Source organism: Mucilaginibacter sp. RCC_168 (assembly GCF_041355315.1).
Taxonomy (GTDB): domain Bacteria; phylum Bacteroidota; class Bacteroidia; order Sphingobacteriales; family Sphingobacteriaceae; genus Mucilaginibacter.
On the sequence record NZ_JBFUPN010000025.1, the window covers coordinates 1 to 57,671 of the forward strand.

The 57,671-nt window shown below is 37.8% G+C and carries 38 protein-coding genes; 28 read left to right on the top strand and 10 right to left on the bottom strand.

The window, feature by feature from the left end; translation table 11 throughout:
• Window positions 1–55 precede the first annotated feature (55 nt).
• The 5 genes from AB6735_RS22135 (at window position 56) to AB6735_RS22155 (ending at window position 8,738) form a co-directional block, all read left to right on the top strand.
• Window positions 56–3,739 carry an amino acid adenylation domain-containing protein gene (locus AB6735_RS22135; RefSeq protein WP_370998255.1) on the top strand — a complete coding sequence of 1,228 codons (3,684 nt, stop codon included), beginning with the start codon at window positions 56–58 and terminating at the stop codon, window positions 3,737–3,739.
• 84 nt (window positions 3,740–3,823) lie between these two features.
• Window positions 3,824–5,458, top strand: a complete 1,635-nt coding sequence (locus AB6735_RS22140) for an ATP-binding cassette domain-containing protein (protein ID WP_370998256.1) — start codon at window positions 3,824–3,826, stop codon at window positions 5,456–5,458.
• A gap of 16 nt (window positions 5,459–5,474) precedes the next feature.
• Window positions 5,475–6,176 (top strand): thioesterase II family protein, encoded by a 702-nt coding sequence (locus tag AB6735_RS22145; protein ID WP_370998257.1) that lies wholly within the window; start codon window positions 5,475–5,477, stop codon window positions 6,174–6,176.
• Between the two features lie 76 nt (window positions 6,177–6,252).
• Window positions 6,253–7,230 carry a TauD/TfdA family dioxygenase gene (locus tag AB6735_RS22150; RefSeq protein WP_370998258.1) on the top strand — a complete coding sequence of 326 codons (978 nt, stop codon included), beginning with the start codon at window positions 6,253–6,255 and terminating at the stop codon, window positions 7,228–7,230.
• A gap of 65 nt (window positions 7,231–7,295) precedes the next feature.
• Window positions 7,296–8,738, top strand: coding sequence for a serine hydrolase domain-containing protein (locus AB6735_RS22155; protein ID WP_370998259.1), 1,443 nt, complete (start codon window positions 7,296–7,298; stop codon window positions 8,736–8,738).
• A 15-nt stretch (window positions 8,739–8,753) separates the two neighbouring features.
• Here AB6735_RS22155 and AB6735_RS22160 read toward each other — a convergent pair whose 3' ends face one another.
• Entirely contained in the window at window positions 8,754–9,869 is a 1,116-nt protein-coding gene (locus AB6735_RS22160) for an exostosin family protein (protein WP_370998260.1), read from the bottom strand.
• Window positions 9,870–9,899: 30 nt separating this feature from the next.
• A complete protein-coding gene (locus AB6735_RS22165; protein WP_370998261.1) occupies window positions 9,900–10,712 on the bottom strand; it encodes a galactosyltransferase-related protein in 813 nt (270 codons plus the stop codon).
• Between the two features lie 374 nt (window positions 10,713–11,086).
• Between AB6735_RS22165 and AB6735_RS22170 the strand changes: the two genes are divergently transcribed.
• The 10 genes from AB6735_RS22170 to AB6735_RS22215 all read left to right on the top strand — a co-directional run bounded on the left by AB6735_RS22170 (window position 11,087) and on the right by AB6735_RS22215 (window position 39,342).
• Window positions 11,087–12,694 carry an MBL fold metallo-hydrolase gene (locus AB6735_RS22170; RefSeq protein ID WP_370998262.1) on the top strand — a complete coding sequence of 536 codons (1,608 nt, stop codon included), beginning with the start codon at window positions 11,087–11,089 and terminating at the stop codon, window positions 12,692–12,694.
• Between the two features lie 150 nt (window positions 12,695–12,844).
• Window positions 12,845–14,149: a M28 family metallopeptidase gene (locus tag AB6735_RS22175; RefSeq protein ID WP_370998263.1), complete on the top strand. Its 1,305-nt coding sequence runs from the start codon at window positions 12,845–12,847 to the stop codon at window positions 14,147–14,149.
• Between the two features lie 7 nt (window positions 14,150–14,156).
• Complete coding sequence (locus AB6735_RS22180; protein WP_370998264.1) at window positions 14,157–16,538, top strand: ABC transporter permease; 2,382 nt, start codon at window positions 14,157–14,159, stop codon at window positions 16,536–16,538.
• A gap of 31 nt (window positions 16,539–16,569) precedes the next feature.
• The gene (gene sbnA, locus AB6735_RS22185; RefSeq protein ID WP_370998265.1) at window positions 16,570–17,538 is read left to right on the top strand and encodes a 2,3-diaminopropionate biosynthesis protein SbnA; all 969 of its coding nucleotides are present in this window, start codon (window positions 16,570–16,572) and stop codon (window positions 17,536–17,538) included.
• Complete coding sequence (locus AB6735_RS22190) at window positions 17,538–18,494, top strand: hypothetical protein (RefSeq protein ID WP_370998266.1); 957 nt, start codon at window positions 17,538–17,540, stop codon at window positions 18,492–18,494. The genes sbnA and AB6735_RS22190 overlap by 1 nt, the downstream gene beginning before the upstream one ends.
• A gap of 35 nt (window positions 18,495–18,529) precedes the next feature.
• Window positions 18,530–25,660 carry an amino acid adenylation domain-containing protein gene (locus AB6735_RS22195; RefSeq protein WP_370998267.1) on the top strand — a complete coding sequence of 2,377 codons (7,131 nt, stop codon included), beginning with the start codon at window positions 18,530–18,532 and terminating at the stop codon, window positions 25,658–25,660.
• Window positions 25,661–25,664: 4 nt separating this feature from the next.
• Window positions 25,665–27,266 (top strand): MBL fold metallo-hydrolase, encoded by a 1,602-nt coding sequence (locus tag AB6735_RS22200; RefSeq protein ID WP_370998268.1) that lies wholly within the window; start codon window positions 25,665–25,667, stop codon window positions 27,264–27,266.
• 53 nt (window positions 27,267–27,319) lie between these two features.
• Complete coding sequence (locus AB6735_RS22205; protein ID WP_370998269.1) at window positions 27,320–30,556, top strand: amino acid adenylation domain-containing protein; 3,237 nt, start codon at window positions 27,320–27,322, stop codon at window positions 30,554–30,556.
• A gap of 14 nt (window positions 30,557–30,570) precedes the next feature.
• Window positions 30,571–32,175, top strand: coding sequence for a condensation domain-containing protein (locus AB6735_RS22210; RefSeq protein WP_370998270.1), 1,605 nt, complete (start codon window positions 30,571–30,573; stop codon window positions 32,173–32,175).
• 3 nt (window positions 32,176–32,178) lie between these two features.
• Complete coding sequence (locus AB6735_RS22215) at window positions 32,179–39,342, top strand: amino acid adenylation domain-containing protein (protein ID WP_370998271.1); 7,164 nt, start codon at window positions 32,179–32,181, stop codon at window positions 39,340–39,342.
• 153 nt (window positions 39,343–39,495) lie between these two features.
• On the opposite strand, the gene AB6735_RS22220 is transcribed toward AB6735_RS22215, so the two are convergent.
• On the bottom strand, window positions 39,496–40,143 hold the full coding sequence (locus AB6735_RS22220; RefSeq protein ID WP_370998272.1) for a 4'-phosphopantetheinyl transferase superfamily protein: 648 nt from the start codon (window positions 40,141–40,143) through the stop codon (window positions 39,496–39,498).
• Window positions 40,144–40,388: 245 nt separating this feature from the next.
• A complete protein-coding gene (locus tag AB6735_RS22225; RefSeq protein WP_370998273.1) occupies window positions 40,389–40,586 on the bottom strand; it encodes a hypothetical protein in 198 nt (65 codons plus the stop codon).
• A 351-nt stretch (window positions 40,587–40,937) separates the two neighbouring features.
• Between AB6735_RS22225 and AB6735_RS22230 the strand changes: the two genes are divergently transcribed.
• A complete protein-coding gene (locus tag AB6735_RS22230; RefSeq protein ID WP_370998274.1) occupies window positions 40,938–41,774 on the top strand; it encodes a phytanoyl-CoA dioxygenase family protein in 837 nt (278 codons plus the stop codon).
• Window positions 41,775–42,144: 370 nt separating this feature from the next.
• Here the strand turns inward: AB6735_RS22230 and AB6735_RS22235 are convergent, their stop codons facing one another.
• Window positions 42,145–42,366 carry a hypothetical protein gene (locus tag AB6735_RS22235; protein ID WP_370998275.1) on the bottom strand — a complete coding sequence of 74 codons (222 nt, stop codon included), beginning with the start codon at window positions 42,364–42,366 and terminating at the stop codon, window positions 42,145–42,147.
• 114 nt (window positions 42,367–42,480) lie between these two features.
• Here AB6735_RS22235 and AB6735_RS22240 point away from each other — a divergent pair, with 114 nt between their 5' ends.
• Window positions 42,481–42,723, top strand: a complete 243-nt coding sequence (locus AB6735_RS22240) for a hypothetical protein (protein WP_370998276.1) — start codon at window positions 42,481–42,483, stop codon at window positions 42,721–42,723.
• A gap of 111 nt (window positions 42,724–42,834) precedes the next feature.
• On the opposite strand, the gene AB6735_RS22245 is transcribed toward AB6735_RS22240, so the two are convergent.
• Window positions 42,835–43,059 carry a hypothetical protein gene (locus AB6735_RS22245; RefSeq protein ID WP_370998277.1) on the bottom strand — a complete coding sequence of 75 codons (225 nt, stop codon included), beginning with the start codon at window positions 43,057–43,059 and terminating at the stop codon, window positions 42,835–42,837.
• A gap of 303 nt (window positions 43,060–43,362) precedes the next feature.
• On the opposite strand from AB6735_RS22245, the gene AB6735_RS22250 reads away from it, so the two are divergent.
• The 9 genes from AB6735_RS22250 to AB6735_RS22290 are packed head-to-tail and all read left to right on the top strand — an operon-like array spanning window position 43,363 to window position 48,688.
• Complete coding sequence (locus AB6735_RS22250) at window positions 43,363–43,740, top strand: single-stranded DNA-binding protein (protein ID WP_370998278.1); 378 nt, start codon at window positions 43,363–43,365, stop codon at window positions 43,738–43,740.
• An 11-nt stretch (window positions 43,741–43,751) separates the two neighbouring features.
• Window positions 43,752–44,195 (top strand): hypothetical protein, encoded by a 444-nt coding sequence (locus AB6735_RS22255; protein WP_370998279.1) that lies wholly within the window; start codon window positions 43,752–43,754, stop codon window positions 44,193–44,195.
• Window positions 44,196–44,199: 4 nt separating this feature from the next.
• A complete protein-coding gene (locus AB6735_RS22260) occupies window positions 44,200–44,838 on the top strand; it encodes a hypothetical protein (protein WP_370998280.1) in 639 nt (212 codons plus the stop codon).
• 41 nt (window positions 44,839–44,879) lie between these two features.
• Complete coding sequence (locus tag AB6735_RS22265) at window positions 44,880–45,476, top strand: PRTRC system protein E (protein WP_370998281.1); 597 nt, start codon at window positions 44,880–44,882, stop codon at window positions 45,474–45,476.
• A 12-nt stretch (window positions 45,477–45,488) separates the two neighbouring features.
• Window positions 45,489–45,707: a PRTRC system protein C gene (locus AB6735_RS22270; RefSeq protein ID WP_370998282.1), complete on the top strand. Its 219-nt coding sequence runs from the start codon at window positions 45,489–45,491 to the stop codon at window positions 45,705–45,707.
• Between the two features lie 58 nt (window positions 45,708–45,765).
• Window positions 45,766–46,866 (top strand): hypothetical protein, encoded by a 1,101-nt coding sequence (locus tag AB6735_RS22275; RefSeq protein WP_370998283.1) that lies wholly within the window; start codon window positions 45,766–45,768, stop codon window positions 46,864–46,866.
• A complete protein-coding gene (locus tag AB6735_RS22280) occupies window positions 46,859–47,602 on the top strand; it encodes a PRTRC system protein B (protein ID WP_370998284.1) in 744 nt (247 codons plus the stop codon). Before AB6735_RS22275 ends, AB6735_RS22280 begins: the two co-directional genes overlap by 8 nt.
• Window positions 47,599–48,483: a PRTRC system ThiF family protein gene (locus tag AB6735_RS22285; RefSeq protein WP_370998285.1), complete on the top strand. Its 885-nt coding sequence runs from the start codon at window positions 47,599–47,601 to the stop codon at window positions 48,481–48,483. The genes AB6735_RS22280 and AB6735_RS22285 overlap by 4 nt, the downstream gene beginning before the upstream one ends.
• 13 nt (window positions 48,484–48,496) lie before the next feature.
• A complete protein-coding gene (locus AB6735_RS22290) occupies window positions 48,497–48,688 on the top strand; it encodes a hypothetical protein (RefSeq protein WP_370998286.1) in 192 nt (63 codons plus the stop codon).
• 305 nt (window positions 48,689–48,993) lie between these two features.
• Here the strand turns inward: AB6735_RS22290 and AB6735_RS22295 are convergent, their stop codons facing one another.
• The 4 genes from AB6735_RS22295 to AB6735_RS22310 all read right to left on the bottom strand — a co-directional run bounded on the left by AB6735_RS22295 (window position 48,994) and on the right by AB6735_RS22310 (window position 56,555).
• Window positions 48,994–50,268 carry a phospholipase D family protein gene (locus AB6735_RS22295; RefSeq protein ID WP_370998287.1) on the bottom strand — a complete coding sequence of 425 codons (1,275 nt, stop codon included), beginning with the start codon at window positions 50,266–50,268 and terminating at the stop codon, window positions 48,994–48,996.
• A gap of 29 nt (window positions 50,269–50,297) precedes the next feature.
• Complete coding sequence (locus AB6735_RS22300) at window positions 50,298–51,674, bottom strand: DUF2971 domain-containing protein (protein ID WP_370998288.1); 1,377 nt, start codon at window positions 51,672–51,674, stop codon at window positions 50,298–50,300.
• Window positions 51,675–51,892: 218 nt separating this feature from the next.
• On the bottom strand, window positions 51,893–56,158 hold the full coding sequence (locus tag AB6735_RS22305; RefSeq protein ID WP_370998289.1) for a hypothetical protein: 4,266 nt from the start codon (window positions 56,156–56,158) through the stop codon (window positions 51,893–51,895).
• Between the two features lie 172 nt (window positions 56,159–56,330).
• The gene (locus AB6735_RS22310; protein WP_370998290.1) at window positions 56,331–56,555 is read right to left on the bottom strand and encodes a helix-turn-helix domain-containing protein; all 225 of its coding nucleotides are present in this window, start codon (window positions 56,553–56,555) and stop codon (window positions 56,331–56,333) included.
• A gap of 157 nt (window positions 56,556–56,712) precedes the next feature.
• Here AB6735_RS22310 and AB6735_RS22315 point away from each other — a divergent pair, with 157 nt between their 5' ends.
• Together AB6735_RS22315 and AB6735_RS22320 are read left to right on the top strand one after the other, a co-directional pair.
• Entirely contained in the window at window positions 56,713–56,850 is a 138-nt protein-coding gene (locus AB6735_RS22315; protein WP_370998291.1) for a hypothetical protein, read from the top strand.
• Between the two features lie 79 nt (window positions 56,851–56,929).
• Entirely contained in the window at window positions 56,930–57,502 is a 573-nt protein-coding gene (locus AB6735_RS22320) for a hypothetical protein (RefSeq protein WP_370998292.1), read from the top strand.
• Window positions 57,503–57,671 lie beyond the last annotated feature (169 nt).

Sequence of the window (57,671 nt, forward strand, 5' to 3'; positions counted from 1 at the left end):
CCTGCTGGAGTTGCTGGCAAACAGCGTTCCTGCTTCTGCGGCAAACCTTCCTGCGTTGAATAAGCCATCAGATATTGTCTATGTGATCTATACGTCAGGTTCGACGGGTCACCCGAAAGGAGTGATGGTAGAGCACAGGGGGGTGGTCAATCGCATCAACTGGATGTGGAAAAATTACGGGTTTGATAATACAGCTGTAGTACTCCAAAGAACCCCCCTTGTATTTGACGTTTCAGTGTGGGAAATATTTTTAACGCTTTGTTATGGTGCAAAATTGGTTGTCTGTAAAAAAGAAATAATATATTCCACCCACCTCCTAGCTGACCATATAAAAGTATACCAAGTAACAGTTGTGCATTTTGTACCATCAATATTAGAGGCATTTTTAGACGATCTGGAAACAAATCAGATCAATCAACTGATTTCACTTGATATGGTCATAGCAAGCGGTGAGGCGCTTACCGTTGAGCTGGTTAAAAAATACTATAAAAAGCTAACGATACCACTACACAATTTATACGGACCCACGGAAGCTTCCGTGGATGTGAGTTATTATGCTACAAGAAGCAATGATACCGTAATTCCGATAGGGAAGCCAATCAACAACATGCAAATATATATCATGGATAAAATGATGAATCCGGTTCCTGTGGGGATACCGGGAGAAATTATTTTAAGTGGGGTAGGGCTCGCAAGGGGGTATCTTAATCTGCCCGACCTGACTAAAGAAAGATTTGTTATTAACCGTATAAAACCTGAAAACCGGATTTATAAAACCGGAGATGTTGGCTGTTGGCTCCCTGATGGGAATATTGAATATTTAGGAAGGCTGGACAATCAGATAAAGCTTCGAGGACAAAGAATAGAATTGGATGAAATCGAGACGACAATAAATTGTTTCAAGGGAATTACAAGTTCAGCAGTAATAGTCAGGGGAACAGAACAGAACAAGTTAATAATGGCCTATTTTAAAAGTAAGGATGCCGTAGAAATTCCAAAGCTAAAGGCTTTCTTAAAAGCAAAATTGCCAAATTATATGCAACCGTCGTCCTTAGTGAGCGTAACAGAATTTCCTTTAACGAGTAGTGGTAAGTTGGATAAAAAAGCGCTGCCAGATCCAACGGTAAATTTGAACCCCGAAATAACAAAACAAAAGCCAAGAAACAATACAGAACAGATCGTATATGAAATATGGGGAAAAATATTAGCGAATGGGGCAATAAGTATCTATGATGATTTTTTTGAATCCGGAGGCAACTCTCTTAAGTTACTAAGAGTTTTTTCTCAGTTAATTATATGGGGAGCTGAACTCAATATCTCAGACTTATACAAATACTCAACAATCGCAGAGATCTCAGAAATCATCAGGGCAAGAAATGGAAACGACGCACTAAATGCAGCACTGATGTCTGGAAAAGTCATCCCGACACCATATCAAAAGAAATATCTAAATAAAACATCCCAAAAGTCAACGGATAAGGTACAGTCAATACTATTTTACGCAGACGATAAAGTGAAATTAGACACGGCTACAGTTATTATAAAGAAATTGCAGGAACATCATGATTTATTACGCGCAGGCTTAACGGAGAATAAAAACAAATCAGGTTTTTTTATCCACGAAATGGATTACCCTGTTTCAATTCAGTATTATAAAGTTCGAAATGAAGAATCTGAACCTCTTTTCATTAAAAGAGTTACTGACGAAATCAATGATGAAATCGATAAAGAAAAGCAGGGACTGATGAGGACTGCAGTTTTTGAGCTAAAAACGAGATGTTGCATATATATTGCAATACATGGGGCAATTATCGATTATGAATCCTGGAACATTCTTTTACAAGACTTAAATACTCTTTACGAACAATACCGGGAAGGCAATGCTTTGGAGTTAGGCGCGAAGACAAGTTCCTTTAAAAGCTGGACAAAGTACCTGTATAGCTTTGCGGAAAATAAAAAAGGAAAGAAACAAATCAGCTATTGGCAAAATATAGATTGCAAAGAAGTATCCTCCTTCAGAGCTGCAAAGCCATTTAAAGAATTTGGCACCAATACAGTTGTTCTGGATCATAAGGTGGCCGAGTTATTATTAAAACGATCAAATGCTGGCTATGGGATGGACATCAACGATATGCTTCTTTGTGCAATCGGAATTGCTTATAGTAAATGTTTCAACAGCAATAGATTTCTAGTTGATGTGAAAGATAACAGACGGCAAAAAAATCTTGGCGGACTAAATTTCAACAGGACAATTGGGTGTTTCACAAATGAATATCCCGTTCTAATGGAGTTTTCGCTAGAAGAGGATTGCTTATCAATGTTGGATAAGGCCAGGAGTTTACTGTCAACCTTGCCTGAAAATAGGTTTGTTTACAGCCTATTTAACAATGTTTTCAGCCCGGCAACTTTGTTGTCAGATGAGTTAACACCTGAAATATCCTTTAATTATCAGGGACAATTTAGTAATGTCCTTTATCAGGGTGAATTTAAGGCAGACCAAAGGTCGCTAAATGAACAAGGTTTCGCAACAAATGACATTTTTGCACTAGATATTATCTGTAGGATTGAAGATAATCTATTGATAGAGATACGTTATGCTAAAAGCCAATATGATCAAAAAGAAATCCAAAACTTTGGCGATACCTGCTGGAAACTGCTTTACGAGATTATTGAAAAACTACTTATTTTGACAACCAGCGAAACAAGTGAAGGTAATGAAGACAAGGTTACTGCGGACGAAATTGCCATCAGTAATTATTTGAACGTTGATAATTATATTCCCGAATCCGGTATCGATCTTCCCAGAAAAACCATCAACAAGATTGAAAATATTTTAACCGGCGTTTGGAGCAAGATACTGAATAAAGATAAAATGGCTATCGATAGCAATTTTTTTGAATGCGGTGGCCGATCAAGTATTACCCTGTTTTTAACCTACGAAGTTTATCTAAAATTGAATTTTAACCTTACTTTAAATGACCTGTTTAATTATCCGACAATTGCTGAGTTGGCAAAATATCTTTATGAAGGGGAACCGGATGGTAAAAGTCAAATTGTAAAGTTAAATACTTCAGATGCACGGAACCCATCCTGTTTTATGATTCCTCCAGCGGATGGGATACCGTTGTCCTATATTCCTCTTGCAACATCCCTGGAAAATCATTTAAGCTGCTATGGGTTTCTCTTCGATGGCTATTTCCAAAATACAGGAATGGCTAAATCAAGAGATGAACTGATTGAAAAGTTCTCCGCGGATATTTTAGATATTTTACCTCATGGAGATGTGATACTGCTTGGGTATTCATGGAGTGTATCTGTAGCGTTCGACTTGGCAAAAAGACTCGAACTTTCCGGCTTAAAAGTTAAACTGATACTGCTTGAAGCTTACATTAACAATAAACCTTATAAGGATTTTCCAAATCTTGAGGTAAGGGATAACGAGCGTCTTTTTGAAGTGTTTTTTGATGGAATGCCCCAGGTTTATAAAAAACAATTAAAAAAAGTATTTCTGAACAGCAATTCAATTTCGATGGGTTACACAACAGTCGGTTCCATTAAGGGGAATATTCTCGCGATTGAAGCCAGGGACAATAACAATAAAACAGATATGCAAATCTGGCTAAATTATACATCCGGCAAAATTGTGCATGTGCTGATCGATGGAAATCACGAGACCATCATGGAACAAAAGAATAAGGAAAGCATAAAAAAACATATCCTGTCATTTATAAAAAACTAAATTCTTTCCACAACCGGCTTAAGGCCGAAGGAAAGAAAATCAATTGGATAAAGTTACTATTCATTACTTTAAGATAACCACTGAATGGAAATATTTAAAATATTACAAAATAAGTCAAAGTACTTTTATTTATTTCTTATCGCTTTGGGACTCACTAATGCGGTTTGGAACAATGCTTTATTACTTTTAATAAACAGCAAAATCACCAATGTGCCATTGCCTTATTTCAAGGATAATGCTTTATTGATTTTTATCGTGTTAATAATCATATCTTATTTTGTGAGTAGATTTTTCCAAACATTTATGTTGAAAATGACAGTCGGATTATCTTATGATAGTGGCATATTACTTTTTCAAAAAGTCCGGCTTTCTTCTTACGAGGACTTCAAAAACTATGGAAGTGAAAAGGTATATTCATATTTACAGGATACCGAAATTATCAGTCAGTTTCCCAATCATTTTATCGAAACTTTTAACTCGATCATAATTTTGATCGTTGGACTCGTTTATCTTTCTACAGTATCATTGTTCGGAGCTCTTGCCGTATATTGTTTATTGGCAATATTAGGTTTCATGTACTATTTCAGAACACAGGAGACCCAAAAAATTATAGATAAAACCAGAGCTCTTACGGATGATTATCATAAAAATATCCATGATCTGCTAAATGGGTTTAAAGAGATAAAAATGAGTACGGTCAAATCAGAGAATTTATTTGATGAACTCGATAAAAACAGAAATACGGTAAAAGAACTTACTATAATAGCTTCTGTGAAGTGGCTTAATAATGAATTGTTAGGAAGGTATTTCTGGTTCATCTTAATTGGGGTTATTTTATACGTACTACCGCAGTATTTTGCGGTAGATTCCAAGATGGTGACCGGTTTCATCATCACGCTGTTATTTTTAATGGGGCCGATTGCTTCTTTGATTGCCTTTATTCCATATTATTCCAGAATGAAGGCATCCATGAAAAAGCTTAATGAGTTTGATCTTCAGATTGATTGGGTAGAGGGAACTGCTGGCAATAACGCCGAAAATGAACAACTAAACGAAGATTTCAGCAGTCTGAATATTCGAGATCTGGTTTATTTTTATGATGGAAATAAGGATCAGTTTTCGATTAAGGTTGAGCACATGGTGATTTCCAGTGGGGAACTAATTTTCATTACAGGGGGGAACGGAAGTGGGAAGACGACATTCCTAAATATATTGGTCGGACTTTTGCGACCAACTTCCGGACAAATATTTTTCAATGGTCACCTTATAACAAAAAACAATTATGCTAATTACAGAAATCGGATAGCTGTAGTCTTCGCTGACAATTATATGCTTTCCCAAAACTATGACGATTTTGAGATTAACCATCGGAATAAAGAGCTTTTAGAATATATCACTTTAATGAAAATCAATGAAATTGTTACTATTAATGAAGAAAAAAATAAGTTGGATATAGAATTATCCAAAGGCCAGCAAAAACGGATCAGTCTCATTTATGCATTATTGGAGAATAAAGATTTGCTCGTACTTGATGAGTGGGCAGCAGATCAAGATCCTTTTTTTCGGTCATATTTTTATAATTATGTCCTTCAGGATTTGAAGATGAGAGGTAAGACGGTTATTATCGTCACACATGATGACATGTATTACCCAGTTGCGGATAGAATTATCAAATTCAATTTCGGAGAAACAGAAACTAAGTTAAACTTCAGAAGCTAATATAATATTAAAACTAATGAACGTCATTTTCTTACCCTATGCGGGCGGATCTCAGTATTCCTACTCTGGCTTTACCGGGGCGGCTAAAAGGAATGGTATTAATATAATACCAATAGAAGTGCCTGGAAGAGGGTCAAGGATAAATGAGCCCCTACTGGTCAATATTTCTGATATGGTAAATGATATTTTTGATCAGGTAAAAGATCATTTGAAAGCTCCTTATGGTATTTATGGACACAGCATGGGGACAATTCTAGGTTATCTCCTGACAAGAAAGATTGTTAATGAAAATCTAAATAAACCTTGCCACCTTTTTTTTTCCGGCAGCGGAGGGCCATCTGTAAAAGATCAGCAAGTTTTACGGCATTTACTTCCCCGGAAAGATTTTATCGATAACTTGATTAAACTGGGAGGATGTCCGGAAGAAATACTGAATGACAAATACATGATGGATATTTTTGAGCCGATAATAAGGGCCGATTTTCGGCTGATCGAAACTCACCGGCATGAAGTTGAAGTGGCTCTGGATATACCTATAACAGTTATGATAGGCACTGAAGATAAAATCTCTCGTGCCGAGGCAGAAGCTTGGCAGGCTGAGACAGAAAAGAAAATCGAGATAATTAAATTTCCCGGGGGGCACTTTTTTATTTTCGGACAAGAGGGTAAAATCATCGAAATAATTTTAAGAAAAATAAAAGGCCAGCAATACGGATGACAGCCAGGTTAATCAAGCAATCATCAGATAAGTGAAGTAAATGCACATTTGTCTTACTCGATTTATATCAATTTATATGAAAAATTTACCAAATATGTATTCAAATGGCGATGTGCGCATCCATGCGGATAAATTTCCAGTGGTTATTGAGTTTACCGCCCCGGTGAAAATTGAAGATTTTTTTCAATGGTACCAGGGCAGTATAGAAGCCGTAAATTCGAATTTATTAACGAGGGGAGCTGTTCTTTTTAGAGGTATTAAAATAAACACTGCCAGCGATTTCGAGAAATTAACCAATTTCATAAATCCGACCCCGTTTGATTATGTAGACGGGAATTCGCCAAGGACGAAACTTACGTCAAAAGTATATACATCAACGGAATACGATTCCAGCTTACCGATTACCCTTCACAATGAACTTTCATACGCAAGTAAATGGCCATCCAGGCTGATGTTTTGTTGTATTGTTGCCGCACAAGCCGGCGGAGAAACACCAATAGCTGACTCAAGGGAAATTTTTTTGAATATGGACAAGCGGTTAATTAAGGAGATCGAAGAAAAAAAAATAAAATACATAAGAAATTTACATGGCGGAAGGGGATTAGGCCCTTCTTGGCAAAGTACCTTTGAAACGAATGAGATGGCTGATGTAGAAAGACATTGCCGCGAAAATGATATCAGCTACCAGTGGACGAGAGGTGGAGGAATAAAGCTTATTCAATTAAGGGATGGAATTATCCAGCATTCCATTTCAGGCGAAAAAGTTTGGTTTAATCAAATTGACCAGTTTCATCCACTCCACCTGTCAGCAGAGATATATGAAAGCCTGCTTTCTATTTACCGGAAAGAAGAAGATTTACCGACGTATGTTTGTTTCGGCGACGATACGGAAATTACACGGGATATGATTGAGGAAATCACCTCCACGATCAGGACGTTGGCTGTTGTGAGTCCTTGGTCTGAAGGAGATCTTCTTTTTCTTGACAATGTACTGGTTTGTCATGGACGAAGGCCTTATAAAGGGAATAGAAAGATTCTTGTTTCTATGACCTGAATTAATTAGCCCAAGGTAAAATTAAACGAAACGATCATCATCCTAGTCAAATAAACAGCAATTTTATGAAAAACAATAATTTTAAAGTATATACCCCTTCAAAAGAAAATTTTATAGAAATTATACATTGGAGTGTGAAAATTGGCCTTTTAATTTGTTTTTTATCGGTCAGTTCATATTCCCTTGCACAACAGGATCACCGGACATTTCCGGAGGTAGGTTCTCAATTAGACCAGTATCTTAATTCTGCCGTTACCGCCAATGCATTTAACGGATCGGTACTGGTCGCCAAAAAAGGCCATATCATATTAAAAAAAGGATATGGATGGAAAAACTATTCTAAACATACACTGAATGATGAGAATACGATATTTCAGATAGCGTCACTAACTAAATCTTTTACAGCCACGCTTATCATGAAGCTCCAGGATGAAGGGAAATTGTCTGTTAACGACAAGGTCACTAAATATTTCCCGGCTTTTCCGCAGTGGCATAAGATTTCTATAAAGAACCTACTTGACCATACGTCAGGACTTTATGATTTTGCCCAAGATATAGGGCCTGAAGATTCCCTATTAGTTTCACATCCTGTTACACAAAATTATATTTTACACAAATTTACTAATAAGCCACCTGCATTTAAGCCTGGTGCAAAGTTCAGATACAGTAATTCAAATTACTATCTCCTTGGAATGATAATTGAAAAACTTACCGGAAAATCTTATGAAAAAGTTGTAAGAGAGACTATTTTCAAACCTTTCCATATGGATCATTCCGGCTTTGATTTTATTCATCTTAAAAGCCCTCTAAAAGCAACGGGTTATCAAAAATTAAATGGAGAAATTCAAAAGAAGGCTTTTTATGTCGATTCTACTATTTATTTCTCTGCCGGGGGGATTTATAGTACAGTTGGCGATTTGTATCAGTGGACAAAGGTATTAGCTGAAAAATCAATCCTTACGCAAAAATCCTGGAAAACAATGCTTACTAAAAATCTTGGCAATTATGGATTTGGTTGGTGGGTTGATACCTTAAGTAAAAAAGCTGTTATCAGACACAGCGGAGGATTGATCGGTTTTAAGTCGTATATCACATATTTCCCCGACCAGGATGTTACCATTATAATATTGAATAATGTCGGTGATTATCAGGAAAGCCTTGATAATTTAAATAATGATCTGGCAGCAATCGTGTTTAATAACCATTATTCCTTATGGAAAACACCGAAAGAAGTAAAACTCGACAACGACGCGGCAAAATATTTTGTTGGAACATATACTTTAAATGACCAGGATGAGATTGTTATCACCAAAAAAGATGGGCATTTGAATGTATCATCAAGAGATAACAAATTTCCAACTCTTATTCTTTATGCACAATCAAGGAATGTATTCTTTCAGAAAACTTATGGGAGTATCTTTAAATTTATAACCGGCGCTAATGGCAGGGTTGATCATCTCACCATCTTTGAACATGGGAAATACTACAGCTGGAAAAAAGTCAAGTGAACATTTTACCAGTATTTACAGATCTCCGCTTTTTGAAAGTAATTTTTCGGTCAGAGCCTCGCAAACCAATCTGATCAAACCGGAGGCTGTAAACCAATGCTGGTTTTTATGTACATTAACCATCAGATTCTCTATTATGTGTGGCTGAATATTTTCAAGGATGGCATCTATTTGGTTTAAGGTATGTTCCGGGTAAGTTAAAGTGAAGCTATCCCATGGGATAATGGAAGAAAATGGCTTTATATAAGAATCGGACAATATAACAGGGATAGAGCCGCTTAAGATAGCCTCAAACAATCTGAAAGACCATGATGTGATTCCCCGGGGACAAAGCGTAAATGTACTTCTTCTGGGTATATCAATAAACGGATTAGACTCATGTTTGGTAATGACCTGATCAGCGCTCAGTAACAAAGAATTTTGAATGTTTCTCTCTGCCAATCGCTCCCAGACAGTGCTGTTATCCGGACTCCTTATAAATCCGGCCGGCCAGCCTTCCTTGTAAAACTCTCCGACAAAAGAAAATAAAAACTCTTTTTTGGACAAATAAGGCGATATAGGTAAAATTTCAATAAGTGGAAAAATGGCAATATCACTAAAATAGAAATCGATCGTGGATTCAAAATGTATAAATATATCAGAAGGCTGAACAAATTCTATGACTAAGTCTTTTGTAGTAGGTAAACTCTTTAAAAGGGCTCTTTCAAAGGTGGTAGATCTGTTTACCGATTTCAGACAGAAATCCCCTATTGAAAACAAGATCAACTGTTTACCAGGGGCTGATTTTCTTATTTCCGCTACCAGTTCCCGAAGTTTATAAGCTGACAATTCAGAATGAAAATATAAGTTAAGTGCTAATACCACAAAATCAGCTTGGGCAATATCTGCCGTCAGGCAAAGTGTTTTTAAATTGTTAATCAAGATCTTAAACGTACCATAATCCTCTTTATACAAATCATTGTTTACCAGATAAAGATTTTCGTTTACAAATTCAATTTCTGGTGGAACTGGAAAAAAGAACAGTCTTGGTAATTTTCCTTTAAAATTAAGATTTAAATTATTTTGATGAAAAGCTATAAAAGATTCTAGTTTGAGCTTTCTGTCCGACAGATAAGATGCTTTCTGATTCATTTCACTCATTAAGGTTTGAGATTTCACCACTTAGGGCCAGGGAACAATTTCTACGTTATTTAAGGCAATATCTTCATTAAAAGTCCCTTCGTAGATCCCTTTAATATAAAACTGCAATGCAACCATTGAGTTTATCTTCTCATGTTCCTCTATTGTTTTTCCTTGGGTATCTCTTAATGAATCATCATGGGTTAAATGAGTCATCGATCCCATTATTTTAACGCCTACATCAAGCTGTAGCTGAAGCCTTATTAATAAGTCATTATCTTCAAACCCCCAGCCGATAAAATTAGAGTTCATTCCGTTAACGCTTAAAAAGTCTTTCTTTTTTAAGAAAATAATTCCATTCCCTATTTTACTGTAATAATTCACCGGCTGGCGCTCCATTCTGATTCTGGCGGTCCTGCCATTTTTTGCCTTGATATCCAAATATACCATGACTTCGTCCAACTGGGAATTGTCATATAATTTCTGTTTATCATAAGAGGATTCAAGTACTTCATCGATAATTACAATATTATTATTATCAACATGTGCCAGCGCTTCTTCAATAAAGTCTTCGGTTAATATCATATCTGCATCCAAAAAAAATAATGTTTCAGACGAACTTGACAAAGCGCCAATATTCAGTGCAAGACATTTGTTGAATTTCTTATATAATATTTGAACTATTCTGATATTATCATCGCAAAGATGTTTAATCATTCCGGGGTCTCCGCCTACATTTGATATGATTACTTCGGCCCCATACTTTTTGAAGATCGATTTGTTTGCTTGCAGGGTTTTTAGAATTTCCGGTCTGTTATACCAGGGAATAATAACAGTAAATGCTGGATTTTTCATAGATTTTTATATGCTTTATTATGGATATAAGCGTAGTTTAGGTGTTTAATTATTAGTTCTGCTTTTGTATAGCGGAGATTTATCTTGAAATTTCGCGAATACTGTATAGGTAACCCAGCCGGCTCTTCCTCTTGTAAGTTTGTCAAACTAAATATTTTCAATATTGTTTTTTTGTTAAATAATTCTGCAGGCGTTCCAACAGATATAGTTTTACCAAATATAAAATATATAGATCTATACTACTAACCTAAATATGATTTTATGCCCCTTTTGTTGAAGATATAATTAATTATTAATTATAAACTTTCAAAATTAATTTTTACCTTGAGAGATATTATTATAATAAACGAACAGCGAATTTGCCGTGTGGTTGTATGCCGAATTATAAAAGAGAAGTCTACCTTAAACCCAATGTTGTCATTGAACCCTTAATTGATAAATGGTATGCCTGGAGCCACCTAATAAGCCCTTGTACTGCTGCGATGAATATCGTGGAAAGGCATATCAAAATTATGGAGTCTTTCATTTTGGCACCTAATGTTCATGAGCAGGCAGTAAAAAACCCCAAAATGCTTGGCGGCCCTTTTATGGACTTACCGCCTGATAGAACCGGCATTGTAAATGATTTATTAAAGACGACTTTAGAAAGCCGAAAGTCTCTGATAGAACTTGCAAATGGCATCAGAGAACTGAACCGCCTATTGCTTGGAGAGGCCTCAGGATTCGGGTTGGAAAATCTTTACGAAAGGATTCCGTCACTTCTTAGAGGTTACGTGGAATTATTTTATGATCTGAATGGAAATCCCGGTTTTCGTTTTTTTGAAGCACTGCTTTATGAAAGTGCATTTTATGATGAGAGCACTCAAAGTATAGCATTGTGGTTAACGAATAACGACCGGCGTCCATTTTGTTTAAGCACACCGCGACTTGCTGATTCTCAAGCAATAGACATCCCGATTCCTTTTAACAGGGACAGCATCGACAGCCTGGCCCGAATGAAACGTAAGGCAAAGGATTTTGAGACAATCAAACAGGAATTAAATATTCCCCCGGAAGCGCAGGAATTATTTGCAACATTCTTTACTGAGGAAGCACCCGGCGCATACCTGCCTTACAATGGAAACAAGATAAGAATGCGTTATTTTGGACATGCCTGTATCCTGATTGAAACTGATGGGATAAGTATTTTGATTGATCCTCTTATAAGTTATTATGGATATCATTCAACAGTTGAGCATTTTTCTGATTATCATTTGCCTGAAGAGATCGATTATGTGCTGATAACTCATAACCATCAGGATCATATTTTACTGGAGACCTTGCTTCCTCTCAGGCATCGGATAAAAAAAATGATTGTACCTGCAAGTCACACAGGTAAGCTTGAGGATCCGGATCTGAAAAGGATGTTTAAAAAAATAGGATTTCAGAATGTTACTGCCATAGAAGAAATGGATGTCATCAAGTTTGACGATCTGACTATAACGGGCATACCGTTTACTGGTGAGCACAGTGATCTCAATATTCTGTCCAAATCCTGTTATCTGGTTAGTATAAATAGCTTTAAGCTGCTTTTTTTTGCAGATTCCCGAATTGTAGAGCCGGAATTATATCATAACATTCAAAAAATTACGGGAGATGTTGATGTGATCTTTTTGGGAATGGAATGTGACGGAGCGCCATTATCATGGCTGTATGGCCCCCTAATGCCGTCCAGACTCTCCAGAGATAAGGATTCCAGCCGCCGTCTGTCGGGTTCAGACTGCAGTAGGGGGCTTGCCCTGGTCGATATTTTTCACCCAAAAGAGGCTTACGTTTATGCGATGGGTCAGGAACCGTGGGTCGAATTTATCAGTAGCATAAAATATACCGATGATTCCAATCCAATTATACAATCAGATATGTTTATTTCTAAATGTAAGGAAATGGGAATTAAAGCCGAAAGACTTTTTGGGGAAAAAGAAATTTTGTATGCAAAATCTTAAAGTTCTGGTCTGTCGCCCATGTAGCTTATGACCTGATTACTTGGCTTTTTTAATAATGGAAGTATCATCTGTGCGGTTAGGACATCCGGAAGCTTGATTTACTGCCCTGATAAGTTAAAAATATTTTAAAGGTTAATTGCAGTTTTACCTATGATGATACGTGTTGTTTTAATTGTATTTATTGGAATAATTCCAGGGGCTGTAATTGCAAAATGCGGTCTGCCAAGAATTACAAATGTTAAAATTTTCAATAATCTGCATTTACGATCGTTGATTGTAACTTACGATATCGAGGAAACGGAAAGTGATTTCGTAAAGGTGTCTCTCCATGTGTTTACCCTGAAGGGTGTTGCCGTTAACTTAGGTTCTTCAAAGGTTTTTGGAGATGCTGGAACCCTGATGGGAGGGGGTAACAAGAAGATAGTTTGGCGTTACGGGAATCTCAAACTTCATTTTATTAGGGTCCAACTTAAAATAGATAACTCTAAACCTATTGATATCCAGTGTATTGTAAATTCTGTTGACAGTATGCGAATAAAACAAATATTATCCAGTATTTATGGTATCCGTAACAGGATCTCTGGTTTGAAGCATCTTGAGCATGTCAAGTTATTTATAAAAAGTCAGTTAGATTCCTGTCATGTCCTATCAGCTATGCAGCAATTCAGATATTCGGGATATACTGGGCATAATATTATAGGACATATTCCCGGGCAAAAAGATAAGAATGGGAGATATCTGCTCACAGCCCATTTTGATACTGCAATTAGCAGCCCGGGTGCAGATGATAACGGATCTGGTGTTGCCGGATTATTAGAAGCGATGAACGTTCTTTCAAGATATAATTTTGGATCATCTGTTGATTTTGTAGCTTTTGACCAGGAAGAACCCGGTTCAGTAGGAAGTAAAAATTATGTTTCAGATATCAGCAAAAAAAAATATAAAATAAAAGGAGTTATTAATCTCGACATGATCGGAAGATCATCTATCAAAGTAAACAGCCAATATGTTCCTCCTAAACTCGCGTTGCTTTATCCGTTTATTTTTAAAGATATTGAGATGAGCGGAAACAAAGCTGACTTTGTGCTCGATATTACCAACAAAACCTCGAGACGGCTCGGTGAAATTTTCAAGTTTAATTCAAATAAATTTAACCCATCATTAAAAGTGGTAACGCTTGAAACAAATCGGGAATCTGTAAAAGCTATTAGTGGGTTGGAGGCCAGTGATCATGTTCGTTTTTGGGAAAAAGGATATCCTGCTTTGCATATAGGTGAAGGGGGAGAAACTAGAAATCCGACCCTGGATACTCCATATGATAAAATTGAACTTATAAATTACACTTTTATCAGAGATGTAGTTAAGTCAGTAGTCGCATCGTTAATAAGCTTGGCAAAAATTGAGAATTACAACACCTACACCTTTAAAGTTAATCTTCTAAAATCGCAAAACTAATATCGTTATGCTCAGAAACTACCTGAAAATATTTTATAGGGCCAACAAAAAAAGTAAGCTGTCTTTTTTTATTACAGTTTTAGGTTTTGCCATCGGGCTAGCATCAACATTGCTGATTTTTATTTATGTCTATTATGAATACAGCTATGAATCCATGTATTCGAAAAAGGACCGGATCTATAGAATATCTGCAACCAGCCAGATGCAGGACAAGTCAATCGAATTTGCCGCAAATGTACCTGCCTTAGCACCCGCATTAAATGCTGCAATACCGGAAATAGAAAAAACGGTAAGGATTAACAAGATTTTTTTTAACGGAAGTGTAAAAGCGAGGGATTCCGAAAATATCCGTGTTGACAACCTCCTATTAGCCGATTCGACGTTTTTTGATGTTTTTGATTTTCATTTCATAGAGGGGGGGGCGGAAGCGTTCAAGGAGCCGGGTATGATAGTTTTAACAGCGAGTTTAGCAGGGAAGATCTTTGGCAACAAAAAGGCTGTCGACCAAACTCTTTATCTTAATGACAAGTTACCGTTAAAGGTTGGTGCTGTAATTGAGGATCCTCCGGGCAATACACATCTGAAATTTGAAGGGCTTGTATCATGGGCCACATCTCCAGAAGAAAACGTTTGGAATGACGCTCATAGCTATACATACCTTTTGGTTAATAAAAAAGCTAGTGTCGAAGTTCTCAAGAAAAAGATTGATAATTTTATGAGAAGCAACGGCTTTATTGCATCAGTTGAGCAATCCTTGGGAACAAAATTTATTTGTGACATTCAAAAGATAAGTGATATTCATTTGCATTCCAACCGGCATAATGAACTTTCCGAAAATGGCAGCGAAGATTTATTGTTTATTTTAATTAGTATAGCTTTGTTTTTCCTACTCATATCAATCTTTAATTATATAAATATTTCCATTGCCACTTCTCTCACCAGAATAAAAGAAATCGGTGTAAGAAAGGTTTTTGGATCATCCGCGAATCGAATCAGGATCCAGTTTTTTGTTGAATCTTTTGTTATCATCATCATCTCGTTCTTTATTGCATTCATACTGGTGCTCCTTACACTTCATGTTTTTAATATCCTGATCGAACAGCATTTAAATTTCGGTATTCTTACGGATGGCAAGTTTCTACTGTTAACCTTTTCCCTAATTCTGTTTATTACCATAATAGCAGGTAGTTATACTGCTTTTTACCTTTCTTCTTTAAATGCCACAAGTGCTTTAAATAAAAAAGCACTGTCAGTGGGAAACAGCGGGATTTCTCTTCGGAAGATATTGATTGTGCTTCAGTTAACGATTTCGACAGGCGTTTTGATCTGTACAATTCTGGTCATAAATCAATTGAATTATATTATTAATGCCGATATAGGTTTTGAGAAAAAAAATATTCTTGTTGTTGAAATGCCCAACTATGACAACCTACCGTTTTTAAAACAGGCCTTGAGTGGCGAAAAGGAAATTGTAGGGCTTTCTCTTTGTGATTATGCACCATCCAAGTCATTTAATGATGAGTATAATGTGGAGTCAGGTGATGGTAGTATGAGAATCTATAATTTTCCAAGAATGACCTTTGACAACTCCTTTGTTGATTTAGCCCGGCTTAAAATAATCAAAGGTCGTAATTTTGATCCATCCTTTTCTTCCGATTCCAGCAGCTCCTTTTTAGTTAATGAAAGTACTGTACGCTTTTTTGGCTGGAAAAATGCCATAGGAAAGAAGATCGAAGCAAAAAATTATGACAAAAAAGGTGTAGTTATCGGAGTTGTCAGGGATGCCAGCTTCTATTCTTTACACCAGAAAAATGGCCCGTTGATCATCAGTTGTTTTTCCCCCGAAAATGGAAGTTCGGAGTCTCTCTTTATAAAATACAAAACCGACAATTTTTCTGGTTTTGTATTGAAAGTCAAAAGGCATTTCCGGGAGGCTTTCGGTAATATCCCGTTTCGTTATTATACCCTTGATTCTGCTTACGATAATTTATACCGTTCAGACACAAGGTATAAAAGAGTTATAACGCTGGGAGCATTCTTTATGCTGATTGTGTCAAGCTTGGGGTTATACGGTTTGTCGAGTTTCGTGGCTGCCAGAAATAGGGCTCAAATCGGAATTAGAAAGGTTCTTGGAGCCACCGTACATCAAATAGCAGTTTTACATATCAAGAACTTCTTTTTCCTTGCGCTTATAGGATGCCTAATTTCCTGGCCCATTTCGTATTACGCATCCTGGAAATGGCTGCAGACGTTTACAGCCAGGGTTAGTATATCCTGGTGGATGTTTGCATTATCGACTGTAATTTGCTTGCTTGTTGTAATAATAACTACTGCGTATCATGCGATAAAAGTTTCTAAGATAAATCCGGCAGATACCATAAGAGAATAATCAGATTAATTATTTTTCATATATAGACAAAGTGCTAAATAAACTCAAACTCCTGAAACCCCTGATTGGAAACACGCCTATGTGGAAACTGTCAGTCGAGAACATAAATCTGTATACCAAACTGGAGTACTACAATTTTACCGGGAGTATAAAGGACCGACCTGCTTTTTATATTATCTGGAATGCGATTCTGGATGGGAAAATCACGAAGGACACCGTTGTGATTGAGTCAAGTTCCGGGAACTTTGCACTTTCATTAGCAACTATCTGTGCCCAATTACAGATAAAGTTTATTGCTGTGATCGACCCGGTTATTAATAAAAGTTCCGAAAGGCTGTTAAATCTCATTTGCCATAAGGTAGTAAAAGTAACAGATGTAGATGAAACTGGGGGCTATTTACTGACGAGACTAAAGATTATTCAATCTATGTGTCAGGAAGATCCCAGCATATATTGGCCAAATCAGTACCATAACCCTCACAATTACCTAAGTTACTTTGAAGGGTTGGGCGCGGAAATCTGCGATTATTTTGATAATCTCGATTTTGCCTTTATCGGAGTTAGCACCGGAGGAACCATAACCGGACTTTCCCTAAAATTAAAGGAGGCCTTCCCGGATATAAAAGTTATTGCTGTTGACATTTCCGGATCCGTAATATTCGGCGGGGCACCTCAAAAACGGTATCTTTCAGGGATTGGTGCGAGTTTTTCATCCCCTATCTTGAAAAGCGCACTGATTGATGAGGTGGTTTATGTGTCACATATGGATATTGTGGATGGTTGTGAAGAGCTGCTCAGCAGGCATTTTCTATTGACCGGAGCCTCTTCAGGTGCCTGTTATATTGCTGCAAAAAGATATTTTAAAGATAAAATATTCGCCACTAGCCCCAATGCCGTTTTTTTATGCACAGATAAGGGTAATGGATATTTGGAGAGCGTATACGACGATAATTGGAAAGAGTGGTTAAAACAAGAATTGAACATTAATTCTGATAAGTAATGCTTTATTTACAAGAAGTCAATTTGAAACAACTGGACATATCCTGGAAGGATACAATCCCTGTAATTAGTGACGCTATACAACTTTTATGTGCCGATGATTACTGCCAACCTATCAAGCCTTATGTGAAATTTAAGAATAGCACCAGCAGGATTATAGCCATGCCTGCTTATATTGGAGGAGAAACCGCCGTTGCGGGAATTAAGTGGATTGCAAGTTTCCCTGAGAATATAATGAATGGGTTGCCAAGGGCTCACTCAGTTACCATTCTTAATGATTCAAAAACGGGTAAGCCTATTTGTATTTTAAATTCGGCATTGATAAGCGAGATACGTACTGCATCCCTGACAGGCTATGTTGTAACCAGGTATCTCGAAAACAAGCACCATCTCAGAAATTTTGTAATCGGAATCGTAGGATTTGGCCCTATAGGGCGACAACATCTTAATATGCTGGATTATCTTTTGGGTGACCGAATTGAGAAGATATATTTATATGATAAAAAAGAGGTCTGCTTGGATCTCGTACCTGAAAATCAAAGAAAAAAAATTGTTATTTGTGTTGATTGGGAAATCCCTTTCAAATCTGCAGATATATTTATCACCGCTACGATTTCCAGCAACGGATATATATATGGAGTGCCGAAATCCGGCGCTTTGCTGTTAAATATTTCTTTACGTGATTTCAAGCCGGAAATTATGGATCATGTCCACACAATTATCGTTGACGACTGGGATGAAGTTTGTCGAGAAAACACAGATATAGAAAATATGCATAAAAAGCTAGGTCTGAAGCGGGAACAGACAGTCCCAATAACGGAGTTTTCACAGCAATTTATTTTTAAAGATACAGAAAGTGTAATGTTTAACCCAATGGGAATGGGCGTATTTGATATTGCCCTAGCAGGGTATTATTATCAGCGAGCTTTGAAAATGAATGTGGGGACTCATCTTTAAGCACAGGTATCGGGATTCAAAAGATAAATTTAAAAATGGAAAAACCTACTTTAATTTCCTTCTTGCTGAACAATAAAGATTCTGATGAAAACGGAATAACTTTTATTGACCGGGCGAAAGATGCGGAAATGCTGTCGTATAAGTCATTATATGCTAAGGCACTTTTGCGACTTCGCGGTCTTCAGCAAGCTGGAATTATGAAAGGTTCGGAATTGGTAATTCAACTAGATAACAACCAGGAGTTTGTTGTCAACTTTTGGGCTTGTCTGCTGGGGGGGATTATTGCGGTACCGCTGACCAATGCAGTGAGGGAAGAATATAAGGCGAAATTTCTAAGTATTTGGCGGACGCTCAAAAATCCGTATCTGGTGATTAATGAATATGATTTGATACGGCTGATTACATATTGTGAAGAGCATAACTGTCATAGTGAAGCCCTTGAAATTCAGCACAGACACATCGACACTGCTATTAATGATACTGGTCTCTATGGCGTGAAGGAAGATATTTTGCCGGATACAATTGCGTATGTTCAATATTCTTCGGGATCTACAGGTGAACCTAAAGGTGTTATACTTACACATGAAAACCTGGTCAGCAATACCTGCGACATTATAGAAAGATCAGCCATCGACAGGACAGACAGGCTGCTTAGCTGGATGCCACTGACTCATGATATGGGGCTGATATGTTTCCATCTTACTGGAGTCGTTTCCAATGTTAATCAGTTTGTGATGTCGACATCGTTGTTTGTCCGCAGACCTATTTTATGGCTGGACCTGGTAAACTTTTTCGAAATAACGGTAATTTATTCACCCAATTTTGGTTATCAATATTTCCTGGATGCCTTTAAAAGAAGTCCCGACCTCACTTGGGATCTATCCAGGGTTAAATTAATCTATAATGGTGCGGAAAATATATCAAAAGCGCTCGTTGACAAGTTTTTTGAAACTTTGAGTGCCTATCGTCTTGATCGTGCTGCAATGTTTGCAGGATATGGCTTGGCAGAAGCATCGGTGGCTGTAAGTCTTCCTATAAGTAAAAACGAATTTCTTTCCTACAGGCTGAAGCGGGATCACCTGAATATAGGAGATAAAATTGAAATTGATTCTGATAAAGGCGTTGACTTTGTTAGCCTGGGATCTCCTTTATCCTCTTGCTTAGTGCGTATTTGTGATGATAAGGATAAATGTTTAGATGAGGAAATAGTTGGTCATATTCAAATCACGGGGCTAAATGTAACCCAGGGATATTATAACGATGAAACTAAAACAAAGGATGTTTTTACAAAAGACGGGTGGCTTAAAACTGGCGATATTGGATTTTTAATTAAGAACAAGCTCGTTGTTACCGGCAGGGCAAAGAATATTTTAATTATTAATGGTCAAAATTATTATCCCTCAGATATTGAAACAATTGGACAAAATATTTTAGGCATAGGAGTTGGACGGGTTGTGGCCTGCAGTACCAGGGATAAAAATATGGCAACTGATGGTCTCATCCTGTTTATTCAGTTTAAAGGGGAGCTGGAAGCTTTTCTTCCAGTTTACAGGAATCTTAAAAATGGAATCTTTGCTCAACTGGGTATAGTTGTCAGTGAAATTGTCCAGGTGCATAAGATTCCTAAAACAACCAGCGGGAAAGTTCAGCATTTTAAACTTGCCGAAAATTATGTTTCCGGAAAATACGATATTCAAACTTCCGAATTCAGAGAATTCGAGAAACAACATTCTTTTCATGAAGATACAGACCGAACCTCAATCACAGCGGTTTTACAATCTTTAATCAGTACCAATGTAGGAATTGAATCGTCGTCACTAAATGAAGATTTTTTCTCATTGGGAATAAACAGTATGCAGGCGGTTCAGTTATTAAGCCGGATAAACAAACAATTTAATATCGACCTTCATTTAAATGATTTTTTTGAAAATTGTACTATCAACCAGTTAGCGTCAATTATCAAAAACACTGAAAAAAAAAATATCCTTGTTCCTGAACTATTAACACGCCAGCAAACTTATGGTCTGAATCCAACTCAAATCAGATTCTTAACCATCGCAAATTTTCATAAAAAAAAATCGGCTTTAAACGTTGCTTCTGCATATTTTGTCAAAGGGAAATTCAATCCATTGATCTTCCGGAAATCATTAGAAATTCTGATTGATCGTCATGAATCTCTTCGTACCATTATTGAGGAGGTCGATGGGCTGCTACAGCAAAAAATTCTTCCGTTAGCTGAAGTTCGTCCTTATTTGAGTTTTAAAAACCTGACAATAAGCAACCGTTTTATGATCACAGATCTGTTAAATAAAACGGCTATGCATCTGTTTGATTACGACAATGGCCCACTATTTAAAGTAGAGGTAATTGAAGTGTCATCCAATAATTACGCATTGTTATTTTCTTTTGATCATATCATCTCAGATGGCTGGTCTTTATCCGTTTTTATTTCAGAATTATCTGAAGTTTACAACGCACTCTCGGATAAACGAGAGTATAAACTTCCTTCAATTGCACTTCAATTTAAAGATTGCATGTACCTGAGGAATGAATTGATCGATGAAAAAAAATATGAGGCGGGAGGATTTTACTGGCGCAAGCAGTTAGAAAATCTGCCTAATTATTTACCACTAAATGGCAGTTCTCAGCCATCAATATATGCGACAAACGATTCCGAAATCGAAATTTTAGAAATTACTGAAAAGCAGCAGGCATCACTGCAGAAGCTGGGGCGTTCGAATCAAGTTACATTTTTTACTGTTCTCCTTTCTTTATCATATTTACTGCTAAACAAACTGTCGGACCGAACTGATATTGTAATTGGGACAGATATAGCCGGCAGAGAAAGGGCTGAATTTGAAAATCAAATTGGCTGTTTCATAAAGACTTTGGTGCTTCGTACTTCGATCGACAAAGCCGCAAGCTTTATAGCTCTACTCGGTAAGGTAAAAAAAGTATTTCTGGATGCTGTGAACTTTTGTAATTATGAATTTGAAGATATTTTAAAGGATCAACTTATACAAAGGCAGACTACTTTTTCTGGTCTGTTCAATATCCTTGTGTTGTACCAGAATTTCGAAATGGATCTGCATTTAAATGGTCTTCAAATAAACAGGTACGACATTAAACCCGGTTCCAGCTTGGTTGATCTGAAGTTGGAATTCATTCAGCACAAAGATCGCCTTTTGCTGCATATGGTATATAACCCAGAGGTATTGAATGCAGAACTGATCAAAAGTATAAGGGTATTCATTCCGAGTATGATTGAAACAATAACAGCATTTCCGGAGAAAGCCCTAAAGGAAATAGATTTCATAAGCCCTAATGATCGTAAATTGCTTCTTAACAAGTATAACGATAAGAAAGTAATTTACCCATCTAACGAAAATTTTCTGACGCTTTTTGAAAAACAGGCTGACCAAACCCCGGGTAACACAGCTATAGTGTGTGGTTCTGAGACGTTAACCTATAAGGATCTCAATGGAAAGGCGAACCAGCTTGCTAAAATACTTAAGGAATATTATGGAGCACAACCTGGCGAACGAATAGGTATGCTGGTGAATCGATCCGTATTTGCCATAGAGTTGATATTAGCCATTTTAAAAATCGGAGGTACTTATGTTCCCATTGATCCGGTTTATCCTCAAAAAAGAATTAAAATGGTATTGGAAAGTACTGGTATTCGGATACTTTTTGCTGATTTAACATTGGATATACCTGATTCTTTACAGATAAAGGTTCTTACAGAAAATGACATTAGATGCTTGGACATGAAGTCATTTGAAAAAAATGAAAGTGTTGCAGTGAAAGATTCTGATATTTCCCACATTTTATTTACATCTGGTACTGAGGGGGAACCGAAAGGTGTGCCAATACATCATGGTGCGGTTTACGATTACATCAAAACTTTCATCAACTATTTTTCTCTTGGTGCATCTGACAAAGTGATTCAGCTTTCTTCACTGGCATTTGATATTTCCATTGAAGAGATCTTTCCTATTTTAAGCGTTGGAGGAGGGTTGTTTATTCATCGTGAAGGTGGCCGAGATATCGAAGGGATTTTACAGGTTATCGAAAAAAATGGAATTACATTAGTCAGTTCAACCCCAGTAGTTTTACACGAGATCAATAAATCCTCAAATCGCGTTAAAAGTCTTCGAATAGCCATTAGCGGTGGAGATCGGCTAAAGGCGGTAAATATTGATCAACTGGTAAAATTTACAACGGTTTTCAATACCTACGGACCAACCGAGGCAACGGTGTGCTGCAGTTACTATCCTGTTGATATCTTAGGTCCCGATATTTTCATCGGCAAACCCATACTTAACAGAGATATTTATATCACCAACGGTGACCTCCAATTGCAGCCTCCGGGTTTTGTTGGTGAAATATGCATTTCCGGTGCAGGACTAAGTTGCGGTTACCTTAATGATGATGAACTTACCACATTGAAATTCTGCGATAATCCGTTTCGGCATGGTACAAAATTATATAAAACGGGTGATCTTGGAAGGTGGCATCATACCGGGAACCTGGAATTTATAGGGAGAAAAGATTCTCAAGTGAAGATCAACGGTTATCGGATCGAAATTAGAGAGGTGGAAAGTGTTCTGCTCAGGCATCAAGACGTTGAGGATGTGTTAATTCTTATCAGGCAAGGCCTGGGAAATGAGCCGGAAATGATAGCTTTTTGCAAAGCAGATATCTTGATAGGTTCTGGGGAATTAAGAGATTTTATGAGAACTTATCTGCCAACTTATATGATTCCCGCTTCTTTTGTTTGTATGAAGCAATTTCCGTATACCGTTAATGGAAAAATAAACCTGCTTGCTTTAACCCCTTCAATAGAGAGACATCCAAGAACAGTCCACGATGACCAACTAACAGATCTGGAGGCTGGCGTGCTAAAAATCTGGCAAACAGTTTTTGATAATAAAAATATCAAATTGACTGATGGGTTTTATGAATTAGGAGGAAACTCGATAAAAGCATTTCGCATCGGGGCCAGGATAAACAGTATTTTCAACGTTGCCTTGGATCTTCGAATATTGTTCTCCGGGTCGACTGCCGGTGAAGTAGCCTCTTTAATTTCAACACAAGATTACACTACAGGCAGCTTAATATCGACTGCTGAACCGTTAGAGTATTACCCAGCTTCAACAGCTCAGCAACAGGTATGGATGTTGGAACATCTGGGCGATAAACTTGGAAATCTTTTATACTGGTCCTATGTCCTGGAAGGTGAGTTGAATACAATCGCATTAAAGAATGCTTTTTTCGAAATAGTAAACCGGCATGAAAGCTTTCGGACCCGTTTTCTCTTGTTGGATGGGAAAATAGTGCAGCAAATCGCTGACCCGTTTGATGCTTTCAGCTTCATGGATTTAACTGAAGCCGAAAAACCATTTGAAATAGCGGAAACTGTTGTTAAGGATGATAACCGTATCGCTTTTGATTTGGAATCTGGCATTTTGCTGAGAGTTAAACTGCTGCATATTTCTGAAAATGTCTTCATTTTTACATTAACAACCCATCATATTGCGATTGATGCATGGTCTACTGATATCTTAATGAACGAAATATTGGTGCTATACAATTCATTTAGCAAACGTGAGCCTTCCTCCCTGGCAGTATTAAAATTCACTTATAAGGATTTCTCTATCTGGGAGGCAAAAAAGCTCGAACAATTGCAATTTTTGAAAAAAAATACTCCTGGTTCGAGAAGACTGAAACCTGCTTTTAGATTACCTGCAGATTATGCAGTAGGTCGCGGAGGAGAGAGCAATCAAAATGAAGAATTTCATTTCAATATTGAAAAAGAACCAGAACAGGCTGTAAGGAATTTTTGCGTTTCGAACAAGATAAGCTTACCGATTTTATTACTGACAGCATTGAATTGTTATCTCTATAAAATGTATGGTGTCAATGCCGATGTTGGTCTGATGCTAAATGGACGAAACATTCCTGAATTGGAAGAAATCATTGGTTTTTTTGTCAATGTGAAGTCATTGATAGTGGAGTTTGACGGGACCACACGCCTTAGGGATTTAATTGAAAATATAAAGAAGGCCGAAATAAAGTTGTTTGAAATTAACATGGGAATGAATTTTGTTGAACGCGCGGAAAGTACTTCGAAACCAAGCATTGTAATTTCCAGTATAATAGATTCCGAAAACAAACTTCGGAAACTCCCAGGGATCAAACTAACCGAGTTTCAGAGGAGATCGGAATGGCGAAATGATTTTGATATAACGCTCGCACTGGGATTAGAAAAAGAGAAGATGCAAATCCAAGCGTTGTATAAGGTGGGCCTTTTTAGCAGATTGACAATTGAACATCTTTGCCAGGATATTTTCAGCATTATGCTACAGATTATTACGGATGTTTCCTCCCCGGTTAACGAATTGAAATTAGAAAGCAACGAATCCGTGAAAAGCGAATACTGGAGGAATCACTTGTCTGGCAGTCCGTCTACTTTCATGTATCCTTTAAGGTTTTCACAATCCCCTGGAAAGGCTACAATCGCCGGGAAATTCAAGTTGCCCCGGGCTGGTAATGACTACAGGAGGCTTTTGCAGTTTAAAGAAAGTAATGTGATATCATTTTATACCTTGATGACGGGGTTGTTTGCCATACTCCTGGCACGGTGTAATTTCAAGGACGAAATTCTGATTGGGTTAACTGTAACACCTAATGGGGCAAACAGTCCCGGAAGCATCATACCGTTAAAAGCCCCGTTGAAGCAGTTAACAACTTCTGCGAGTTTTTTCAGAAACCTCGAAAAAATGATCCTCGATAATTTTAGATATTTTTCTGACTCAGCATTTAACAACGCAATGCATTCTTACAAAGGTGGAAAGTTATTCGATTATCTCCTAGGGGCTGAAATTTTTGATTTGTTTGATGGCGATGGACACACGGAGAATAATATTATTGACGATCAGCAGATTTTCACTATTAATGATACGAGGCTAATGATTCGAATTGTAGAGCAAGACCGATGGTTGGAAATAATTTATATTTCTGGAGAACCTATTTCCAGTCAGGTAATTACCGATTTTCATTCGTCATTTTTAGGCATAACAAAATCAGTTTTGGAGGAAGATAACTTCGATCTATCCGAAAATGATCTTGTAAATTTATTAACCGTTATTACGAAACAATAAAATTATGGATCCAGTCAAATACTATCTGAGGCAAAGTACGGTTATTGAGCCTATCATATGGAACTGGTATGCACTTCCTTACCTGATTTCTCCGTCAACGTTTCCCTTTTTTATATATGATAAAATAAAAATGATGAGATCGTTTATCGCCGCACCGGATCTTCATGAAATGGCTACATCTGATGCTGCCACAGTTGGGCGAACATTTTTAAATAAGCCGGCGAATCAGGTTGGAAGTGTGCTTCAGCTGTTGAATAGAATACTAAGTCACACGGAGCGGCATATCGAATTCGCGGACGGCGTATTCAAATTAAATGAATATTTGTTAAAAGAAGGGAACGGATATTCCCTGGAACGCCTTTACAAAAGTGTTCCAGAAATACTTAAAGGCTATGTAGAACTGTTATATGACATCAATAATCAACCTGGCTTTCGTTTTTTTGAATCTTTACTTTATAAGAGCGATCTTTATGATGTTTCCGGGCAGAGCTTCTACCTGTATAAGATGAATCATTTGATCAGGGGGCACGTTTTGGATACCCCGCGACTCGACCATAACGATGCTTACGAACTCAAAACTCCTTTCGTGGACGCTTCTATTGACAAGCTTAGCAGACTTAAAAGTATACCTCAATCCCTTGAAGCAATTAAACTTCTACTTCCTGAAATAACAGATCAACTTTTGAATAGTCTTTTTACGCAGGTTCCTCCTGATTTCAAAGCTGACCGCAATTATGATGGAAGAGATATCAGGATAAGATTTTTTGGCCATGCCTGTGTTCTATTACAAACCAGCGAAGTAAATATACTGATAGACCCGTTCATAAGCTATCTGAATGAAAATGATAACTACACATTCTCAGATCTTCCAGATCACATAGATTATGTTTTAATTACACACAATCATGGAGACCACATTATCCTTGAATACTTGCTTCAGCTTCGCTATAAAATTAAAAATATCGTAGTTCCAAGAAATGGAAACGGTAATCTGGAGGACCCATCATTAAAGCGGTTGTTGAAAAGCATTGGTTTTGAAAATGTTATTGAACTTGATGAATTGGACTCCATAAAAATACCGGGCGGGGAAATAATCGGGTTGCCATTTTTAGGCGAACATTGTGACTTGAATATACATTCCAAAATACTACACCTTGTTAAGTTAAAAAACAAATCCATTTTACTTGCTTCTGACTCCAGCAATCTTGAAATACAGGTCTATAAAATTTTAAAGCAAATTGTTGGAGAGATAGACATCGTTTTCCTGGGAATGGAAAGCGAAGGAGCTCCTTTAAGCCTGAATTACGGGCCATTTATGCCTAAAGAATTAAACAAAAAGATGGATCATTCCAGAAGGGTTAATGGATCTGACTTTGAAAGTGGTTATGCTATTATAAAAGAGTTTAATCCTAAAGAGATATACGTGTATGCAATGGGTCTGGAGCCGTGGACAAAATATATATTGGGAATTATGTATACAGAAGAGTCAGTTCAGTTGCAAGAAGCCGAAAAACTGATTAGTGCGGCTAGTAAGGAAGGAATACATGCTGAGTTGTTGGAGTTAAAGAGAGAACTGATCTTAAATACTGATAAGGAAAATCAGTGAACTGACTTTTGCTTTAACTGAACAAATAATTGTCTACCTATTTTAATATTATTATGGAGAATCATTCATTCAAGGAAAATGTGCTTTATAACCTTGCAAAAATTACAAAAGGGAAATCGGCTAATTTGTTTCAGTTTTTTGGTTTACCGGAGGATGAATTCAACAGCTTGCTGCCATCAACAAAATTGCAAAGAAATATTTATGTTGATTCATTACTCAGTGACGACCCAAGCTCATATAATGTTGCTGAATGGGTTGAATATAACGAATCTTTTGATGTAGATCGATGGAAGAGTGCAATTCATTTTGTTACTAAAAACGAGCCGCTGTTGAGGACGGGGTTCGTTGAAAGAGATTCTCTCATATATCAGGCGGAGAAAAAGTTAGTGGATCCTGAGATAATTTATGAGGAGATGTCTGAAGATTCACCTAGCCGGGAAAGTGTGATCAGTTTTTTAACCAGGCTTGTGAGAATTCCTTTTGATATTTTAAACGCCAGTTCTTTGATCAGGCATGCTGTTGTCAAAACAGGAGAAAATAGCTATTGTCTGCTCTATATGTCACATCAGTTGTGCAGTGATGTCAGAACATCGAAGTTGTTTTTTGAACGGACTTTTAGAATATACCAAAATCTGGTGAATGACATTCCTTTAAAAGATTACGAACCGAAGGCATTTACAAATTATGTGTTTTACAATAATGATCGTTTTGATACACCTGAAATCTTAAATTTTTGGAAAGGTCAGCTATCGTCATGTCAGAACTTAATGTCGAATTCGGTAATCAATAATTCCTGTGAAGAGTTTGTTTCTCGTAAATTAATTATAGACCGAGATAGGCTGGTTGATATTCAGCAATATTGCATTGAGAAGGATATTACCATGTCCTTCTATTTTAAAATTATATCGGGTATTTTGCTAAACTATATCTTGAACCCCGGTAATAGTTTTATTTTTTTCGAAAACGTTCACGGACGATCAAAAGAAGACTTAAGCACGTTGGGTCTTTTTTTTCATTCTGTGCCTGTAAAAATAAATCTTGACGAAACAATAGGTCTGACCTCCAAAAAATATGTGGATTACTATAGGCGATATTGGAAAGATTTTGAGTCATATTCAGAAGTTTCGTTTGACGCATTAAATGCTTTATCACCTCAAAATGGATTGAATATTATATATAATTATTTAAATCAGGGAATAATAAGGACACCGAAGGGGAATTCGAATGGGAACGTAATTGAAAATCAGGGAAATAGAAATGAAGTTCAATTCGTGGTGGAGAACAAAAAGGATACTATTGAATTGAGTTTACATTATTACAAATCCTTTTTTAGTGAGTTTTTATTTTTAGAGAGATTTATGCTTGTTTCTGATATGTTCATAAACGATACAAATGAGCACGTGGAAGATTTTTCCTTTTTATTGGAAAATGAACCTGAATTGCTCGCTGGTTTCAATCCTCCCAAAACTGAAATACCACAAACCCTGACCTTTAATACTATTTTCCAAGAACAGGTCATTAAATATTCCAAATCTATTGCCGTCGGTTTTGAAGAAACTGAATGGGATTATCAGATGTTAAACAATAATGTGAATAAACTTGCGGCCTGTTTTCAGGAGGTGTATCACGTAATTCAGGGTGATTTTGTAGGTGTCGCTATGGAGCGGTCACACTATACCTTAGCAGCTATAATGGCTATATTTAAACTTGGTGCGGTCTATCTGCCAATTGATCAGGATTTGCCTGAAGAAAGAATTGACCACATCATTTACGAAGCCAATCCAAAGTTAATCATTATTGCTTCAAAAATGATTAACAAAATGGCCGGGAAATTTAGCAATCTATTTGTAATAGACTTGCAATTAAAAAAATTACCCGAACCTTCGAAACCAATTGAAGTGATTGATGATAATTCGAATACAGCTTACGTGATTTATACTTCAGGCTCCACCGGAAAACCCAAAGGCGTCTTAGTAGAACATCTAGGTATGATTAATCACCTAATGGAAAAAGTGAAAGATCTTTCCCTGACTTCCTCCAGTGTTATCGCGCAGACGGCCAATGTAGGCTTCGATATTTCGATTTGGCAGTTTTTAGCAGCCTTACTTGTTGGAGGAAAAACGCAAATATATTCAAGTGATTTGATTTTGAATATAAGTGAGTTTACACAAGAGCTTTCTGAAAACGGAGTTACGGTGCTGGAGGTTGTACCTTCATACCTTTCTTTAATGGTGGCAATGGGCACAGAGTTGCCAGTTTCGATGTTTTCCCGTCTTCAGTATCTTTTATTAACCGGCGATGTGCTTAATCCAAATCTGGTGAAATTATGGTTCCAGAAATTTCCCCAGATACCGTTATTAAATGCTTACGGGCCAACGGAAGCCTCTGATGATATTACCCATTATCTGATGCATAAGCCACCGGGTTACAAGGCTATTCCGATTGGCAAACCCTTAAATAACATTACTATTTACATTGTAGATAATAGGGGGCGACTATGCCCGGTAGGTATTAAAGGGGAAATTTATGTGTCAGGTATAAGCGTTGGAAAAGGTTATTTGAAAGATCCTATTAAAACAGGTGAATCCTTCATAAGCGACCCATTTACACGTGAAAAAGACTGTCGGCTGTATAAGACGGGGGACTTTGGCGCATGGCTGCCTGACGGCAATATTATTTTTTATGGACGAAAAGATAAACAGGTGAAAATTCGCGGCAATAGAATTGAAACAGGGGAAGTGGAAAGTGTACTGTTTGAACTGGATGGCATTAAAGAGGCTGTTGTATTGACTAAGGCGAATGATGGCGGCGAAAGAATCCTGGTGGCCTTTATGCAACTTACCGGAGATATGAGTGTAAATAGTATCAAGAAATATTTGTCCCAAAAGTTACCTTCCTACATGATCCCGTCTGAATTAATTCAAATTTCAGACTGGCCGTTAACAGCAAACGGGAAGGTGGACAGAGAGCAACTGCTACAAATTTCCGGAAATATTACGGATAGGGAATTCATACCTCCCAGTAATGCCACAGAAGAAAAACTGGTAGAGATATGGTCAGCTATTTTAGGTTTAGAGAGCATAAGTATAAAAGATAGTTTTTTTGATTTGGGCGGTCATTCTTTGAAAGCCATGCAGGTTGTTTCCAGGGTACATGAATTATTTGATGTTAAAATTGACATCAAATTAATTTTTGCCAATCCAACCATTGAAGAATTGGCTATTATACTTGATGCTAAAAGTTGGGTGAAAACAGAGAATAATGAAAGCTCGAATGAATTGTTTCTATAATTAGTGTCTAACCTATGAAAGTTGAAGAATTAATTGCTGAGCTCAAAAGATCCAACATCCATATTGAAGTGATTGGCGATCAACTTAAAATTTCTTCAAATGAATTGAATATTATTCCAATGCCGTTAATCGAAAGACTCAAAGCGCATAAGTCAGAAATAATTCAATTTATAAATTCATCAGAAAAGTTTAATAATTATCAGAGTATTCCCAAAATTCTGGAAATCAAAGAACATTATTCGATATCGCATGCCCAAAAAAGGCTATTGATCTTAGCACAACATGATAATTCCCTAATGGCCTACAACAGCTTCGCTGCAAAGGTTTTAAAAGGAGCGATCCATTTTGAATTTCTTCAACAGGCTCTGGATATTTTGGTTTACAGGCATGAAAGTTTGAGAACTATCTTCATTACAATAGAAGGGGAATTCAGACAAAAAATTCTCGATTTTAAAGAGGAGTATTCAAGAATAGAATATATCGACTTACGTTATTCGACTATGAAAGAACGGGAAATCATTAATAAATGCAATTCCCATTCCAAGATTTTGTTCAATCTGGATAAATTACCTTTATTCAGGGCCTGTTTATTACAAACTGGTGAAGCAACCTTCTTATTTCTTTTCAATATCCATCATATTATTTCTGACGGCTGGTCTCTTAAAGTGTTCTTTTCTGAGTTGATGTATGTTTATAATTCCCTATCTAATTCAAAGGCAGTCATATTACCAACGCTAAATATACAGTATAAAGATTTCACCAAATGGCAAAATGATCAGCTGAAAGATGAGCATTTTCAAAATAAACACCGGTCTTATTGGCACACTAAACTCGCAGATGTGGAGGACCATGCGGTGTTAATGACTGATTATAAAAGACCTCGTACTTTGACATACAATGGGAGATTATTAAAAAAAATGCTCCCTGACGATGCATCTCTTACCACAAAGAAATTGATGAATTGCTACAATGTAAGTTTGTTTGTAGTCCTGGTTGCATCGCTAAAGCTGCTGCTTTTTAAATATTCGAATCAGGAGGATATCATCATTGGAACGTCTATGGCAGGACGTGATCATTCTGATTTGGAAAATCAGGTTGGTTTCTATGTTAACAGTATAGCTTTAAGAACAAAGGTGTCAAAAAATGATCTGTATGCTGATTTTATCAGAAAAGTTAATAAAACAGTAATGGAAGGTCTAGAGTTTCAGGCTTATCCTTTTGATATGCTGGTTGATGAGATTCTCCAATTCCGAGAGCTGAACCGGGCACCTTTTTTTGATATAAAGATTGTTTTGCAAAATATGGAGGACATTCAAGGGATGCGAAATTTTCAAGGGAGTGAAGCATTAACTGATATAGAAATAGAAGATTTTCCCGTGGAATCAGAAGTGTGTATTAATGATTTGTCATTCAGATTTACGGCTGATGATGGGAAATTACTTTTGGATATTTCATTTAATACAGACCTTTTCACAAGTGGGAGGGTCGAACAGATATACGAGCATCTGGTTAATATTCTAAGGCAATCTACACAAGATCCGGATTTGGAGATTAAAGAGTTTGATTATATGACCAAAGAAGAAAGGCAAAAACTCATGAACAATTATTTAAATCTATAATTCATGGATCAGAAGAACATTGTAACTTTATTTGAGCATCAGGTAGAATTATATTCGAATAAAACGGCGCTCAGCGACGCTAATAGTCAGGTATCTTATCATGACTTAAATAAAAGAGCCAATAGGCTGGCCTCTTTTTTAGAAAATCAATCCCTATTAAAAGGTTCTATAATAAGTATCATGCTTCCTAATTCAATTGATGCTATAGTATCTATATTGGGAATAATAAAGGCCGGTCATGTTTTTTTGCCGATAGACCCAAACTATCCTTATGAACGAGTAAAGGGCATTTTAGATAATTCAAAATCTACTATATTAATTTCGGGAAAAGGTTATATAAATTACTTAAACAGATTACAATGGGAGTGTGAATCCATTGACTCCGTAATTTGTATCGATTCACTTAATTTTTATGAAGAAAAGGAAGTCCTGAATGAAAAAATGCGCGCTGATTTATGGAATTATATAGGAGAAATTACGGAAGATGATATATCTGGTGGTGGTTGGAGATCTGGTTACAATGGCGAGCTGTTTTCAAGAGAAGAAATGGATGAATATGCCGAAAATATTTACCTCAAATTATCGCCATATTTAAATTCGAATATAAGGATCTTGGAGATTGGCTGTTCTTCAGGAATTAGCATGTTTCGCTTGGCTCCATATGTTAAAGAGTATATTGGAATCGATTTATCATCCAAGATTATTGAAAATACCTCCCTTGAAGTCCATAGAAGAGGTCTGACTAATATCAAACTTTATACTTTGGCTGCTCACGAATTATCAGATTTATCGGAAAAAGAATTTGATATTGTAATTTTAAACAGTGTAATTCAAAATTTCAACGGCTTAAATTATTTGCGAAAGGTACTTTCATCTTCTATAAAGATAATGGCCGATACCGGGATTGTATTCTTGGGAGACCTTCTTGATCTGGACTCCAGGCCTCTATTGGAGCATAGTTTTTTAAATTATAAAAACACAAATGATCAGGGATATAAGAACACGAAAATTGACTGGAGCGAGGAATTATTTATCAAAAGAGATTTTCTTTTAGACCTGCAATCAGAGATATCTGGAATTGTTTCGGTTGAGAATACAGAAAAAATTGGGAATATTGTCAACGAATTAACTGCTTTCAGGTTTGATTCTATGCTGCAAATCAGCAAATCAAGCAAAATAAATACCAGCTCAAATCTAAAATCAAAAAATCAATATGATTTAAATGATATTTCCAGGTGTTCAATCCATAATAAACAAATTGAAATCTTGCCTGATGATCTCGCATACGTTTTATATACTTCAGGATCGACCGGACATCCGAAAGGAGTAATGGTTCCCCACAAAGCCGTTTTTAATTATGTAACATGGTTTTTGACCCGATTTGCCATAACGGAAAGTGATGTTTCCATATTATTGAGTCAGATAACTTTCGATGGAATTTACCCATGCATATGGGGCACCATCCTTGCAGGAGGGGAGTTAAGAATAGTAGATGATGATTCTCTGCTGGATACAGATACGGTATTAAATCAAATTATTTACGGCGGGATAAGTTTTATAAAAGTTACTCCAACTTTTTTTAACATGCTTATGGACCTCCCAAATGCGTCTCTGTTGAAAAAAGCAAAGGCCCTCAGACTTTTGCTTTTGGGAGGTGAGAAAGTTAAAGTAAATAACATCGAAGATTTCTTTGAATTAAGAGATGATGTGACTGTTATTAATCATTATGGCCCCACTGAAACAACTATCGGTGTTATATTTCATGAAATTAATAAAGAAAATCTACAGGATTTCATAAGGCGACCAGTCATAGGAAAACCCATAAATAACACCAGAATATATATATTGGATGAAAATCTGAATCCCGTTGCAGACAATATAGCCGGTGAGATATTTATCGAGGGATTGGGGGTATCAAAGGGATATCTGAATGATCCTATTTTAACTAGGCGACAATTTATCAGTAACCCCTATCAAAAAGATATAAGCAGCATTTTATATAAATCTGGCGACATCGGTAGGAGGTTGCCTAATGGCCTGATCGAAATCTGTGGGAGAGCAGATGACCAAGTGAAAATTAGAGGATATCGGATTGAATTAGGAGAAATTGAACAGGCCATTTTTGAATTTAGCGGAATCATAAACACAAAAATAGTATCTAAAACAGACGACGAAGACAAAGTATTTTTAATCGCGTACTTTACATGCACTACCGATATCGATCTTGAAGAAATAAAAACCTATTTAAGGAGACGGATACCCGAGTATATGATTCCTTTATATTTTGTAAGGATAGACTATTTTCCCCTGAAAAGTAGCGGTAAAATAAATATCAATGCATTACCAGATCCCCAAAATATTTTTTTAAAGGGCGACTACCAGCCAGCAGAAACGGCGATGGAGGTGAAATTGCTGCGAATATGGAAAAGTATTCTGGGCAGAAATGAAATAGGCGTAAATAACAATTTTTTTGAATTAGGCGGGCACTCGTTGAAAGCAACTCGACTGGTTACCGCTATTTATCGAGATTTGTCCGTCGAGATCAAGCTGAAGGAAGTCTTCAATGCGCCCACTATAAGAGATCTCGCTGCCATAATTGATGGATATGACAAAAAACAGATGGAAAAAATCTTGCACGTGCAGGATATGGAGTTTTACGCTTGTAGCAGGGGTCAAAAGGGAATTTGGGTACAGAGCCAGCTTTCCGACAATATTAAAGCTTACACAGAGGTTGGAGTGAAAATTATAAAGGGAAATCTTGATATTGATGTACTACAACAAGCGCTGAACATGGTTACATACCGGCATGAAAGCCTAAGGACAACATTTAAAGTCATAGACGGCGAGTTGAAACAAATAATAACTCCGGCGGAAATGTTCTCATGTAGCATTTCTTTGATAGAGAAAGTTATACCGGAAAATGAAGAAAATCATATAACAAAAATTATCAGTGCTGAAACTAACACCGAATTTGATTTAGAAAGGGGGCCGCTGATCAGAGCCAGTTTATGTCAGCTCGGAGATAACGAGTACATGTTCATTTTAACCTTACATCACATTATTTCTGACGGAAGGTCAATTGATATTTTAACAGAAGAAGTGGCTTTCCATTATAATGCGTGTTTACTGAAGACCGGAGAAGAACTTCCGCCGTTAGCGATACAATATCGGGATTTTTCAACCTGGCAGAATCGCTTTTTGGATAGCACAGCTTCAGATAAGTATAAAAGGTTCTGGAGAAATCACCTGGCAGGAGAAATTTCAACGCTTCAAATGCCTGTCGATTTTTCAAGACCACCTCTAAAAAGTTTTAAAGGAGCGAGGCACTCCATAATATTTCCCAATCGAATAAAAAAGTCTCTGGATACAACCTGTCAGCATCGTGATGGTAGTTTGTTTATGTATTTATTAACAGGGATATATATATTATTAAATCGATACACAGGGGCGGATGAGATAGCTCTTGGAATACCCGTTTCGGGACGCAACCACGTTGATTTAGAAAATCAAATTGGCTTGTTTGTAAATGTAGTGCCTTTTAAAATGCGCATACCTGAAAATGCTACTGCCGGGATTTTGTTTGTTAAACTCAGAGAGGAGCTTTTGGAATTGTTTGAATATCAATCATATCCTTTTTATGAAATAGTTAATGATTTAGAAATTGAGAAAGATCTAAGTAGAATGCCTGTCTTTGATGTAACCGCTTCTTTTACTGATACTTCATCGAGGGACTTCAACCAAAGAAAGTTTTCAGATATAACAGTTCTTGATTTTATCAATGATATAGTATTTAGTAAGACAGACATAGCTTTTGATTTTAGATTAAACGGCAATGAATTATCACTTTCTATCGATTATTGCACTGAATTATTCAAGAGCGAACGTATAGAGAGGTTAGCAGATCATTATATAAACTTGCTGGATTCAATGTTAATTCAGGCTGATTCTCCGATAGGAGAACTAAATTATATAGGAGTGTTGGAAAAAGAACAGCTTTTATACGGGTTTAATGATACTAAGATAGAGATGATAGATAAGGCTGTCTTTCAAGAGAAGCTTGAAGAGCAGTTAGAAAAGAATGCGAAGAATATTGCCATTTTAGGTAATGCGGAGGGGATAACCTATTCACAAGCTCACGAAATAGCTAACATTATAGCGAATAACTTGCGTGAAAACCATAGGATTTCTCGTGGTGATGTCGTAGGGCTGATGTTTAACAGATCGCCAGCCATGTTATTAACGCTTTTAGGGGTGATCAAATCTGGTGCCGCCTATGTTCCTATTTCTCCCGATTACCCAAGTGATAGAGCTGCATTTATACTCCAGGATAGTAATTGCAAAATGTTGATTTTGGCATCGGAGTTTATCGATAGAGTTTATGAGAATATACCAACAATAGGCTATGAGCAATTAATTGTAAAATTGCATGACCATGATTCCTTTACTCCCCGGATCATAAACACACCGGAAGACCTGGTTTATATAATGTATACTTCAGGAACTACAGGAAGACCAAAGGGGGTGAAAGTAAGTAATAGATCTCTAACTAATCTTCTTTTGAGCCTAAGCAAAAAATTCCAATTGGGTAATCGGGATACACTTCTTTCATTGTCGAGCTTTACATTTGATATTTCAATTATGGAATTGTTCTTACCACTTGTTAACGGGGCAACAGTATTTATAGCCACAGAAGAGCATTTGGGTAATATGAACGGATTAAAAAACTTGTTAAAGGAGTATCGGCCTACAGTTGTCCAAGCCACACCAAGTATTTGGAATATGCTAGTTAAAAATAACTGGGAGGGGGCAAATGATCTTGTAATTATAAGTGGCGGTGAGTATTTAAATAAAGAGTTAGCTAATAAGCTGTTAGCGTTAGGTGGGGAACTTTGGAATATGTATGGTCCAACAGAAACCACAATATGGTCAACTGCTAAGCATATAAAAAATGAAGAAGATTGGGGGACGGTTGGCAAACCAATCGATAATACTGAAATTTATATTTTGGATAAGAACCTTCAGCTGACACCGATTGGAGTAACAGGCAGTATCTACATAAGCGGGAGAGGCCTGTCAGCAGGATATATTAATCTACCGGAACTAACAGAAAAATCATTTCTAAAAATTCCATATACAGACCAACTCGCCTATCATACTGGTGATCTTGGTTATTGGACAAGCGAAGGAGAAATTTACATACGAGGCAGGGGAGACAGTCAAATTAAATTAAGAGGTGTAAGGATTGAACTTCAGGAGATAGAGAATGTTTTATTAGAAACCGGAGTACAGGCTGCGAAGTGTATGCTTACACGTGATTCTTTTGGCGAGGACGTTATTACAATTTATTATGAGGATAAGAATAAGACCGACATTAGTAAATTGAAAATGTTCCTGCAAAAAAAATTACCAATAGTCATGGTTCCGTCTTATTTTATCCAAATGGATGAATTGCCTCTGAATGTCAATGGCAAGTTAGATCAATCCAGGCTCCCTGATCCTCAAATATTTGTGACAGAGATTGCTGGCGATGATAAACTGACTTTGTTAGATAAACAAGTGTTAGATATTATCAGCGAGGTATTAGGTCGTAAGACATTTAGCCTATCTAATGATTTTTTTAAGGTAGGAGGGAATTCGATGAGCGCGATCCAACTGATAACCTGGATTGAGTCTAGACTGAAAGTTAAACTGAGTATAAAGGAAATCTTTGAAAATAGTTTAATTAAAGACTTGGTAAAAGTTATAAGGGAAAATACGAATAAGCACTTAAAGCCTTTTATTACATCAAATCAAAGCCTCGGACCATATCCACTTTCACATATTCAGCAACGTTTCTGGACGATATCTCAATCTGATGATGCTTCATCAGCCTATAACATTTCCAGTTGTATTAATATTTCCGGGAATTTAAATATCCCGGCATTAGAGAAGGCATTTGAACTTTTAATTAATAAGCACGAAATTTTGCATACCGAATTTTTGTGGGATAAAGAAAAAGAGGATCTGGTGCAAAATGTTTTTGATGTAAATGAGTGTGATTTTTTGATTGAACATGATAATATAAAGGGGGATATCCTGCTCCAAGACGAAGTTTTACGTCATGTAGATTCCGAAAGATCTATTCCTTTTGCGCTTGATAAGAAAAAATATTTATTAAAAGCGAAGCTACTTCATTTATCAAAAGATGAATTTATACTTATATTCACTATTCATCATATTATTTGTGACGCCGCTTCTTTAAATAGAATCTTTATTGAATTGAGTGATTTATATCAAATGGCCATAAATAATGATTATTCAAATATTAAGCCTTTAGCATTTCAATTCAAAGAATACGCTATTTGGGAAAAATCAAGGACTGAGTTGGATGAGAGTAAAAAATATTGGCTTAACCAGTTTGCCGATCAGATACCAATATTGAACATCCTAAAGGATTTTCCACAAGTTCAAGAACAAACCTATAATGGGAATACCATTTTTTTTGATTTACCACCTGATATCGTTTCCCGAATTGAGGGACTAATAATCAACAGAAACTGTACTTTCTTTATGTTCTTTATAAGCGCTGTAACTCTTGTATTTTCAAAGTATACCGGCCAGGAGGAGATTATACTGGGAGTCCCCGTGACAACAAGAATCCACCCTGATCTGCAAGAACAAATAGGACCATATATAAACACACTTGCTATAAAATCTAAATTTAGAATGGAAGATAGTTTTCTGGATCTCCTTCTAACTGTGCGAAGAAACCTATTAGATGCATTTTCGCATCAAGAGTATCCATTTGATTGTTTGGTTGATGAATTGTCATCAAAAACGACTGTCGAGCACGCACCTATTTTTGATGTTATGGTGTCTTTGCAGGATGTTTATAAAAATGATGTTTCCATAAATGGAGGAGAGGTGACTTTTAAATCGGTTCCGATAAATAGCAATAAAAGCCAGTTAATGATAGCAATTGATCTTTACAACAAGAATGGGGAGTTCAGCGTCGGCATAAATTATAATACAGACCTTTTTAAGGAAATAAGTATGATTTTGATGAAAAATAGATTATTAGAAATAATAGATCAAATTCTACAGTCACCGAGTAAAAGGTTAAATGATTTTTATCTCGATAATTCGAGTTATAAAAAAGAATTAAAAACGGCTAGTTTTGATTATTAATAAAAAATTAGTTTATGATAATTAATATAGCCCCGGGTTTTTACATAGCGAAAACGTTTTGATTGAATAGCTGCAATAATAAAATCGATGCACTGGCATCGCTATCGGGCAAAAGCTTGCTAGGCTTGCGGTTACCAAGAAATGGATTTAATTTTAAAAGATAAGTTTTTGAATTTTGAATCGAGGGGTTTCAATTTGCGTTGTAACATGGCATTTATAGTTATTCTCAATGAAAACAGGATGTGTGAACCATTGATCACCACTTAATGTTGTCTGATTTCCATTTATGATCTTAAAATTCGTTAATTTAGAAACTCCTCCTCCGTCAGCCTTTACTATAGATTCTTTCATTGTCCAATAATGATAAAATTCTACTAATGGATTTTCAGAAGTTATAATGTAGTCCCATTCCTCCGAGTTGAATTGATTTTTGAAATCATAAAGATCAATTGGTAGGACTTCCTCCAAATCAATCCCCAATCTATATTGGAATGTTAATGCACAAATCACCACATTACCGGAATGGCTTATATTAAAATCTATAGGTAATGCTTTAAGATAGGGGCGCCCGTTATCTTCGTAATATAATTCACTTAGCGAATTGGCTAAGTTATTTTGTGCTAACGCATGCCGTAACAGTAATTTTCCCAATAAAGAGGTATGTCTGTCTTGCCAACGGCGATATTTTAATACGCTATCTCTAAGATTTATAGGTAAAAGATTAAGTAAAAACTCAAATTTAGCAGGTGGTATCTCCGTTTCAAACTGGGTATAGAATATACAGACCTCTTCATTAACCATAAATTATAAATAGCTTGAAAGTGAATTTGAGCCATATTTTAATTAGCAAACCGTGTTTAACTAATAGTATTCATTGAAAGCGAATTCTTATAAACTAGCCTGATGTATTGATTGGATTAATATCAATTTTCTGGTATTTGAAATATATTAGAAATCAAATAAACAGCATATAAATTAAGTTTTAAGATTATGGCGTTATTATTCGATATTTTAAATATGTCGTTTTGTTGGAATTCAATTCATCCTCATTTGCGTATTCCAAGTAAAATTCGTTCATAAACCCTATTTTCAATACCATCCAGCGTTATGTTTTTAATATCCTTACCTGTATTTTCTTTCTCTTGGAAACTGTCAAAAAAATCAATCAAAATTATTTCTTCTTCTAGCGTAGCTTTACCTGATAAGTATTTATCAATCATAACAAGAAAGTCTTCTTTTTTCATGTTTAAGCCTTGTAATATTGAAAGCCTTTGAGTAAATATGATAATTATTTGAAATAAGCTAAGTGCCATTTCTATTTTATATAAACAGGTGTTATGATAAATTAAATGAATATATAACGTTAGTATAAATATAAAGCAATTTTGCTTAGACAAAGGCTCAAAATTGGATCATTTTATTGAGTTATGCGATTTGCATTAAAGTGCATTGATTTTATTAAAGGTATGGATGATTCTTTATTTTAATAAGGAGGTAACCTTGAAAGGGATACTGGAATTGGTTTTTATTTTTATATTTAACATATGATTTACATATTAATATAATTAGACTGAAATTTGTTTAAATAATACTATATGATTCTTTCAGAAGTACAGATTCGAGACTACAATGAACACGGGTATCTATATATCGAAAACGTTTTCAATGAAATTGAAGTCAATCATATGTTATCCGAAATGCATAAAGTCATTTCTGAAAACTGTCCCAGACGTATATTGGAAAAAAACGGTTTTGTCCGGTCTTTTTTTTCGCCCGAATGGAATAGTGAATTATTTTCGGATGTTATCAAATTGGAACGATTAGTATTACCTTCAAAGCAATTGATCGGCAGCGAAATTTATAAACATCAAACCAAACTTAACACAAAACATGCTTTATTGGGGGATTGGTGGGAGTGGCATCAGGACTATATTTTTTGGAAAAAAGAGGATGGAATGCGTGAACCCCAGGTAATCACAGTAATGATCTACCTAAATGATGTTAATGAGTTTAATGGGCCATTATTGTTAATCCCAGGGTCTCATAAACAAGGAATCATAGATTTGTTACCCAATACGCCCGATGAAAATGATAATAAGGAATGGTTTTCCGAATACCACCAAAGCACTGATTATATGTCTTCATTAACCGCTGACCTTAAGTATACTTTGAAGGATCACACGCTGGTAAACATGATTGAAAAAAATGGAATACATTCGATAAAAGGTCCGGCGGGTTCAGTCATATTTTTTCACGGAAATCTTTTTCATGCTTCTTCAAATAATTTGTCTCCATGGCATCGGCACACATTTTTAATAACATACAACAGCATTAAAAATAAGTTGCCTGATGATATGCCAAATCCGCGCCCTGATTTCATTTCAAGTCGTGACTTTTCTGCTATAGAATCAATCAGAGAGTTGAATTTATAAACCGGTTTAAGTTATTGTAGTGACTTCCTGTCCATCCTTCAAGTTGCGTTTGGTGTTTTCTAATTGGATACTTTTTCATACCCGTGTCCGCCAATAATATACTACCATAAAACCATAATCAATTCCACTTACATCAGCGGGATAAAAACAATATATGACCCAGATTTAAACCTTTCTATAGCCAGCGTCGCTATCAATATGGGTGCTTGCAAGCGATACTGTTAATGCCGTTAGCGTCTTTTACGGTAATGTGCTATACCATTTCCTTTGGTCAGGGCTTTTCGTTTCGATCTTTTCAAAGGATTTCTCCTGCTATCCCTAACGGAGATTTCGTTGGATATTTTATGTTTGAACGTCTTTGATCGCTTAATTAACGACCTGGTATCCCCGGTCCATCGTAGGGATGTTTAAGCGCATCAACGATCCTGGTTAACCGATGTTTGGCATGACCACCTTTATCACCGTTTCGCAGCATTTCCAGGTTTCTTTCAACGGCATCTTTAACTTCTAACTGTGTAGTTGCCCTGTCAATCCTAAGGGTTTCCGGTAAAACTGCGGTTTCAAAGTAAGCAATTAACTCCTGGTCTGTCATGGCGTAAAAATAGGAAACAGAGCTAAGTATCAATTGACAATTTTATATTATAAATCGAAAACACAATTTAGGGGAGAGGGTGGCTATTAAATCTTATTTCGATAAATTAGCGCTATGCTTACGTTGGATGACTTTAATACACTCAATGAGTTTGAACAAGCAGAAGCGATATGGCAGGGTACCTTTCTGGCTGATAGGGAGGAAAACGGCCTGATCGTCAGACTATACAGTCTGAACAATTTTTATGCGGAAGTATTTTATGATGCTCATGTAAATAAGATACTGCGCTTAACGGCTTTTGATAAAATTACTCAATTAGGGCCTTATTTCGCACATATCAAGTTTAATAAAGGCTAAACGACAGGGTTTGCTATCTAAAGGAATACGCCTTTTACGGATTTTGCATTACCTTTATTCGGAGTAAATAGCAAGTCAGATGAGTAAGATAAGTTATAAAACATAGCTGAACTAGTGTTTGAAGCTTATCTGCTCAACTATTTTCCCTTTCCACATCCCTTTGTACCGAAACAACAATAAATTCAATAATGCCGTTGCCTCCGGCCCGCGCTTTCCGCTGTATCTGCTACGCAGGATGCCGCTGTAATCGCCTAACGGGGCCATCCGCACCGGTAAAAATTGAACCAGGCCCTTCGGGTGCCCCGCCCGGCAACGGTAGCCGGGTTGGCAGTTCAATTTTTACCGTTTCCCGAGAAGAAAACGCCAAATCCTGCGCTCTTTTTTCAGTGGCCTTTTTTTGTTAATTATATTTCATTTGACCTTTGCTTGAGGCAAATTTACCCCTCTTCGGCAGTCAAGACCATGCGAGTGCCGCCTAAAAAAATCTCCACACCTGCGCTGTGCTTCGGGTAGTATTTTTTTGCGTCAGTCTTGCCCTGCCCGCCCCACGCGCAAGTTTTTTGCCTCTATCAAAGGCCAATTGAGGCATGTGCCGAAATGGACCCGAGAGCGAAAAACTCATTTTTTAAATTAAAAATTATGCTATTTACAGGAAGATTAACCGCAAATGCTAAAGTAAATGCGGTTAAAGGGGACAAACAGGTAATCAATTTTACCGTAGCCATTAACCAAAAATGGAAAAACAAAGCAGGTGAAAAACAGGAAAAAACCGCATTCGTTGATTGCGCCTACTGGCGTAACTCCGGCGTAGCCGAATACCTCAGCAAAGGCGCAGTAGTGGAAATTTCGGGATGGATGGAGGCGGAAGCCTACCAAAGCAAAAAGGATGGCTTGCAGTCAAGGCTGATTTGTACCTGCGACACCATCAAGCTGTGTTCTGTAACAGCCAAGAGTGAACCAAAAGCCGAGGTTGCACCCTATACCACAGGTGCTGGCGTTGACGATTTACCATTCTAATCTGTATGAGAATGAAAGGAACAATCAAATTCACTATTCAAACCCTGCTATCCCGTACAGACGGCAAGGTTTCAGGCCCCATGTCACCTATGCTTTTTGCCAAAGAAATGGCACAATCTGTAGGTTTTAAGTTCAATCGCCTCGCCCGTGTATGGTTTGCCGATGAACGTATCAATCAGCGTAAAGAAGATGGCGGGCTAACGGGACACGACACCCTGATTATCGGGGCGGTTTATACCAACGACCTATGGCTGAGCCTGTGGGTGGATTCCGGCGTAGGGGGGATACCCATCGCCATGACCAACCAGTTGGACAGGATAATAGACAATACCTCGGTGTATGATGGCGAAAGGTTTGCCCGAAAACTCACCGAACAGGAAATACAGGAAATTTTTAACGCCGTTTTCCTTGACCCCGGCCAAATCAACATTAAAGAAGAACCCTCAAAAATTTAACGTCATGGGAGAGTACGTAAAATATAAAGGTACAGGCATTAAGTTAGGCACTTGTGAAGATTTATACTATGCCAACTACCCCAAATATATCAAAGCCTTAAAAGCGGGTTTATTACAACAGGAAACGGCCAACGACAAGCCCGAAAACTACGCCAAACCTGATAATGGCTATCGTTTCAGGTTTCCTTTTCCCGACGAGGACGGATTACCATTGGGCAATATCGGGGACGGCAACTTTCATAGGGGATTACTGATTACCATAGAAAGAGGGGAACTGTTCCCAAAAGAGGAGTTTCCGGTGCTGTCAGCTTATTATGAAGTCGATTCCCGCACCCAACCGGGTTTGGTGCGCAAGTTATTACAGGCCAACCCAAACAACATCATGCGTACGGTGGATTTGGAAATCGTACAGCAAAAACTCATTCAAAAAGGTGGTTTTCTGCGCCTTGCTTTGGTTTACCGTTGCCCTTATTCGGGTGAGCAATGGCGCATGGAAGACAGGGCGGACGCTGAATTTATCACCGCCCAGATTACCCAACGATATGTGAATGCTACTACCGATGAACAGGCTGCTGACTTTTGGCGCAAGGCTAACGAACGCATTTTGCACGGTTATGACCACCATTTAATCGAAAGATATTGAAAATCAACACAGGGCTATTGCTCTGTTTAATCCCAACAAATATGAAAACTAATTTTTTTGAAAATATAACCGCTTTAAACATTCCCGGTAATTGGAATTTAACCATCCATACGGATGAACAGGGGCAGTTTACCGTATCTGCATTATTCAGAGCCCTGCACAATGCAGACAATGCCACCAAAGGCATACCACCCCTGCTCTTAATAGGGACAGCACCCGAATTGGACGAGGGCTTTTTTGAAGCCATCACACAGCCCGTACAGCAAACCGCAGGGCTGTACAACAACCTCAACGCCTATCACAAAGAACTGGAAAGGGCACGGTTGGCTTCTAAAATGGAACAGGACAAGAAGAATAAGAACAATGCAAAACCGAAATCCGCAATAGCCGAAGCGAGGGACAGTGACATCGAGATAGGCGAAACGCAGCCCAATAAGGAGGAAAAGCGCAAGGCTTATGTACAAACTATGATAAAAATCAATGAACTAAATGCTGCCTGTAAATACGAAGAAGCATTAGCGATTCTACCCGCAGCTACCGACTATCCCGAAAAGGAAGCCGAATTGAAAGTCAAATTAGCCGACCTGACCCGCAAAAGGGATCAGATGGCCCAGGCATTATCATTATTTAATTCTTAAAAAAAGAAACTCATGTTAGCGACAACCACATTACAGCGTGTGTTTTTACACAAAGAAAATAACATCGAAATCATATTGGCTGACCCCGGAGAGAGTTTTGCGCCCGAAGCGGTCATGACCTTTTATTCGGCGACCTATCCCATTTTAACCAACGCCAAAATTGTTGGCCCCGAAATCAAAAACGACCAGATACAGTACCGCTTTGAAAGTACGATGGGGACGAAAGGATAAAGACCATGAAACAACAGCAAATCAAAAGGAGGATACCCATCATTAAAGAAAACGACCAATGGCAACTGCATCAGCTATTCAGAAATTTTACCCAACAACTCGACAAACTGCCGGATGCCGGAGAGGTACTACGCAACCCGCCAAGGAGCGCACCGCAGGGCATCGTACCAATGGTTTTCTGAAATTCCGTTTTCTGCCCTTTTGGGCGATACAGGCGAGGAACTACAGGCAGGTGGAAGCGGAGTTTTTCCGCTCCCTTGCTAACCTGTGCGCGGTCTATGAAATGCCTGTACCCGATGTGTCGGCAACAGTTTTTCCGCAGAATGTGACAACCGCCTATATGCAGGTAAAGGAAGCCCTAAAGCTGAAAGATAACAATGCGGAGTGTATCATTATCAAAGACAGCAACCACAGCGCAACACTGGCGGTACTCAAAGGCTTTGATACGGGGCATTGCCTGTATTATATCCCGGTCAGGCCGTTATGGAACTTGGTGCAGACTGCACAACAGCAGCCTTTAACGGAAATGCTCCTGTCCGTTTATGCCTACCTGTACCAAATCGCCAAAACACCCTACTATACCGAAAGTGACAGCTATTTGTCCGGTGAGTATGATATGTTACAACAATGGATATACGAAGCGGATGACGAGGGCGAAGAAGAGCAGCAATATAGGGAGGAACAAACGGAAGCGATGGACTTGCTCAACCATGCGGGTGACCGCCTCGTAACCCTTATTCGGGACAATAACTACCTGCTTAAATGGGAAGCTAATATCAAAGCCTACAGGCAAACGGAAGATTGGGACTTGGAAACGGAATGTTTGGCTGACCAGTTCCTAACCTTGTATGCAGCATATCCCCATCGTTCCCTTTTTGACAATATCCATGACGAGTTGATAGCACCCGAAGAAACCGAAAGGGTCAGGATGGAGCAGTATGTTAGTTTTTACTGGAGCAGCAATGACAGCTTTTATGATATGCTTTTCGATACGATCAATAACGAGTTTCAGGAATGCGGGGTAACAGACGAGCCGACATCTATACAGCTATTTGACACCCCGCAATCCAAAGTCCTGAATGATTTGGATTTTGAAAAAAGGCTTTTTGACCTGATAGATAAATTATGTGGAATACTAAATAAATACGACCATGAATAATGTAACCAGCGACTTTAACGATATGTATATACCCTATAAAGCCCTGTTGATTTACAATTGCGAGCGGGAAAAGGACTATACTAGCAATACCGATGAAGCTAATTCCATCTATGTGGAAAGCTACGATATTGGTTTGCAGGGTAACCCCATCAATGCGCATCCCTTATCCTTAAAGGAAAGTCTCGCTTTAGCGGAATTGCTGCAAAGCAGCGCCGAAATGCAGAACGGGTATCTGAAATCAAAGGGTCTGCTTCCGAATAACCTGCTTTACTTAAAATCAGATAGTTCGGGCTATGCCGTTTGGTACACCCCGCCACAGCAAAGGGACTTGTTTTTTGCGGGAAGTTTGGGCATCCCCTGCGGTAGGGCTTATGTTCCGGCAATGGTATGGAAAGCCACAAGGGACAGTCTTTCGGTTTTTGCCGTCAAAGGCAAGTCCAAACCCACCGCCAAAACAGCTTTGCATTATGCGCCCTATTTTAATATCTATTCCGATGGACGGGTTTGCATGGGCAATGTGAACATCAACATTGACCGAAGTACTTATCTCGAAAATTTTATGATGCAGTGGGAGGCTTACTTTTTCGGCAGTTATTTCAGCCACACCATTAGCGGGGGAAGCCGGATAAACGGGAATATCGTGCAATTATGGCAGCAGCAGGTAAATACCGAAAACAGGTTTAACGAATTGCTATTGGTCAAAAATGGTTTAACCCTTAACCAACTTATCCGATGAAGAAGCTCAAAATAAAACAGCCTTTGACAGCCGTTCATATCGTGGAAAAGGAATGGCTCAACCCCTATAATCCGATTGTGGTTAACCTGATCGGGGCAGGGGGGACAGGAAGCCAGGTACTCACGGCTTTGGCGAGGATGAACCATGCGCTTATGGAACTGAACCATCCCGGCTTAATTGTCCGCCTGTTTGATGATGATAAAGTGGAACGTGCGAACCTCGGCAGACAGCTATTCGCAACGGCCGAACTCAAACAATATAAGGCCGTAGCCCTCATCAACCGGGTAAATCTGTTCTTCGGAACGAACTGGAAAGCGGTAACCGCACGGTACGATAAAGCAGGTTTAAAACAACAGCCCGATCTGGCACAGGCGGGGCTGACCATATCCTGCGTGGATACCGTACAGGCAAGGCTGGAAATTGCCGACATTTTGAAAAATCTTTACAAACGCTGTAATGGGTATGGGAGGAACAGACCAGTTTATTACATGGACTTTGGCAACAGCCGTTTTTCCGGGCAGGTGTTGCTATCAACCATTGGTAAAGTACCACAGCCGGAAATGAAAAAGTACCAAACAGTGGAAACCCTGCCAATGATTACGGATGAATTTAGGGAATTGCTTTTGGCCTCGGAAAGCACCGACAGAACACCAAGCTGTTCTTTAGCGGAAGCCCTCACTAAACAGGATTTATTTATCAATTCGGCTTTGGCAAATATCGGCGCATCCCTCTTATGGCAACTGCTCCGGGAGGGGGTGCTAATCAATCGGGGCTTTTTCCTCAACCTCAAGGAGTTCAGGATGCAGCCCATTAAAGTCACTCCACCAGTTGCCCTAATCGTTCCGCTGAAACCTAAAAGGCGTACCAAGAAAGCAGCTTAATTAAACGAACAAGATGAGCAAGTTAAAAATCATTGATTTGGAAGGAAAGGAAATAGCCGTGACAGATTTGTCACTGGCTATTTTACAGGCGGATGATTACCGCCATTACCGGCACGTCGACCCTGAATATGCGGACTTTGATGAAAAAAAACGCAGGTATTGGGAGGATGTTTATCAAAAGTTGATCAGGCTGAAAAACGAATAAATCGCGCGCCGGAAGCCACTTGCTACTTTCATACGCAACAGGCTTCCAGCGTATTGGGTCGCCTGACTTTCAAAAAAAACAATGCCTGACTCCGGCCACGTTTGCTTTTCTGAAACACAGGCATATTTCAAATTCAAGGATATGGTCAAGATTAAAGATGGTGATGTGATGTCTGCTGCCGAAAAGGCGGAGTAGGATCGGGTAAATGCTTTGACTCGCAAGTTATAGGGACATCTGGATTATTATAAACCGCAAACCAGTTAGTCCACTATAAGATTCTTATTTAGCAAAGCTCTTCTCGATAACTATATATTCATTTGATGTAGGATCATTTGATAACCAATGTATAATTTTTCAAAATTATCTAGTATAGTTTGTACGATGTGTTCTTTAGATAGATGTTTGTCGCCGGGGCTAAAGTTTTTACCAATGAAAAAGTAATAGCGTCGGTCGTCGGGTATGATATAATCCGCTAGTTCTTGCGCATTAGCAAATTCGTCGACATATTTGAGCGGCTGATTATTGATAATAATAAAATAACCTTCTGGTAGGCTGTGGATATGTGAAAAGAGTTTTTGCAGGAATTGTTCATCATTTTCTAACATTTGTTGCAAATGGTCGCGGTCAATCTTACTCCCATTTTTATCGCGTCCGATCCTGTTCCAAATACCGACCGAATCCTTATGGATGATAACCTGCATTCGCATGAAATTGATGGGCGTTTCATTTTTTCCGTAGGCCTTTATTTGCGCCTTGTTCCTGCCATAATGCAGCCAAATGCCGTCAAGGTCTTCGCTGGTATAATTGTTATGGACAGCGGAAGATACGGTATGCTCAAATTCATAATGGTCATGGAGGTCCCACTTTTTATCTTTTTTGATCTTCGTATATAATAGATGGTGTAATTGAAATAGCTTTGCTCTGACGGCTTCGCGCTCCCTATCTACCGCTGGTTCGTAACTATATGGCTTAATGCCGTTGAAGGCTTCGTAATGTGCTTTTTCGAAGAATTGATCACTGAAATCGATATTATCAAGGTTGATGACGTTTGGAGATACCAATTGCTCCATTTCCTTTCGATCTTGTTTTAATCTGGCCTTACGTCGCTCAAATACAGGCTCATAGGACCTGATAAATTCTTCAGAAATGGCTTTGCCTTGTTTCATCTGACTGTTGAACCATTTTAATAGTTCGTTACAGGTTGGCAGGTCATCCGTTTTTAAAGTGACTTCTACGTTCTTTTCAAAGCCGCCCAGAGTACAGTTGCCTGAACCGGCAAACGCAATAAGGCCTTGGTGGTTTCGCACAATATAAACTTTAGGGTGGTAGAATTTATTTTCTTTCAGGTATAAGCTGGCATTAAATGTTTCGCCGCTCTTTTCCATCAGTGTTCGGAGTACAGAAGGGGAGGTAGGTAGGTCAATGCCGACAAGGTAATGCTGTGTAGCTTCTTCATTAATATTGTTTTGTAGGAAGTCCAATCCATCTTCAGAAATAAGAGCTGCCGCCACCCACAATTCGTCACAGTTTTTTAGTGTGTTTTTAAAATCGTTGGCTAGATTATAACGGTGAGTGATCATTGTAATGGTTGGATAGTTATGAGTGATGATTAGCGATAATTTTGAATATCACTGATCTCCACTTTGAGTTTGCTGATATTATATTCATCCACGGGCAGTTTCGTCACCGGATCCTCAATCTTTCTCGCTCTTAATTCTCTGATCAATTGCTCGAGTTGTTTTTTGTTGATTTCCTTTTCCTGACATTTTGGCCCCAGCACGATATTGGTTAATTGCACTGGGCTGTCTGGATCATTTAGCTTAAACTCTACATATGGGTTTAATATGCTGTGACTGCTAGTCAACAACCAGCCCTTTTGGCGCTTCCTGTCGTTCAGGATATATAGGATACGCACTTCTTCTTCTACCGCATAATCATGGGGTTTAAAAAAATGCCGCCAAACGCTTAATGTTTTAAGATCAAAATCTACATTCAGGTCGGTTTTTAGTTTGCTGACTAAGTTTTTAACAAAATCCAGTTCCGGATGGGTTTTATCTTTCAGACCGTAGGAGATCTTTTTGACCAGGAACTCTGGACTCGTGATGTCTGTGTTTATCCGGTATTCCAGGCAAACTCCTTTTGAATCATCGGCATACAGACGCCATTGCGTTAGGTCGTCTTCTTTCAGGGAGCAGGAGGAAATAAAACGCCGGTTGTGGGCATCCACGGTCTGCCAGGCCGCATTGGCGAAATCATGCGCTACACCGGTGATATGGGTTTCCGCATAGTTCACCTCAGTGGTGTCATTCATACCGACTAGGCAATTCATCCGGTATTTGTTATAGCTCAGTATCAAGAACAATGTATTTAGGGTAGTATAGCGGAACACCTTGGTGATCGGCTTATCATCCCTCAGGAGCCGGCGGAACAGTCGGTTTTCGGCGTTATTAATGTCGACTGGATTAATAAAAGAGAATTTTTCGCTGATTTCATCATACTCCAATTGCTCAAGGGGATTCTGATAAAAGTCTACCAAGGTTTCATTTAACCCAGGAAATGCGCTGTTCGTTATAACATCGCGGATTTTGGCTGCGATCCTTCTTTTCAAGTCAACGCTATCGATCTCTTGTTTTTTGGTGATCGTGTTGATAAAATCATAGAAGCTTCCTTCCAAGTTGAAAGACTTGTTATGATGATCCCGGATGATAAATCGTTCATTATCTGTGATAATATAATAACGAATGTTATTCTCCGCCGCATACTTTTCAATTTTTGAATGGTCAAATCGATCGATTAAAACACTTGCTTTGACTTCCACAATGGCAATGACTCGGTGACCGATCTCAATAGCAAAATCAAAAGGTATATTTCTCTTTTGTGGCCTAATGGCTTTGATATCGTAATCCCGTTTTGAAGCATGGAAAATTAGCTTAAGGTTATTAAAACGCCGGTAAAAGGCTTCTTCTAGGTTACTGTCGAAAGGCATATTAAATTGGATAATAATAAAGGTTAGCCAAATATAATAAATAATATGCTCGTCGCCTTTTGCGAATCTGCGATTGGAATTTATCGTTTAGTGTATTTTTTGATAAATCAAGTGCCGTTTGAGTTTACAGTAATAAGTAACAACTCTACAGCGATGATAAGTGGACTTATTCTGGGAGGTTAGCTGTTTTCTTCATTGTGATTCGGAAATTCTATCACTTATATTTCCTCGAAATGATACAGCCACTGTTTGCGGTCTTCTAAAGTACTTATATAAAGAAGATCAACAGCTGGTCGAAGTACTTTTTGAATCGCATGAGGATCAACTACATCAATATTATCAATTTTATTCAAGATTGTCTGTAAATCAGTTTTGGAACCAACAAAGTCTTCCTTGATAATGTGTATTGACCTGTTTTTTACAAATGGTAATAATACAAACTTATTGATGCTTCCGGTTGCACCATAAAGCTTTTGCAAGTATGGTATCATATTCAGGAGGATGCCAGCTATTTCGGTATTCTCTCTGGTAAGAAAAGCTACACCGATCATACAAAGTATTTGCAATTCCTTCCGGTCTTGATCACCAAATGTGTTTGCCCGATGCATCAATTGAGCAACGTTGATCCGATTATCCAGGATTTTCGAAGAGATTTCGAGCACAAGGTCCCAAAGTAATTTGTCCGAAGCATCAGGGATATAATCCTCTATTACATATAAGTAACTATCTTTCCAATCATCCTTGTAATCAGTATTATCGAGATAAGCTTCAAGTACTTTTATGAACAAAGGTAAAATAGCCATTGTAACTGTTGTCTTTTCAGCTGTAGCCCATTTATCGCTTGGCCTTATTCTAAGAAGTTCTTTTAGATCGACAGTTGATAAACCATTATATTTTGTTTGATTATCGCCTGCAAGATGAGCGGAAACAGCCGCAAATAGCAAATAGGACTCTAAGGCTTCTTCCGGTTTAAATTTGATTACAGCATATTGACTGCAGGTACTTGCGATCATCAATATAGAAGCTTGATTTTTTGCTTTCCTTGCCATATCGAACGCTTTTAATGACCATTCGTACGACTTCTCTGGATTATTAAGACCATCTGCAAAGAAGGCCATCTGGGCGGCAACGAGAGCATCGTTGTTTGGCTTGTAGAATTCGGAAAGATCACGGTTGTCAAGCGTAAACATTCCAAGATATGGCGTAAAATAATCGCTACCGTCCTTCTGAGGTGGAACCCCAGTTTTGATCATACTTGACATATAGCCAGTAGTATGCCCGGTTAATGAAAAAATCCTTATCCATTCTTTATTAAAAGAAGTGACTTTGGTATCAAAAAGCTCATTGACCAAGACTTCATAAGTGTTAAAAGTTTGTCGAAAATTATCGCTTAACCAATATGCAAGGCCTAATTCGGCCAACGCTTGCATATATTCTACCGGAACAAAGGGTTCGCGCGATTTTGAAATTTGTACTGCCTCCAGACAAAAATCGATACTTTTTTGGGGATCAGTTTTTATATAAGAGCTAGCAGCATTTGATAGAGCTTCAACGTACTCAATTTGTTTTTTACAATCAAACAATAGTGCTTTGTCCAACCAAGACCGCGCTTCTTCGAGTTTGCCGTTTCTTAACAATGTTCGCCCCAAGTAAGCAGTTAGTAAAAATTTGGGAACCTGACCTTGAAACTCATCTAGTTTCCTTAAAATCTCATGCTTCGTTTGTTCAATATCATCTGAACTTACCAGTCGGATATTTATCATTTCCCTTGTTGCAAGTACTTCAAGGGTATCCTGATTCAATCTATGAAAATGATCTGATAATATTTGTAGGCGTCCGAGTCTTGACTTCACCAATGTAGTTATTTCGAGCTCGTCAGGGTTCAGCGTAGCTATGTTTCTACAAATAATTCCCATCGCCGCACTCGCTACTTCGTTGGCAAAAAGATCTTCTTTGAAATTTGAAGTGAACAAATCAACCAATTCCAACCAGTGCCTGATATCATTTTCTGAAAAGATAGTCGTCAAAGGTATCCAGAGTAATCCCGAAAATAATGGCATATCAATACCCAAATCTTCTTTATAGCAGAATTCTGGCCATCGCTCTAACACAAATCGCAGATATTCCCAATAAAGATTGAGCGGTAGTTCAGGATATTGTGACAGCAATAGGATCCTGACAACAATACCTTCATTTTCTGGAAAGTCAGGTAGTTTAAGAAAATTGTGAATCGTGGAAAAAAATACTTCCGTATCACGGTCAAGGAGTTTATTTAAGCGCAATTGCTCTACTTTAATAAAAACCCGCAATGAAAGTTCCATTTCTTCAGGTAGAGGAACATCGGTCCAGTAACGCAAATATCCCCATTGGTCGAGCAGTTGAACTTCTTCCTTTTTGACGGCAGATCTATAAAAATTGAAAAGTAAATTGCCGGCACTGTCAAATTGTGCTCCCTGGACGTAGGATAATATAGCCCTAATTGCTGTTTTTTGATTAATCTTCTTACCGGATATCAGTTCATCGGCGAAAGCAGCATGCACTTGTTGTACAACTGTTTTTGATAGATTGTTAGCGCCAATATTACTTATGATCGGCGAAACCTGGTATTGTAGCTTATTAAGCTGCTGAATCCAAACATTGCTAAGGGTCGATAAGTGTTCATTTGGAAATGTTATCCTTTCAGGTACCTCACTGATTGCTTGCACTTCTTTAATGCCAAAATCCCAGGAAATGAGGCTCAGGCGATATAGCAGCTCCCGCGTTTTCTCGTCCCTGATATACCTGCTGATGGAACGCTGTGCATCGGCAATAACGTCGGCAGAAAAATCAGAACCAAAAGCAATGGTTGACAAACTGCTTTGTCCTTCACCCCAGTTCAGCGATTTTAAGTGATAAATTATGGCAAGTACAAGCCGTGGATTTCTATGTGATCGCGCAGCGATCAAGCTAGTATATTTTAGGACTGATTGATCAGCGCCGTTGTTAGTCAAACACTCATTTATCTCATCGTCAGAAAAATTAAAATCATAATATTCTTCAATTGATTTGATACTAGCAGCACTCCGGAGGGTAACCGGAAGTTTGTGGTTTGAAGTTGTAAGTATTTTTACGTTGCTGTCTTTCAGAAACAGGCCAATCGATACCATTAAATGGAGGAGGCCTGGTGTATCATTACTAATCTCTGGAAGATCATTTAAGATGATTACTGAGTTTTCCGGAAAACTATTGACTACTTTTCTTAGCCAAAGGGTTCGATCTGGTAAAAGTGGCTGATTAGTTAGATTTGCTAAAAAGGTTTCAATGACTAATGGTGCGCGAAACGCATCGGATGCCATTTCACGCAAATCCAACCAAAAAACACGCGCGAATTCTCGGCATACCAATGAAGCTAATTGCGTCTTGCCGGTTCCATTGATTCCTTGAAAAGCGACCCAGTCAAATAGCTGAAAAAGATCAAGGATTTCCTGTGCTTTTTCCTTTCTTGATGTGCCGTTATTAATAAGATTAGGTGGGTCAATGGACAAGTCATTGAGTCTGAACTCAAAAGTGGTATCTGATTTTAAGAGATCTACTGCCTGGTAGAGCTGATCGATCTGTGTCGAATTATTGACAAGCCCATTTTCAAGAGTTGTAAGTTTAGCCTGTAAATCGCCTAAAACAGTATTCAGAATGTCAAACAGATGTTTATCTGTTGCCCCCAATTCCGGTAAGCCAGTTTGTACAATAAGTTCATTGGTGTTCAGTCTTTTTATTCCTGGCGAACACAATAACTTAAATACAAATAGAAAAAGCCGCTCGTATATTAGCTTCCCTGGTTTACCAGGATATAGCTCATCCAGTTTGCTAATAATGTCTTTTGTTATTTGTCGGTGATCGGCATTTTGAACGGACCATTCAAATTCTTGGACGAAACTGATAAGTTGATCGTCGTTTTCAAGATAGTTGCCAAATTCCTCCCACAGTAGTGAATCTGCCTTTATTACTGCTTCAGCCTGTTCGTCGGTGGTTATGTTTTCTACGATCTTTTTTGAAAGATACTTTTTGATAATCTGTAAATCTTCATTTGTGGGATCTATACTGTCTAATTTAGCCAGCTCCATCCACACATCAATGCCTTTTCTGGCATCTATAAATATTGCGGGTCTTTCTAAAGTGTAACCAGCATTTGTGATGAATCGGAATTTCAGATTTAATGCTGGATTATTATTCCTGTGAAGATAGAAGTTCCTCATTATATCCAGCGTAAGCTGTTGGTTTAGGCTTACTTTCGATCCCCGGTATTTTAGCTGTTCTAGAGTGCGTGTATCTAAATTCTGAATATCAGTTCCAATCTGATCAATGTCTTCGCCTCTCTCAAGCTCCAGAGCTTCGCTTGCTTGAAGGTTAATCCATCTCAGTATGGTATGGTCTACCTGATATACAAAACCTCTGATTGTGCTCCAGGCATCTCTGTTAGCAATCTCTTTAAAATCAGGAGCAGGCATACAAATTGTTATTAAGGATAGTTTTAGGTAAACAAACTTAATATTTTTACTGGTAATTCATGAAACGGTGGCCAGTCATTTATTCCCCTATACGAAATCGGGTCATTGTTATGCTGAGGTGAGTAGGCCACACTATACATTGGCGAGGGGGATCACAATGTAAAAAAGAAGTTCAAAAATCCAACAAATCCTTTAGCGAAATTCCCAGACCTTTGGCGTATTCCACCATTGTTAAGAAGGTCATATTTTGTTCGCCCTTTTCGTATTTCCTGATATCAGCGTGGTCTATATCACAATTCTGGGCTAATTTTCTGTAGGATAGGTTTTTGTTTTTGCGCAGGGAGGCCAGGTGCTTTCCGAATTGGATTAAATGATCTTTTTGATTTTCGCTTGCCATTCCCTGATTGTCAAGGCGAAATTTGTTTTTTTTGGTTTTAAAAATGTGGGTGTATATACCTACATTTTTGATAAATTTGTGTCGGAATTGCTAAGTATACCTGTAGAAGATATACTTCTTTCGGTATACAAACCCCTTATAAATATGGTGTTATAATATGAAAGATAAGCCGGATGATCGCCTGTTAAAGGATAGTCAAAAATCAAGAAAAACCAACCAGCGGCTGTTTGCAGTAGCATTGATTATACTATGGTTACTGGTTTATCTGGTCATACATTTTAATATCCTTAAATAAAAATTATAACCTATAGTTGTAATTTTCTTCGAAATCTACAGGATACCCTTACTTTGTATTATTATCCGTTTAAATACCTATGAAAGCTTATAAACTATTCCTGTTGACTTTAACATTGATCATATTCATGATCTTCCAACTTTCAGCACAACCGTCAGTGACTGTTGTCGTTGGCAAATTGAGATTAAACGATGGCAGTTTATTTAGACCTGATCAAAAAAAATATGCCGCCTATGAAGATAGCCTGAATTTGAATTTGAAGGTAAACCCATCAGACACCACAAGTTTATTCTACAGGGCTTTCTTGTATTCAACTTTCAATAGCATTTTCGTTCAACCCGCTCCAGGTCAGCCTGCAGTAATGGTGGACTTGATAAAAGCTAAAAACATGGTTGAGAAAGCGGTTGGACTTAAAATGCAGGATTATAGATTAAAAGTCTTGCGTGCACAAATTTATGGCGAATTATGTTATCAATATGGTGATGACCAAAGTTGGAAGTATAACGCTAAACAAATAGCGGAAAGGAGAGATCAGTTTAACTCATATAAAACTTTAGTCAATAAATATTATGACGAGTTGGCTATTTTAGACAGTAGCAATGCTTATGACTATCAGAAGTTAAAGGTTAAGGAAGACTATCCTATAAAATAGAGTGCGCTTTAATCATTCTTAAGCTGTTGGACATCCAATGATTAATACCCCCTGTTTGTAGGAATGTAATCAGTAGGAGATTATAGATGCGATGAGGGGAATGGAAAAAGTCATTTCACACACGCCTAAACTAGTAATAGAATTTTTTCGATTCTATGGAAAGCTGTGC

What these genes read in the sequence shown, in the direction of transcription:
- AB6735_RS22235 (WP_370998275.1), bottom strand. Translation starts at nt 42,366, where the DNA reads ATGACAGACCAGGAGTTAATTGCTTACTTTGAAACCGCAGTTTTACCG.
- AB6735_RS22165 (WP_370998261.1), bottom strand. Translation starts at nt 10,712, where the DNA reads ATGAAAAATCCAGCATTTACTGTTATTATTCCCTGGTATAACAGACCG.
- AB6735_RS22180 (WP_370998264.1), top strand. Translation starts at nt 14,157, where the DNA reads ATGCTCAGAAACTACCTGAAAATATTTTATAGGGCCAACAAAAAAAGT.
- AB6735_RS22310 (WP_370998290.1), bottom strand. Translation starts at nt 56,555, where the DNA reads ATGGCAAGCGAAAATCAAAAAGATCATTTAATCCAATTCGGAAAGCAC.
- AB6735_RS22285 (WP_370998285.1), top strand. Translation starts at nt 47,599, where the DNA reads ATGAAGAAGCTCAAAATAAAACAGCCTTTGACAGCCGTTCATATCGTG.
- AB6735_RS22280 (WP_370998284.1), top strand. Translation starts at nt 46,859, where the DNA reads ATGAATAATGTAACCAGCGACTTTAACGATATGTATATACCCTATAAA.
- AB6735_RS22265 (WP_370998281.1), top strand. Translation starts at nt 44,880, where the DNA reads ATGAAAACTAATTTTTTTGAAAATATAACCGCTTTAAACATTCCCGGT.
- AB6735_RS22175 (WP_370998263.1), top strand. Translation starts at nt 12,845, where the DNA reads ATGATGATACGTGTTGTTTTAATTGTATTTATTGGAATAATTCCAGGG.
- AB6735_RS22290 (WP_370998286.1), top strand. Translation starts at nt 48,497, where the DNA reads ATGAGCAAGTTAAAAATCATTGATTTGGAAGGAAAGGAAATAGCCGTG.
- AB6735_RS22255 (WP_370998279.1), top strand. Translation starts at nt 43,752, where the DNA reads ATGAAAGGAACAATCAAATTCACTATTCAAACCCTGCTATCCCGTACA.
- AB6735_RS22190 (WP_370998266.1), top strand. Translation starts at nt 17,538, where the DNA reads ATGCTTTATTTACAAGAAGTCAATTTGAAACAACTGGACATATCCTGG.
- AB6735_RS22155 (WP_370998259.1), top strand. Translation starts at nt 7,296, where the DNA reads ATGAAAAACAATAATTTTAAAGTATATACCCCTTCAAAAGAAAATTTT.
- AB6735_RS22320 (WP_370998292.1), top strand. Translation starts at nt 56,930, where the DNA reads ATGAAAGCTTATAAACTATTCCTGTTGACTTTAACATTGATCATATTC.
- AB6735_RS22160 (WP_370998260.1), bottom strand. Translation starts at nt 9,869, where the DNA reads ATGAATCAGAAAGCATCTTATCTGTCGGACAGAAAGCTCAAACTAGAA.
- AB6735_RS22240 (WP_370998276.1), top strand. Translation starts at nt 42,481, where the DNA reads ATGCTTACGTTGGATGACTTTAATACACTCAATGAGTTTGAACAAGCA.
- AB6735_RS22145 (WP_370998257.1), top strand. Translation starts at nt 5,475, where the DNA reads ATGAACGTCATTTTCTTACCCTATGCGGGCGGATCTCAGTATTCCTAC.
- AB6735_RS22210 (WP_370998270.1), top strand. Translation starts at nt 30,571, where the DNA reads ATGAAAGTTGAAGAATTAATTGCTGAGCTCAAAAGATCCAACATCCAT.
- AB6735_RS22140 (WP_370998256.1), top strand. Translation starts at nt 3,824, where the DNA reads ATGGAAATATTTAAAATATTACAAAATAAGTCAAAGTACTTTTATTTA.
- AB6735_RS22275 (WP_370998283.1), top strand. Translation starts at nt 45,766, where the DNA reads ATGGCAACTGCATCAGCTATTCAGAAATTTTACCCAACAACTCGACAA.
- AB6735_RS22195 (WP_370998267.1), top strand. Translation starts at nt 18,530, where the DNA reads ATGGAAAAACCTACTTTAATTTCCTTCTTGCTGAACAATAAAGATTCT.
- AB6735_RS22205 (WP_370998269.1), top strand. Translation starts at nt 27,320, where the DNA reads ATGGAGAATCATTCATTCAAGGAAAATGTGCTTTATAACCTTGCAAAA.
- AB6735_RS22230 (WP_370998274.1), top strand. Translation starts at nt 40,938, where the DNA reads ATGATTCTTTCAGAAGTACAGATTCGAGACTACAATGAACACGGGTAT.
- AB6735_RS22305 (WP_370998289.1), bottom strand. Translation starts at nt 56,158, where the DNA reads ATGCCTGCTCCTGATTTTAAAGAGATTGCTAACAGAGATGCCTGGAGC.
- AB6735_RS22220 (WP_370998272.1), bottom strand. Translation starts at nt 40,143, where the DNA reads ATGGTTAATGAAGAGGTCTGTATATTCTATACCCAGTTTGAAACGGAG.
- AB6735_RS22215 (WP_370998271.1), top strand. Translation starts at nt 32,179, where the DNA reads ATGGATCAGAAGAACATTGTAACTTTATTTGAGCATCAGGTAGAATTA.
- AB6735_RS22260 (WP_370998280.1), top strand. Translation starts at nt 44,200, where the DNA reads ATGGGAGAGTACGTAAAATATAAAGGTACAGGCATTAAGTTAGGCACT.
- AB6735_RS22315 (WP_370998291.1), top strand. Translation starts at nt 56,713, where the DNA reads ATGAAAGATAAGCCGGATGATCGCCTGTTAAAGGATAGTCAAAAATCA.
- AB6735_RS22150 (WP_370998258.1), top strand. Translation starts at nt 6,253, where the DNA reads ATGAAAAATTTACCAAATATGTATTCAAATGGCGATGTGCGCATCCAT.
- AB6735_RS22170 (WP_370998262.1), top strand. Translation starts at nt 11,087, where the DNA reads ATGCCGAATTATAAAAGAGAAGTCTACCTTAAACCCAATGTTGTCATT.
- AB6735_RS22295 (WP_370998287.1), bottom strand. Translation starts at nt 50,268, where the DNA reads ATGATCACTCACCGTTATAATCTAGCCAACGATTTTAAAAACACACTA.
- AB6735_RS22225 (WP_370998273.1), bottom strand. Translation starts at nt 40,586, where the DNA reads ATGAAAAAAGAAGACTTTCTTGTTATGATTGATAAATACTTATCAGGT.
- AB6735_RS22200 (WP_370998268.1), top strand. Translation starts at nt 25,665, where the DNA reads ATGGATCCAGTCAAATACTATCTGAGGCAAAGTACGGTTATTGAGCCT.
- AB6735_RS22300 (WP_370998288.1), bottom strand. Translation starts at nt 51,674, where the DNA reads ATGCCTTTCGACAGTAACCTAGAAGAAGCCTTTTACCGGCGTTTTAAT.
- AB6735_RS22270 (WP_370998282.1), top strand. Translation starts at nt 45,489, where the DNA reads ATGTTAGCGACAACCACATTACAGCGTGTGTTTTTACACAAAGAAAAT.
- AB6735_RS22250 (WP_370998278.1), top strand. Translation starts at nt 43,363, where the DNA reads ATGCTATTTACAGGAAGATTAACCGCAAATGCTAAAGTAAATGCGGTT.